The organism is Mitsuaria sp. RG (assembly GCF_028369275.1).
In the GTDB taxonomy this organism is placed as follows: domain Bacteria; phylum Pseudomonadota; class Gammaproteobacteria; order Pseudomonadales; family Pseudomonadaceae; genus Aquipseudomonas; species Aquipseudomonas peradeniyensis.
Genome location: NZ_JAQMYQ010000002.1, coordinates 170,160 through 224,595, shown reverse-complemented (window position 1 = coordinate 224,595; position 54,436 = coordinate 170,160). Strand labels below are relative to the sequence as shown.

Below are 54,436 nucleotides of genomic sequence, written 5' to 3'. Positions count from 1 at the left end.
TCCACGCTACCGGCGCCTTCGAGCATCAGCGCCAGGTACAAGGGCAGCAGCGCCAGTTGCACCAGCAGCAGCACCGGCGTGGCGGCAAGGGTCAGGCGCGAGTCGCCTTTTCCGATATGGGTGAACACCACCACGTAGTCGATGCAGGGCGTCAGCAGCACCAGCAAGGCGCCGACCAGCACGGCGGGGTGTTCGACCAGGCCACGAGTGCCGGCCCACACCAACAGCGGCACCAGCACGAAGTTGGCCAGCAGCAGCGCGCCCATGAAACGCCGCTTGCCCAGGCCCGCGCGCAGGTCGAGGAAAGGGATCTGCAGGAACATCGCGTACATCAGCACGGCGATGGCCGGGGTCACCAGCGCCGCCAGCGGGGCGGCGGCGCCCGGTGCCAGCAGGCCGAGGGCGGCGGCCAGCGCCACGGCGACAAAATAGAAGGGGATCTGGTTGCGTTCGAGTTGATCTCTGTCCACGGTGTCCTGGCATTTCCGACTGATTTGCTGGGTTGGGCAGGGTACTATCTGGCGCAGTCCATAGGGAGTGATTCGATGCGAATTCTAGTGGTCGGTGCGAGCAAGGGATTGGGACGGGCGCTGGTACAGGGCCTGGGTGGCGTAGGCGATACGCTGGTCGGTGTATCGCGCACCCGGCCGGCGGCGTTGCCGGGCGCGGTACGCTGGATCGAGGCCGACCTCGGCCAGCCGCGCCAGGCCGCCGCGATCATCCACGAGGCGGTGTCCGGGGACGGGCTGGATGTGCTGGTCTACAACGTCGGGATCTGGGAGGCGGGGGCCTTTGACGAGGGCTACAGCTTCCTCGACGACGACGAGGCGCAGATCGAGCGCATGGTCGACACCAACATCACCGCGCCGCTGCTGTTGATCAAGCGCCTGCTGCCGGTACTGCTGCAAAGCCCCCGGCCACGGATCATTCTTACCGGTTCGACCTCGGGCCTGCCTGGTAGCGGGCGGCCAGAGGTGACTTTTGGCGCCAGCAAGTTCGGCCTGCGCGGCATTGCCGAGGCGCTGCGCGAAGGCTTCCGCGACCAGGGCCTGGGCGTGAGTTGCCTGAACCTCGGCTACCTGAACACCGAGGACGGCCTGGATGTGCCGCTGGCCCAGGCCGAGCGACGCGGGGAGGGCGCGCTGATCCCTGTGCACGATGTGGTGCAGGTGTGCCGGATGATGCTGAGCCTGTCATCTTCCAGCTACGTGCGTGACATCACCCTGCCGGCGTTGCGCGACGAGCGCTTCTAACTGCGTTTGACGCCAAAGGGGCGCAGTCGCCCCTTTGGCCCAGGCTACCTGGAGCGATCGACTGGGCGGCTCAAAGCGCCCGGTCGGTCTCGTTGGTCTCCAAGGGCTTGCGCAGATCGCGCAGGCTCCGCGTCACCGCCCCGGTATTGCACTTGGCCGCCGCCTGTTCCGGCGTCATGTCGCGGATGGTGCGGTAGAACAGCTCGCAGGTCTGCTTCTTCTGGGTCACCTGCCACTTGCTGGTGCAGGCCTGCAGGGTGAGCTTGGCATCGGCCTGCGGGTTGCGGCCCATGCCGGCCTGCCAGCAGGCGGCGGAGAGGTCCTGGCCCATCATCTTCAGGCCCGCGGCGTCGGCCTTGTCCTGGTCGCCGTCGTAGCTTTTCGGGTCGGCGGCGTACCAGATCGCGCTCGGATGGTTGGCGCCGAGCACGGGCACCTTGGCGCTGTCCGGCTCCGGCGCGATGCTGACCAGCCCCAGCACGTTGACCTTCGGCCCGTACTGCTGCTGGATCCACGCCCGCACCGGCGCGCCGAAGGCGACCATCGGCAAGGCGGTCTTGCCGTCGTGGGTGAGGGCCACTTCCTTGACCATCCGCACCTGGTAATCGTTGAAGTAGCTGTACACCCCTTCCAGGTCCTTGCCCGCGCTGGCCGGCGCGGCGATCGGGGCGATATCGACGATGGTCTGGTAGGCCGGGGTCTGGGCGGCCTCGACGCCGTTGAAGGTCAGAAGCTCTGCCCAGCGGTCGGTGGTGTTGGACTTCAGGTAGTCTTGATAGCGGGTCAGCGAGTAGTCCGGCGGGAAGTGCAGCAGCTCGACGCTGCGGCGGTTCTCCAGGGCCATTCCCAGGGGCAGGAACAGGTACCAGCTGTAGTCCCAGCCGCCTTTCTGGTTGAGGCGGGTGGCGCCCTGGTAGGCCAGTTCGCCGCTGTCGAGCAGCTTGCGCAAGGGTTCGGTATAGCTGGCCGGCACGCCGGTGATGCTGGCGTGCAACTTGTCGTTGTCGCGGTTCACCGTGACCTTGGCGTTGGCGTAGCCATCGCGCTGCACGCTCTGGGTGAGGTAGTGCTCGACAGTCTTCTCGAGTGTCCAGTCGCGGTAGCAGATCACGTTGCAGTTGTTGGGGTAGGCGAACAACCGGGTGACCCGTTGGGCGTCGCCCAGGTCGATCTGCGCGTCGGCCATGGCCAGGCCGCTGAAGGCGAGGGCGGCCAGGCCCGATACAGCAATCTTGTGCATGCTTAACTCCTTGTCAGTGGCCGCCAGGACGGCGGGCGCGCCCATGGTGGACGAAGAGGTGGGGGAATGAAAAGCGCCAGGACATGGCTATTGGCTAGCGCGTTGATCGGGCTCGGTGCAGTCCAGGCCGATGAGCGTGATGTGTGGATGTTCGCCCAATGGGCCGGGGATCACGAGAACCGCAGGTTTCGTGAAATGCTGGTGGACGCCCGGCTGTATGGCGTGGTGCCGATCCATCAGTTGCTGCGCTCGGCCTCGGACTGGCGCCAGTGCAAGGCCTCGCCCTTCGCGGTGGCGCCAGCGAGCCATTGGCCGGCGGTGCGCTCGACGCTGGCCTTGATCCAGACCCTCGACCGGCAGGGCATCCTGCGTCAGTTCGAAGTGGTGTCGGCCTACCGCGATCCCCGGCTCAATACCTGTGCCGGCGGCGCGCCGAGCAGTGCGCACATGCGCGCCTTCGCCGTCGACCTGCTGCTGCCACGCGGGGTCGACCCGAGCCCGCTGTGCCGCTTCTGGCAGCAGCACGGCCAGGCCTGGAACATGGGGCTGGGCCGTTACCCTTCGGGGCGCATCCATATCGACACGGCCGGCTATCGCACCTGGGGCGGTGACGGCAGGGCCGGTTCGTCGTTCTGCAGCAAGCCCAGATGAGCCAGGCAGGCCCGGCACTCGTCACCGACCCACTGCGCGAAACACTGGCGCTTGCTGCCGTCATCCAGTGGCTGCGGGCTGAGCAGGTGGTAGCCGGAGCCATCGCGCAGGAAGCCGTACGGCGCCTGTAGCTGACCGTTGTCCAGTTCGTCACGCACCATCAGCGCCGAGGCGATGGCCATTCCCATGCCCGCGCTGGCGGCCTGGATCGACAGGTAGAAGTGCTCGAAGTCGCTGCGCGCCGTTTGCCGGAAGTCCTGGCCACTCAGGCGCAGCCAGTTGGCCCAGGCGTCGGGGCGGGTGGCGCTGTGCAGCAGGCGCTGGTTTTTGAGATCCGGCGTGGCGACCGGGCCGATCCATTCATCGCAGATCTTCAGGCTGTGCAGCTGGCGGTCCCAGTGGAAGTCATCGCGGCGCAGGGCCAGGTCGATGCCGCCGCGGGCGAAATCCACCGGCCCGCCGGCCGCCACCAGGTGCAGTTGCAGGTCGGGGTGCCGGGCATGGAAGCGCGGCAGGCGCGGAATCAGCCAGCGCATGGCGATGGTTGGCTCGCAGGACACCACCAGCACGTTGTCGTGGGCTTGCTGGTGCAGGCGCTGCACGGCGCCCTCCAGTTGCTCGAAGATCGCCTGGGTGGTGGCCTGCAGGTCGCGTCCGGCGCGGGTGAGGAAGATCGCCCGGTTGCGCCGTTCGAACAGTTCCACGCCGAGGCTTTCCTCGAGCAGGCGCACCTGGCGGCTGACGGCGCCGTGGGTGACGTGCAGGTGCTCGGCAGCGCGCACGAAGCTTTCGGTGCGGGCGGCGATGTCGAAGTAGCGAAAGGCGGTAAGGGGGGGCAGTTTCATGACGTTGTTGTCCTTGCCGGCCATTTCGCGGGTAAACCCGCTCCCACAGGTTTATCACCGATCTTGACCTTCATGCCGAGCCTGTGGGAGCGGGGTTTACCCGCGAAGAGGCCAGTACAGCCTCAGAATATCTGTGAAATTAACTAGCGTATTTGCCTCACTATAAATCGATTTTTAGCAATTGATGCTGCCTCGATAATCACGGCACAAGTGAATTTTCATCGCCTATCGAGGATACCTGTTCGTGAACGAACTCATCGCCGTCGCCCTCTTCACCCTCCTGGCCGTCATCAGCCCCGGCGCCGACTTCGCCATGGTCACCCGCAGCAGTTATGCACAGGGCCGCAAGGCCGGTCTCGCGGCAGCGGTGGGCATCGCGCTGGGCGTGCAGGTGCATGTGCTGTACACCGTGCTCGGCATCGCCGTGATCATCAGCCAGAGCCCGACCCTGTTCCTGGCCATGAAGGTGGTGGGGGCGGGCTACCTGGTGTACCTGGGCTACAAGTCGCTGACCAATACCACGCGTATAAGCCTCGACGGCCTGGCGCACAGCGAGACAAATGTGGCGAGCGCCTTGCGCACGGGCTTTCTGACCAACGCGCTCAACCCCAAGACCATGCTCTTCGTGGTCAGTGCCTACACCCAGGTGGTGCAGCCCGGCAGCCCGCTGGCGCTGGACTTCGCCTATGGCGCGTTCATGTCGTTCGCCCATTGGGTGTGGTTCAGCCTGGTGGCGGTGTTCTTTTCCAACCACTTGCTGCGTCGGGCGATGATCGAGCGGCAGGTGGTGGTCGACCGGGTCATCGGCGTGGCGTTGATCAGCCTGGGGCTGGCCGTGGTGGTGGCAGGCGTGAAGTAGCTTTTTCGCAGGCAAAGAAAAAGGGCTTATCTTTCGATAAGCCCTTTTAAAAGGTGGTGGCTACACAGGGACTTGAACCCCGGACCCCAGCATTATGAATGCTATGCTCTAACCAACTGAGCTATGTAGCCAACTTGGCGCGCATTATTAGCTCGAATCGCGATCCTGTCAACAACGTTTTTAAAAAAAATTGCCAACCTTTCAAAAACTTAGCCGGGAAGGGCGCATCAGCGCACGATCAACCAGTGGCCGAGCAGGTTGTGCAGGCGCAGTTGCTGGTCGGCGGCCAGGCGCTCGAGGCTCTGCGCCGGGTGGTCGAGGTCGAAATCACCGCTGACCCGCTGGTAGGCGGCCTGCTCGTTCAGCAGCCAGACGCGCTGGCCACGGTAATCGGCCAGGCGCTCCAGCACCTCGCTCAACGGCAGGTTCCTGGCCTTCAATTGGCCGCTGCGCCAGGCATCGGCCAATTTGGCATCGATCTTCTCGACCGAGTTGATGCGGCTTTCGCTGAACGTCACCCGTTCGCCGGCATTGACCAGGCGTTGGTCGCCACCCTGCAACACCGCAGCCTTGCCGCCGAACACCACCAGTTCGTCGTGGTCGGCATGGCGGGCGATCTGCAGGCGGGTGCCGAACACCTGGATCCGGGTGTCATCGACCTGCACCTCCATGGCCCGGCCATCGAGCATCACCTCCAGGTAGACCTGGCCCTGCACCAGCTGCAGCTGGCGGGTGCGCCCACGCAGGTCGACATTCATCGCGCTGGCGCTGTCCAGGTGCAGGGTCGAGCCATCGGCCAGGCGCACGCTGCGGCGCTCGCCGCTGTTGGTATGCAGTTCGCTGCCCAGGCGCTGCATCACGGGCCAGTAGAGCCAGGCCAGGGCGCCCACCAGCAGCAGGAACAGCAGCCCCAGGCACAGCCCGGCCCGGCTGCGACGAACCTTGGCGATGCGTGGTCGCGGGCGTGCCGCCGGCACCTGCAATTGCTGCCAGTAGGCTTCGAGCTGGGCATAGGCCCTTGCATTGAGCGGGTCCTGGCACCAGCTGGCGAATGCCTGGCGCAGGGCCTCGTCGCAGCCGGGTTGGCGCAGGCGCGAGAACCACTCCAGGGCTTCCTGCTCGGGGTCGGGCGTGGGCTGCAAGGCGGGCATCGGGCTCATGGGATCGGTCTGCTCGCAGGAGGAGGGCGGTTTTGCCCAGCGTTTACAGGGAAGAGGAGAAGGATGCTAATTATATTGAGAATTATTTACAAGTACGTGTCGGATGGAAGGCCCGGCAAAATAAAAAGGTAGCTTCGTATCTATTTGTTTCACGATAATCGGATCCCAATCCGCGGACGGACATCCAGCCCATGGCCATCAGCAGTACCACGACTTCAAGCGCCAGCAGCCCGGCAAACCAGGCCTCGCCGCTGGTGATGCGCATCATCGGTTTCTGCGCCCTGGCGCACCTGATCAACGACCTGATCCAGTCGGTGCTGCCGGCGATCTACCCGATGCTCAAGGCCAACTACAACCTGAGCTTCGCCCAGATCGGCCTGATCACCCTGACCTTCCAGATCACCGCCTCGCTGCTGCAGCCGTGGGTGGGCTTTTTCACCGACAAGCGGCCCACGCCGAACCTGCTGCCGCTGGGCACGGTGTGCACCCTGGTGGGCATCGTGATGCTGGCTTTCGTCGGCAGCTTCCCGATGATCCTGCTGGCCTCGGCGCTGGTGGGCATCGGCTCGTCGACCTTCCACCCCGAGACCTCGCGCATCGCCCGGCTGGCTTCCGGTGGGCGCTTCGGCCTGGCGCAGTCGAGCTTCCAGGTTGGCGGCAACGCCGGCTCCGCCCTCGGCCCGCTGCTGGCGGCGGCGATCGTCATTCCTTTCGGCCAGACCCATGTCGCCTGGTTCGGCGTGGCCGGATTGTTCTTCTTCGCCGTGACCCTGATGCTGCGCCGCTGGTACAAGGAGCACCTCAACCAGGCCAAGGCGCGCAAGGCAGTGCAGGCCACCCACGGCATCTCGCGCCAGCGGGTGATCCTGGCGCTGGTGGTGCTGGGCCTGTTGGTGTTCTCCAAGTACTTCTATATGTCCAGCTTCACCAGCTACTTCACCTTCTACCTGATCGAGAAGTTCCAGCTGTCGGTGGCCAGCTCCCAATTGCACCTGTTCCTGTTCCTCGGCGCCGTGGCGGCGGGCACCTTCTTCGGCGGGCCGATCGGTGACCGCATCGGGCGCAAGGCGGTGATCTGGTTCTCGATCCTCGGGGTGGCGCCGTTCACCCTGGCGCTGCCGTATGCCGACCTGTTCTGGACCACCGTGCTCAGCGTGGTGATCGGTTTTGTCCTGGCGTCGGCGTTCTCGGCCATCGTGGTGTATGCCCAGGAACTGGTGCCGGGCAATGTCGGGATGATTGCCGGGATCTTCTTCGGGCTGATGTTCGGCTTCGGTGGCATCGGCGCGGCGCTGCTGGGGTATGTGGCTGATCTGCGTGGGATCGAGTATGTGTATGGGGTTTGCTCGTTCCTGCCGTTGTTTGGGTTGTTGGCGGTGTTCCTGCCGTCCACTGGAAAACGTTGAAAGTCGGCCATGCGCACTCTTTGTAGGAGCGGCCTTGCCGAGGCGTCGGACCGGCCGGAAAGGGCTGCGAAGCGGCCCCGGCAATCTTTGGTTAAACGCGACAATCCAGGGGCTGCTTCGCAGCCCTTTCGCGGCACAAGGCCGCTCCTAGAGGGAAGTGCATCAAGGCCGACGATTGACGATTTGGATCCGTATGGCCTAGAGTGCCGCCTCCTCAATCCCTGCGTAGTTCACGTGATGCGCCGTACCGATGTGACCCGCCCGCACCGCCAGCCTGTCGCCCCGACAGCGCGCCGCGCGTGGCCGAGCGACACGGTGCTCAAGCGTCGACGCAGCGTGCTGTTCGCCTTCACCTTCTCGCCACACCTTGCCCTGAACTGATCCGTGCCGCTGCATCCAGCGCCATTGCGGCGTGACTGCGGGCGCCTGCGTTCGAATATCTTTCAGCGGATTTTCCAGTCGGCCAGGGCCAGAGCCCCTGCTCACCGGCTTGCAAGGAGTGGTACATGAACATGCGTTTGCTGGTGGGCCTGTTGTTCGCCGTGTCGGTGGTCGGTTTCAGTCTCGGGGCGAGCCTGCCACTGGTGTCGTTGCGTTTGCACGAGGCGGGGGCGGGGACACTGGAGATCGGCATCATCTCGGCGATCCCGGCCGCGGGCATGATGCTTTCGGCCTTTATGGTCGACGCCTGCTGCCGGCACCTGACCCGGCGCGTCATCTACCTGCTCAGCTTCAGCCTGTGCACCCTGAGCATCGCCCTGCTGGAATGGGCCTTCGACTCGATGCTGTGGCTGGCGCTGCTGCGCCTGGGGCTCGGCATCGGCATGGGCATCGCGATCATCCTCGGCGAATCGTGGGTCAACGAGCTGTGTCCGGAGCACAACCGCGGCAAGATCATGGCCCTGTACGCCACCAGCTTCACCGGCTTCCAGGTGCTCGGCCCGGCACTGCTGGCGCTGCTCGGCGCCGACAGCCCATGGCTGACCGGGGTGGTCACCGTCTGCTACGGCCTGGCGCTGCTGTGCATCCTGTTCACCGTGCCCAACGACCATGTCGAGCATGGCGACGAGGGCGAGAAGAGCTTCGGCCTGGCCGGCTTCTTCCGCGTCGCCCCGGCCTTGTGCGTGGCGGTGCTGTTCTTCTCGTTCTTCGATGCGGTGGTGCTGTCATTGCTGCCGGTGTACGCCAGCAGCCACGGTTTTGCCGTGGGCGTGGCGGCGCTGATGGTGACCGTGGTGTTCGCCGGCGACATGATCTTCCAGCTGCCCCTGGGCTGGCTCGCCGACCGGGTCGAGCGCACCGGGCTGCACCTGGTGTGCGGGCTGGTGGCGATGAGCATCGGTATTGCCTTGCCCTGGCTGCTGCAGATGACCTGGCTGCTGTGGCCGCTGCTGGTGGTGCTCGGGGCGGTGGCCGGGGGCATCTACACCCTGGCGCTGGTGTTGATCGGACAGCGTTTCAGGGGGCAGGACCTGGTGACCGCCAATGCCAGTGTCGGCCTGCTGTGGGGTGTCGGCAGCCTGGTCGGGCCGCTGGTCAGCGGCGCGGCGATGGACGTGGCGCCCCATGGCTTGCCCATGGCGCTGGCGCTGATGGCGGGGTTGTTCGTGTGTTTCGCACGGCAGGCGTACCGTCGGGTGGGCAGGCTGCAGGCTGCGGTGGACTGAGCGGCAGGGTAGTTCGCTGGTTGGCAGGCGTGGTGCTGGTGGGCTTTGCCCGCTCCCACACGGATCGCGCCAGATTCTAGAAATTGAGCAAGACAGTTGCTCCCACAAGTACAGCGCTCGATTCAGCGTTTGCGCGATCCTGTGGGAGCGGGTTTACCCGCGAAGGGCTGCAAAGCAGCCCCAACCAAGAGCGATGAAGCGCTAACTGACAGGCATTACGCCATGGGCCTTCTTTATATAGGCAACCCACACTTTATTGCAGGCATAAAAAAACCGACCCTAGGGTCGGTTTTTTCGACAAGAACGTCGCTTAGGCAGCTGCAGCTTCTTTCAGCGCCTTGATGTGGCCATTCAGACGGCCTTTGTGGCGAGCAGCTTTGTTCTTGTGGATGATACCCTTGTCGGCCATACGGTCGATTACAGGTACAGCCAGAACGTAAGCGGCTTGCGCTTTTTCGGCGTCTTTTGCGTCGATGGCTTTGACTACATTCTTGATGTAGGTGCGGACCATGGAACGCAGGCTGGCGTTGTGGCTGCGACGCTTCTCAGCCTGTTTTGCACGTTTCTTGGCGGAAGGTGAGTTGGCCACCGTCGAGCTCCTCGAAAGACTTTAGGTAAATAGCAAACAAAATAGGCCGCGAATCATGCCGATGAGTCGATCGGATGTCAAGGCCACTTGCAGGGTTCCGCCGAGTGGTGAGCCAACAGGAGGGAAATATTCCTTTCTGTCGCACGACCTGTAAACTCGGGAATTTTTGGCTCCCCTGCGAAGGCGCGGGAGTATCGCACATTCGGACGCTGTCTGGCAGCGTCCTCTGCCCCTGGCGTGAAACTTTTCGATGAACCTGCTCAAATCCCTGGCCGCCGTCAGTTCAATCACCATGATTTCCCGGGTGCTCGGCTTCGTGCGCGATACCATCCTGGCGCGGGTGTTCGGCGCCGGCATCGCCACCGACGCCTTCTTCATCGCCTTCAAGCTGCCCAACCTGCTGCGGCGGATCTTCGCCGAGGGGGCGTTCTCCCAGGCCTTCGTGCCGATCCTGGCCGAGTACAAGACCCAGCAGGGCGAGGAGGCCACCCGGACCTTCATCGCCTATGTCAGCGGCCTGCTGACCCTGGTCCTGGCCCTGGTCACGGTCATCGGCATCCTCGCCGCGCCTTGGGTGGTCTGGGCCACCGCGCCGGGCTTCGTCGACAACGCGGAAAAATACGAGCTGACCACCTCGCTGCTGCGGGTGACCTTTCCTTATATATTGCTGATCTCGCTGTCGTCGCTGGTCGGCGCGATCCTCAATACCTGGAACCGCTTCAGCGTGCCGGCGTTCACCCCCACGCTGCTCAACGTGGCGATGATCGCCTTCGCCGTGCTGCTGACGCCGTACTTCGACCCGCCGATCATGGCCCTGGGCTGGGGCGTGCTGGCCGGTGGCCTGGCGCAACTGTTGTACCAGCTGCCGGCGCTGAAGAAGATCGGCATGCTCGTGCTGCCGCGCCTGAACCTGCGCGACACCGGGGTGTGGCGCGTGCTCAAGCAGATGCTGCCGGCCATCCTCGGGGTGTCGGTAAGCCAGATCTCGCTGATCATCAACACCATCTTCGCCTCGTTCCTGGTGGCAGGTTCGGTGTCGTGGATGTACTACGCCGATCGCCTGATGGAGCTGCCATCCGGCGTGCTGGGCGTTGCCCTGGGCACCATCCTGCTGCCGACCCTGGCCAAGACCTACGCCAACAAGGACCGCGAGGAGTATTCGCGGATCCTCGACTGGGGCCTGCGCCTGTGCTTCCTGCTGGTGCTGCCCTGCACCCTGGCCCTGGCCATTCTCGCCGAACCGCTGACCGTGGCGCTGTTCCAGTACGGCAAGTTCACCGCCTTCGACGCCGCGATGACCCAGCGCGCCCTGATCGCCTATTCGGTGGGCCTGCTGGCGATCATCCTGGTCAAGGTACTGGCACCTGGCTTCTATGCGCAGCAGAATATCCGCACGCCGGTGAAGATCGCGGTCTTCACCCTGGTCTGCACCCAACTGTTCAACCTGGCCCTGGTCGGCCCGCTGGCCCATGCCGGGCTGGCCCTGGCCATCAGCCTGGGCGCGTGCCTGAACGCCGGCCTGCTGTACTGGAAGCTGCGCAGCCAGCAGCTGTTCCAGCCGCAGCCGGGCTGGACGCCGTTCCTGCTCAAGCTGGTGCTGGCGGTGACCTTGATGTCGGCTGTGCTGTTGCTGGGCATGCACTACCTGCCAGCCTGGGAGCACGGCAACATGCTCGCGCGCTTCCTGCGCCTCGGGGCGCTGATCGCGGCGGGCGTGGTGACTTACTTCGGCTGCCTGTTCCTGTGTGGTTTGCGCCCTCGGCATTTCGCCCGCAAGGCGTTGCATTGAGGCGCCAGAGGGGTCAGGCGTCGGTTTTTCGCATTCCACGCCCCATGGGGGCGCTGCTGCCTGTCACCAGCGCCCGGGTGTGGTTATAATCGGCCACTTTATGAGCAAGAAGCGCGTTATGCAGCTGGTTCGAGGTCTTCACAACCTGCGCCCCGAGCACCGGGGCTGTGTCGCCACCATTGGCAACTTCGACGGGGTCCACCGGGGCCACCAGGCGATCCTCGCGCGCCTGCGCGAACGCGGTCAGGAACTGGGCCTGCCCACCTGCGTGGTGATCTTCGAGCCGCAGCCGCGCGAGTACTTCGCCCCACAGAGCGCCCCGGCGCGCCTGGCCCGCCTGCGTGACAAGGTCGAGCTGCTGGCCGGCGAGGGCATCGATCGGGTGCTGTGCCTGTCGTTCAACCAGCGCCTGAGCCAGCTCAGCGCCGAGCAGTTCGTCAAGGCGGTGCTGGTCGATGGCCTGGGCGTGCGCCACCTCGAAGTGGGCGACGACTTCCGTTTCGGCTGCGACCGCGCCGGCGACTTCGTCTTCCTCTCCGAAGCCGGCAAGCGCCACGGCTTCAGCGTCGAGGCGGCCAACACCGTGGTTCAGGACGGCCTGCGGGTCAGCAGCACCGAAGTGCGCAAGGCCCTGGCCGAAGGCGACTTCGAGCTGGCCGAGCACCTGCTGGGGCGTCCGTACCGTATCACCGGGCGCGTGCTGCATGGCCAGAAGCTGGCCCGCCAGCTCGGCACCCCCACCGCCAACATCCAGCTCAAGCGCCGTCGCGTGCCGCTGTCCGGGGTCTACCTGGCCAGCATCGAGATCGACGGCAAGGCCTGGCCGGGTGTCGGCAATATCGGAGTGCGCCCCACCGTCGTCGGTGACGGGCGTCCTCACCTGGAGATTCATCTCCTGGATTACGCCGGCGACCTGTATGGCCGGCGCCTGACGGTGGAATTCCACCACAAGCTGCGTGAAGAGCAGCGTTTCGCCTCCCTGGAGGCGCTGAAGTCGGCGATCGACGCGGACATCGCCGCCGCACGTGCCCACTGGCACGCTCAACCGCTAACGAAGAGCCTGAAATGACCGACTACAAAGCCACGCTTAACCTTCCGGACACCGCCTTCCCCATGAAGGCCGGCCTGCCTCAGCGCGAACCGCAGATCCTGCAGCGCTGGGACAGTATTGGCCTGTACGGTAAGTTGCGCGAGATTGGCAAGGATCGTCCGAAGTTCGTCCTGCACGACGGCCCGCCCTATGCCAACGGCAAGATCCACATCGGTCATGCGCTGAACAAGATTCTCAAGGACATGATTGTCCGCTCCAAGACCCTGTCCGGCTTCGACGCGCCGTACGTGCCGGGCTGGGACTGCCACGGCCTGCCGATCGAGCACAAGGTCGAGGTCACCCACGGCAAGCACCTGACCGCCGACCGCACCCGCGAGCTGTGCCGCGAGTACGCCGCCGAGCAGATCGAAGGGCAGAAGACCGAGTTCATCCGCCTGGGCGTGCTGGGCGACTGGGACAACCCCTACAAGACCATGAACTTCGCCAACGAGGCCGGTGAAATCCGCGCCCTGGCCGAGATGGTCAAGCAAGGCTTCGTGTTCAAGGGCCTCAAGCCCGTGAACTGGTGCTTCGATTGCGGCTCGGCCCTGGCTGAAGCCGAGGTCGAGTACGCCGACAAGAAATCCCAGACCATCGACGTCGCCTTCCAGGTGGCCGATGCCGACAAGCTGGCCGCCGCCTTCGGCCTGGGCGCGCTGGCCAAGCCCGCCGCCATCGTGATCTGGACCACCACCCCGTGGACCATCCCGGCCAACCAGGCGCTGAACATCCACCCGGACTTCAAGTACGCCCTGGTCGATACCGGCGAGCGTCTGCTGGTGCTGGCCGAGGAGCTGGTCGAGTCGTGCCTGAAGCGCTACGCGCTGGAAGGCTCGGTCATCGCCACCGCTCCGGGCTCGGCCCTGGAGCTGATCAACTTCCGCCACCCGTTCTACGACCGTCTGTCGCCGATCTACCTGGCCGACTACGTCGAGCTGGGCGCCGGTACCGGCGTGGTTCACTCCTCGCCGGCCTACGGTGAAGACGACTTCGTCACCTGCAAGCGCTACGGCATGGTCAACGACGACATCCTCACTCCGGTGCAGAGCAACGGCGTGTACGTCGAGTCGCTGCCGTTCTTCGGCGGCCAGTTCATCTGGAAGGCCAACCCGGCCATCGTCGACAAGCTCAGCGAAGTCGGCGCGCTGATGCACACCGAGACCATCAGCCACAGCTACATGCACTGCTGGCGCCACAAGACCCCGCTGATCTACCGCGCCACCGCGCAGTGGTTCGTCGGCATGGACAAGCAGCCGACCACCGGCGAGCCGCTGCGCGAGCGCGCGCTCAAGGCCATCGAAGAGACCAAGTTCGTTCCGGCCTGGGGCCAGGCGCGCCTGCATTCGATGATCGCCAACCGTCCGGACTGGTGCATCTCGCGTCAGCGCAACTGGGGCGTGCCGATCCCGTTCTTCCTCGACAAGCAGACCGGCGAGCTGCACCCGCGCACCGTCGAACTGATGGAAGAAGTTGCCAAGCGCGTCGAGAAAGAAGGCATCGAGGCCTGGTTCAAGCTGGACGCCGCCGAGCTGCTCGGTGACGAAGCCGGCCAGTACGACAAGATCACCGATACCCTCGACGTATGGTTCGACTCCGGCACCACCCACTGGCACGTGCTGCGCGGCTCCCACGACATCGGCCACGCCACCGGCCCGCGCGCCGACCTGTACCTGGAAGGCTCCGACCAGCACCGTGGCTGGTTCCACTCGTCGTTGCTCACCGGTTGCGCCATCGACGGCCACGCGCCGTACCGCGAGCTGCTGACCCACGGCTTCACCGTGGACGAGAACGGCCGCAAGATGTCCAAGTCGCTGGGCAACACCATCGAGCCGCAGAAGGTCAACGACACCCTGGGTGCCGACATCATGCGCCTGTGGGTCTCGGCCACCGACTACTCCGGCGAGATGGCGGTTTCCGATCAGATCCTGCAGCGTAGCGCCGACGCCTACCGCCGCATCCGCAACACCGCGCGCTTCCTGCTCTCCAACCTGTCCGGCTTCGACCCGGCCCGCGACCTGCTGCCGGCCGAAGACATGCTGGCCCTGGACCGCTGGGCGGTCGACCGCACCCTGCTGCTGCAGCGCGAGCTGGAAGAGCACTATGGCGAGTACCGTTTCTGGAACGTCTACTCGAAGATCCACAACTTCTGCGTGCAGGAGCTGGGCGGCTTCTACCTCGACATCATCAAGGACCGCCAGTACACCACTGGCGCCAACAGTGTCGCCCGCCGCTCCTGCCAGACCGCGCTGTTCCACATCAGCGAGGCACTGGTGCGCTGGATCGCGCCGATCCTGGCGTTCACCGCCGACGAGCTGTGGCAATACCTGCCGGGCGAGCGTAACGAGTCGGTGATGCTCAACACCTGGTACGAAGGCCTGAGCGAACTGCCGGAAGGTTTCGAGCTGGGTCGCGAGTACTGGGAACGCATCATGGCCGCCAAGACCGCGGTCAACAAGGAACTGGAGAACCAGCGCGCGGCCAAGGCCATCGGTGGCAACCTGCAGGCCGAAGTCACCCTGTTCGCCGACGACGCCCTGAGCGCCGACTTGAACAAGCTGGGCGACGAGTTGCGCTTCGTGCTGATCACTTCGGCCGCCAGTGTCGTGCCGTTCGTCCAGGCGCCGGCCGACGCGGTGACAACCGAAGTTGAAGGCCTCAAGCTGAAAGTCGTCAAGTCCGGTCACGCCAAGTGCGGTCGCTGCTGGCACTTCCGCGCCGACGTCGGCAGCCACCCGGAGCATCCGGAGATCTGCAGCCGTTGCGTCGACAACCTGAGCGGCTCCGGTGAGGTGCGCCACTATGCCTAACGCTTCCGCGGGGCGCTTCGGGCGCCTTGCCTGGCTCTGGCTGAGCCTGGTGGTCCTGGTCCTCGACCAGGCCACCAAGCTGTACTTCGACAGCGCGCTGACCATGTACCAGCAGATCGTGGTCATCCCCGACTACTTCAGCTGGACCCTGGCCTACAACACCGGCGCGGCATTCAGCTTCCTGGCCGACAGCTCCGGCTGGCAGCGCTGGCTGTTCGCGCTGATCGCCGTGGTGGTCAGCGCCGTGCTGGTGGTCTGGCTCAAGCGCCTGGGGCGCAACGAGACCTGGCTGGCCGTGGCCCTGGCCCTGGTGCTGGGCGGCGCGCTGGGCAACCTGTACGACCGCGTCGTGCTGGGCCATGTGGTCGACTTCATCCTGGTGCACTGGCAGAACCGCTACTACTTCCCGGCCTTCAACCTGGCCGACAGCGCGATCACCGTGGGCGCGGTGATGCTGGCGCTGGACATGTTCAAGAGCAAGAAGTCCGAGGAAGCCGTCCATGACTGAAACCCGCATTGGCCAGAACACCGAAGTCACCCTGCACTTCGCGCTGCACCTGGAAAACGGCGACACCGTCGACAGCACCTTCGACAAGGCCCCGGCCACGTTCAAGGTCGGCGACGGCAACCTGCTGCCGGGCTTCGAGAATGCCCTGTTCGGCTTCAAGGCCGGTGACCAGCGCAAGCTGAGCATCGCCCCGGAGAACGCCTTCGGCCAGCACAACCCGCAGAACGTGCAGGTGATGCCGCGCTCGCAGTTCGAAGGCATGGAGCTGTCCGAAGGGCTGCTGGTGATCTTCAACGACGCCGCCAACACCGAGCTTCCGGGCGTGGTCAAGGCGTTCGACGACAACCAGGTGACCATCGATTTCAACCATCCACTGGCTGGCAAGACCCTGAACTTCGAGGTGCAGATCCTCGACGTGAAGGCCGTGTGAGCCTGGAGCCGAGCATGCAAATCAAACTCGCCAACCCGCGCGGCTTCTGCGCGGGGGTCGACCGGGCGATCGAGATCGTCAACCGCGCCCTGGAAGTCTTCGGCCCGCCGATCTATGTGCGCCACGAAGTGGTGCACAACAAGTTCGTGGTCGAGGACCTGCGCAACCGTGGCGCGATCTTCGTCGAAGAGCTGGACCAGGTGCCGGACGACGTCATCGTCATCTTCAGCGCCCATGGCGTTTCCCAGGCCGTGCGCCAGGAAGCCGCCGGCCGTGGCCTGAAGGTGTTCGACGCCACCTGCCCGCTGGTGACCAAGGTGCATATCGAGGTTGCCAAGTACAGCCGCGACGGCCGTGAGACCATCCTCATCGGTCACGAGGGGCACCCGGAAGTCGAAGGCACCATGGGTCAGTACGACGCCAGCAACGGCGGTGCCATCTACCTCGTCGAGGACGAGGACGATGTCGCCAGGCTGCAGGTGCGCAACCCTGACCACCTGGCCTTCGTCACCCAGACCACCCTGTCGATGGACGACACCAGCCGGGTGATCGACGCCCTGCGCGAACGCTTCCCGAACATCGGCGGCCCGCGCAAGGACGACATCTGCTACGCCACCCAGAACCGCCAGGATGCCGTCAAGCAACTGGCCGACGAGTGCGACGTGGTATTGGTGGTCGGCAGCCCCAACAGCTCCAACTCCAACCGCCTGCGCGAGCTGGCCGAGCGCATGAGCACCCCGGCCTACCTGATCGACGGCGCCGAGGACCTGCAACGCAGCTGGTTCGACGGGGCCGAGCGCATCGGCATCACCGCCGGGGCCTCGGCGCCCGAGGTGCTGGTGCGTGGCGTGATCGACCAGCTCAAGGCCTGGGGCGCGACCGGCGCCGAAGAGCTCGACGGGCGCGAGGAGAACATCACCTTCTCCATGCCCAAGGAGCTGCGGGTCCGCTCGATCTGAGTCAGTCCGGTGCACAGCGGCGGCCCTCGTCGTTGCGCAGGCTGACCCGGCCACTGGGGCTGAGCACCACCTGATGACGGCTGTCGAGGGTGGTGCGCGGGCAGATGTCCAGCGTGGTGCCGACGAAGCCCATCCCCAGCGGCGCCCCCCGGGCGCTGAACCTCACGACCCGGTCCGAGGTCGTGGCAATCCTCAGCGGCCTGTGCAGGCGATGCGCCTGCAACAGCTCGCCATCCTGCTCCAGCACCACCCGCCAGCCCTTGCCCCAATTCTCCTCCAGCGGCCTGACCAGCACGGCCTGGTGCCTTAGCGCCGCCTGATTACGGGCGCCGCGCAGGGCCTGTGCCAGCTCCCTGGCCACGGCACCGACGTAAAGCTCATCGCTGAACTTGCTGTAGGCCGATATGCCCTGGTGTGTCAGAAGGCTCAGCACGCCCAGTGCGAACATCATTTGTATCAGTGTTACGCCTTGTTGCCCCACGCTGCATTCCTCCCTGGAAGTGCTTCTCTGTAGCTTCCAGGACGCCCAACAAAGGCGCCAGTCGGCCGGTTCGGGTTGCGGCCTAGGAAAGATCCCAGGAGGGGGTTATGGGGGCGAGGGAAGGGGGCATGACGCTGCTGGAGGTGCTGCTGGCTGGCACGCTGCTGACGCTGGGACTGTTCGCATCGGCGGCCTTGCAGCTGCGTGGGCTGCAGGCCGTCGAAGGGGCGCGGCGGGAAGCGCAGGTGTTGCAATTGGCCCAGGGCATGTTGGAGCGGGTCAGGGCTGCCGGGGCGCTCGAGGCGGGCGAGGAAGCAGCCTGGCAGTCGCGCCTGACCCAGGTGCTCGGTAGTGCGGCGCAAGGGCGCATGAACCTGGCCGGGGGCGTGCTGGTGCTGGACGTCGATTGGCCGGGCCTGGGAGGGGGGCGGCAGTCGCTGAGCGTGCAGGGCAGGGTGCTGCCATGAGGCACCGGCAGGTGGGTTTGGGCCTTGTCGAGGCACTGCTGGCCCTGGCGCTGGGCCTGATGCTGCTGGTGGCTGCCGGCCAGGTATTCGTCTCGGCGTATCAGGCCTTGCAACTGCAAGGCGCGGCGGCGCGCCTGCAGGATGACGCCCGCCTGGCCTTGCAGCGAATGGCCGAGGATATTCGCCAGGCGGGGATGTTCGGTTGCCTGCGTCTTGAAGCCGAGGACTTTGCCGATCCTGGCGCGGCCCAGGCTTTCGCCTCGCCCATCGAGATCATGGGCGACAGCCTGACCCTGGTCGGCGCTGAGTTGCCCGGGTTGCTCGGCAGCCCGGACTGGACCGTGCTCAGCGACTGCCGCAGTTGGGCGCGGGTGCAGCCCGGGCAGCACGTCGGGGACGGCGAGTTGCTGGCGCTGCCGGTGCGCCGGGTGACCTATCGGGTGCGCAACGGCAGCCTGATGCTCACCAGCAATGCGCAGCATGCCAGTCTCATCGACCAGGTGCGGGCGCTGGAGGTCAACCGTGTCGAGGCGGGCGCGGGCGAGCGCCTGGATATCCGCCTGACCCTGGATGACCGGCAGCATGGGCTCGAGCAGCAGCATTCGCTGAGCGTGGCCCTGCGCAACCCGGGAGCCGAGTCGTGACGGGGCAGCGTGGCATCGTGCTGGTGCTGGCGTTGATCCTGAGCCTGCTGTTCGGCCTGCTGGCAACCCTGGCGCTGCGCGAGGCACTGTTGCAGCAACGCCAGGCAGGCGATCAACTGGCCGGCGCACGAGCCTTCGAGCAGGCGGAGGCAGCCTTGCTCGAAGGTGTGGAACTGCTGGCAGGCGGCATCCCGGTCCCATGTCAGGCCTGTCCGCCGCCAAGTCCACCTGATACGCAGCCTTCCCCACCCTGGCTGGCGACCCAAAGTGGCTTCGTTTACCTGCAAACCCTGGGAGACAGCCTGCGTGTCGCGGGCCAGCCCGTCGGGGACAGGCTGACGCTGGTCCGGGTGACGGCGGTGGGCCTTCAAACCCGCGCGCGGCAACTGCTGGAGGCGGTCTATGCCATCGACGATGACGGCGCGGTGAAGCGGATCAGCTGGCGCCAGCGCCTGGGGGAGGGCTGAGATGCAGCGCGGCCTTGGTCTGATCGAATTATTGATTGTCGTGGCGCTGATCGGCATGCTGGCAGCCATTGCCTACCCCAGCTACAGCGACCAGTTGCGGCGCGCCGCGCGAAGCGAAGCGGTCGGCCTGCTGCAGGACGCGGCATTGCGCCTGGAGCAGCACCGCGCACGCGTGGGCGGTTATGCCGACAACGAGCAGCTGACCACCGTGTTGCCCGCGGGCACACGCTACTACCGCCTGCAGGCCTGGCGCGACACTGACCGGTTCAGCCTGCGCGCCAGCCGTGTGCCCGAGGCCTTCATGGCGGATGACCGTTGCGGCGACTTCCTGCTCGACCAGGCGGGCGTGCGCGATAACACGGGCGCGGGCGACCAGGCGTGCTGGGGAAGCTGAAGATCATGAGGTGCCCAGGCACCGTGGAATTACTTCAGGTGTTGGATCGAACCATGAGCAAGCAAGTAGTGATTGTCGGCGGCGGTGTCATCGGCCTGCTGACCGCGTTCAACCTGGCGGCGGATGTCGACCGGGTGGTGGTGTGCGACCAGGGCGAGGTGGGTCGGGAGTCGTCCTGGGCCGGTGGCGGGATCGTTTCGCCGCTGTACCCGTGGCGCTACAGCCCGGCGGTGACCGCCCTGGCGCACTGGTCACAGGATTTTTATCCACAGCTGGGCGAGCGTCTGTTCGCCAGCACCGGTGTCGACCCCGAGGTGCATACCACCGGGCTGTACTGGCTGGACCTGGACGACGAAATCGAGGCCCTGGCCTGGGCCGCGCGCGAGCAGCGCCCGCTCAGCGCAGTGGATATCTCGGCGGCCTACGACGCCGTGCCGGTGCTTGGCCCGGGCTACCGCCATGCCATCTACATGGCGGGCGTGGCCAACGTGCGCAACCCGCGGCTGGTGAAGTCGCTGAAGGCCGCGCTGCAGGCATTGCCGAACGTGACCCTGCGCGAGCATTGCCAGATCAGCGGGTTCGTCCATGAAGGTGGCCGCGTTACCGGTGTGCAGACCGAGGACGGAGTGATCGCCGCCGACGATGTGGTGCTCAGTGCCGGAGCCTGGAGCGGCGACCTGCTGCAGACCCTCGGGCTGACGCTGCCGGTGGAGCCGGTGAAGGGGCAGATGATCCTGTTCAAGTGCGCCGAGGACTTCTTGCCGAGCATGGTCCTGGCCAAGGGGCGCTATGCGATCCCGCGTCGCGACGGGCATATCCTGGTGGGCAGTACGCTGGAGCATGCCGGCTACGACAAGACCCCGACCGGGGATGCGTTGGAGAGCCTGAAGGCCTCGGCGGTGGAGTTGCTGCCGGCGCTGGCGGATGCCGAGGTGGTCGGGCATTGGGCTGGCCTGCGTCCTGGCTCGCCGGAAGGTATCCCGTATATCGGCGCGGTGCCGGGGCATGAAGGGCTATGGCTGAACTGCGGGCATTACCGCAACGGGCTGGTGCTGGCGCCGGCGTCGTGCCAGCTGTTCGGTGATTTGCTGCTGGGGCGCGAGCCGATCATCGATCCGGCGCCGTATGCGCCTGCGGGGCGGTTGGGCTGAGCGCATAACCCACTGTAGGAGCGGCCTTGTGCCGCGAAAGGGTCGCAAAGCGGCCCCGGCGATCTTTGCGTCAACGCTGAAATCCTGGGGCCGCTACGCAGCCCTTTCGCGGCACAAGGCCGCTCCTACAGAGAGAGGGCGCGTAGGCTGTCAGCGCTGCTGGCCTGGCCCCTGCTCCAGATGCTGCTGGCTGCAGTACCACTCCTGGCCACGCTGCAACGCCCGGTCATTGGGCAGGTGCACGCCGCAATGGGCGCAGCGCACCATCTTCAGCGGGTCCTGCAGGCGCGGCTCGGCAGGTGATTGCTGACTGGTCTTGAACTTGCGCCACAGCCAGAACGCGGCGGCGATCAGGGCGATCCAGAAGAGTAGGCGAACCATGGTGTCCAGCTTGTCGAGAAAAGAAGCCGACAGTCTAGGACGCAGGCATGAAAAAAGGGAGGCCTCGGGCCTCCCTTTCTTTGCGTGCGTGGTATCAGTCGAACAGACCGAAGGTCATGTAGCTGAACCACGAGCGGTCCTTCTCGGCTTCCTTCGGACCTTCCGGCAGGATCGGGTCGCCGTTCTCGTCCTTGGGCAGCAGCTCCTGCGGAATCTCGGAGCGGGCATCCTGGAACTGCTTGACCACGTCCTGGTTGGCGCGGGTCTCGCCCGGTGGCAGCGGCGCCTGGGTGTCGATCAGGCCCAGGGTGGCCTTGGACAGCCACGAGCGGTTGCCGTTTTCATCCACTTTGGCGACGAACTGGCCATCGACCAGGCTCGGGTGGTTCGGGTAGTTGAGCTTGAGGGTCTCGAGGCTGGTGGCCGCCAGTTCGTCCAGGTGCATGCGCTGGTACGACTCGACCATCACCGCCAGGCCATCACCCACCGACGGGGTTTCCTGGAAGTTCTCGACCACGTAGCGGCCACGGTTGGCGGCGGCCACATAGGCCTCGCGGCTCAGGTAGTAGTTGGCCACGTGGATCTCGTAGGAGGCCAGCAGGTTGCGCAGGTAGATCATGCGCTGCTTGGCGTCCGGGGCGTAGCGGCTGTTGGGGAAGCGGCTGGTCAGCTGGGCGAACTCGTTGTACGAGTCGCGGGCGGCGCCCGGGTCACGCTTGGTCATGTCCAGCGGCAGGAAGCGCGCCAGCAGGCCACGGTCCTGGTCGAACGAGGTCAGGCCCTTGAGGTAGTAGGCGTAGTCGACGTTCGGGTGCTGCGGGTGCAGGCGGATGAAGCGCTCGGCGGCGGACTTGGCGGCCTCGGGCTCGGAGTTTTTATAGTTGGCGTAGATCAGCTCGAGCTGGGCCTGGTCGGCGTAGCGGCCGAACGGGTAGCGCGATTCCAGGGCCTTGAGCTTGTTCACGGCGCTGGTGTAGCTGGAGTTGTCCAGGTCGGCCTGCGCCTGCTGGTACAGCTCGGCCTCGCTGAGGTTCTCGTCAATGACTTCCTTGTTCGAGGAACAGGCAGCGGTGAGCCCGAGGATGGCGATCAGCAGCAGGTGTTTCACTTGCATGGCGGCTTGCGTCCCTTTGACGGCCGCTGTCTTGGGCGGTGCCGTCCTGTTATGATGAGCGCCCCCGGCCAAACCCCGGGGCAAAAGAAGCCGTATTTAACCACAAGCGCGCAGCCGAAACCAAAGGCTGAACGCCCGTCGATTCGAGCATGTCCGAGATCATTCAACTTAGCGCAGAGGTCCCGTCCGAACTGGGCGGCCAACGCCTCGACCAGGTCGCCGCCCAATTGTTCGGCGAGTACTCGCGTTCGCGCCTGTCCTCGTGGATCAAGGATGGCCGCCTGACCGTCGATGGCGCGGTGCTGCGACCGCGCGACACCGTCCACACCGGCTCCATCCTGGCCCTCGAAGCCGAGCAGGAGGCCCAGGGCGAATGGGTGGCTCAGGACATCGAGCTGGACATCGTCTACGAGGACGACCAGATCCTGGTGATCAACAAGCCCGCCGGGCTGGTGGTCCACCCGGCGGCCGGTCACCCCGATGGCACCTTGCTCAACGCCCTGCTGCACCATGTCCCGGACATCGTCAATGTGCCGCGTGCCGGCATCGTGCACCGCCTGGACAAGGACACCACCGGTCTGATGGTGGTGGCCAAGACCCTGCAGGCGCAGACCAACCTGGTCGACCAGCTGCAAAAACGTTCGGTCAGCCGCATCTACGAGTGCATCGTGGTCGGCGTGGTGATCGCCGGCGGCAAGATCGACGCGCCGATCGGCCGTCACGGCGGCGAGCGCCAGCGCATGGCGGTGACCGAGGGCGGCAAGCCGGCCGTCAGCCACTACCGCGTGCTCAAGCGCTTCCGTTCGCACACCCATGTGCGGGTCAAGCTGGAAACCGGGCGCACCCACCAGATCCGTGTGCACATGGCACATGTCGGCTATCCGCTGGTCGGCGACCAGACCTACGGTGCACGCTTCCGCATCCCGCCGGCTGCCAGCGTGGCCATGGTCGAGGCGGTCAAGCACTTCCCGCGTCAGGCCCTGCACGCGCGTTTCCTGGCGCTGGACCACCCGACCACGGGTGAGCGCATGGAATGGAAGTCGGAGTTGCCAGACGACTTCCAGTGGCTGCTGTCGCTGCTCGACCAGGACCGCGAGAGCTTCATCGGATGAGTGGCCTGGCGCAGTCGCTGATCCTCCCCGACTGGCCGGCCCCGGCCTCGGTTCGCGCCTGCGTCACCACCCGCGAGGGCGGCGTCAGCCTGCCGCCCTATGAATCCTTCAATCTGGGCGACCATGTGGGTGATGACCCGCAGGCGGTGGCCGAGAACCGTCGACGCCTGAGCGACGAATTCACCATCCAGCCCGCCTGGCTCAAGCAGGTGCACGGGCTGGTGGTGGCGGATGCCGATCCCGCCGTGGTTGCCGAAGCCGATGCCAGCTGGACAGACCAGCCGGGCATTGCCTGCACCGTGATGACCGCTGATTGCCTGCCCGCGTTGTTCTGCGACCGTGCCGGTACCCGTGTGGCAGCTGCCCATGCCGGCTGGCGCGGGCTGGCCGGTGGCGTGCTGGAGGCCACACTTGACCGCCTGGCGCTGGCGCCTGAAGAGGTCATGGTGTGGCTGGGCCCGGCCATCGGGCCGCAGGCGTTCGAGGTGGGTATGGAAGTGCGCGATGCCTTTACCGCCGTGCATCCCGAGGCCGCCGCAGCCTTTGTTGACGGCGAGCGTCCTGGCAAGCTGATGGCCGATATCTACCAGCTGGCGCGGATCCGCCTGGCGGCGCGTGGCGTTACCGCCGTTTATGGTGGCGGGTTCTGCACGGTCAGTGACCCGCGTTTCTTCTCCTATCGCCGCACTCCGCAGGGTGGGCGCTTCGCTTCGTTGGTCTGGCTGCAGCCGCGCTGACCTTACCCGGCCCACGCGGACATCGCGTGGGAGCGGGCTTGCCCCGCGATAGCGCAGGCCCTGCCACCTCAATCTCAACTGCTGACGCCATCGCGGGGCAAGCCCGCTCCCACGTTGTCTCACGTCACTGGTGCTGACCTCTGTCAACCCCGCTACGCTTGAATCTTCCAGAATCACCCTTATCTATTGGTCATCTCAGGCAGGTTCTTCATTACAGGTGCTGTCCATCGCTCCGCCTGCCCTTTAAAGGAAGGTATCCCCCATGCGAATAGACCGACTGACCAGCAAGCTGCAACTCGCGTTATCCGACTCCCAATCCCTGGCCGTGGGCATGGACCACCCGGCCATCGAGCCCCTGCACCTGCTGCAGGCGCTGATCGACCAGCAGGGCGGCTCGATCAAGCCGCTGCTGATGCAGGTCGGCTTCGACATCAACAGCCTGCGCAAGGCGTTGACCAAGGAGCTCGACCAGCTGCCGAAAATCCAGAACCCCACGGGCGATGTGAACATGTCCCAGGACCTGGCGCGCCTGCTCAACCAGGCCGACCGCCTGGCCCAGCAGAAGGGCGACCAGTTCATCTCCAGCGAACTGGTGCTGCTCGCCGCCATGGACGAGAACAGCAAGGTCGGCAAGCTGCTGCTCGGCCAGGGCGTGAGCAAGAAGGCCCTGGAGAACGCCATCAACAACCTGCGCGGCGGCGCGGCGGTGAACGACGCCAACGCCGAGGAATCGCGCCAGGCCCTGGACAAGTACACCGTCGACCTGACCAAGCGCGCCGAAGAAGGCAAGCTGGACCCGGTGATCGGCCGTGACGACGAGATCCGCCGCACCATCCAGGTGCTGCAACGCCGCACCAAGAACAACCCGGTGCTGATCGGCGAGCCCGGCGTGGGCAAGACCGCCATCGCCGAGGGCCTGGCCCAGCGCATCATCAACGGCGAGGTGCCCGATGGCCTGAAAGGCAAGCGCCTGCTGGCCCTGGACATGGGCGCACTGATTGCTGGCGCCAAGTACCGCGGCGAGTTCGAAGAGCGCCTCAAAGGCCTGCTCAACGAACTGAGCAAGCAGGAAGGCCAGATCATCCTGTTCATCGACGAACTGCACACCATGGTCGGCGCCGGCAAGGGCGAGGGCGCCATGGACGCCGGCAACATGCTCAAGCCGGCCCTGGCCCGTGGCGAGCTGCATTGCGTCGGTGCCACCACGCTCAACGAATACCGCCAGTTCATCGAGAAGGATGCCGCCCTCGAGCGCCGCTTCCAGAAAGTGCTGGTGGAAGAGCCGAGCGAGGAAGACACCATCGCCATCCTGCGCGGCCTGAAAGAACGCTATGAAGTGCACCACAAGGTGGCCATCACCGATGGCGCGATCATCGCCGCGGCCAAGCTCAGCCACCGCTACATCACCGACCGCCAGTTGCCGGACAAGGCCATCGACCTGATCGACGAAGCGGCCAGCCGCATCCGCATGGAGATCGACTCCAAGCCGGAAGTGCTCGACCGCCTCGACCGTCGCCTGATCCAGCTGAAGGTGGAATCCCAGGCGCTGAAGAAAGAAGAAGACGAAGCCGCGAAGAAGCGCCTGGAGAAACTGACCGAGGAAATCGACCGCCTGGAGCGCGAGTACGCCGACCTCGAAGAGATCTGGGCCTCGGAAAAAGCCGAGGTGCAGGGCTCGGCGCAGATCCAGCAGAAGATCGAGCAGGCCCGCCAGGAGCTGGAAGCCGCCCGCCGCAAGGGCGATCTCAGCCGCATGGCCGAGTTGCAGTATGGGGTAATCCCGGACCTGGAGCGCAGCCTGCAGATGGTCGACCAGCACGGCAAGACCGACAACCAGCTGCTGCGCAACAAGGTGACCGAGGAAGAAATCGCCGAAGTGGTCTCTAGGTGGACCGGCATTCCCGTGGCCAAGATGCTCGAAGGCGAGCGCGAGAAGCTGCTGAAGATGGAAAGCCTGCTGCATGAACGGGTGATTGGCCAGGACGAGGCGGTGACCGCCGTGGCCAACGCTGTGCGCCGTTCCCGCGCCGGGCTGTCCGATCCGAACCGCCCCAGCGGCTCGTTCCTGTTCCTTGGGCCCACCGGCGTGGGCAAGACCGAGCTGTGCAAGGCGCTGGCCGAGTTCCTGTTCGACACCGAAGAGGCCATGGTGCGCATCGACATGTCCGAGTTCATGGAGAAACACTCCGTGGCTCGCCTGATCGGCGCTCCACCAGGCTACGTGGGCTATGAAGAGGGCGGCTACCTGACCGAAGCCGTGCGCCGCAAGCCGTACTCGGTGGTGCTGCTCGACGAGGTGGAGAAGGCCCACCCGGATGTGTTCAACGTGTTGCTGCAGGTGCTGGAAGACGGCCGCCTGACCGACAGCCACGGCCGTACCGTGGACTTCCGCAACACGGTGATCGTGATGACCTCCAACCTGGGCTCGGCGCAGATCCAGGAACTGGCCGGTGATCGCGAGGCACAGCGCGCGGCGGTGATGGACGCGGTGGGTTCGCACTTCCGTCCGGAGTTCATCAACCGTATCGACGAAGTGGTGGTGTTCGAGCCACTGGGCCGCGAGCAGATCGCCGGTATCACCGAGATCCAGCTTGGTCGCCTGCGCGGTCGCCTGGCCGAGCGCGAGTTGAGTCTGAGCCTGAGCCCGGAGGCGTTGGACAAGCTGATCGCCGTTGGTTACGACCCGGTGTATGGCGCACGGCCGCTCAAGCGTGCGATCCAGCGCTGGATCGAGAACCCGCTGGCGCAGTTGATCCTGTCTGGCGAGTTCCTGCCGGGTGCGGCGATCACTGCGAAGGTGCAGGGCGAAGAGATTGTCTTCGGCTGATCACTGCCATCATGAAGAGCCCCGCGAAAGCGGGGCTTTTTTATGTTGGTTGTCCTGATGCCATCGCGGGGCAAGCCCGCTCCCACGCTGATCGGTGCCACCAGGTACCCTATGCGTGGGAGCGGGCTTGACCCGCGATAAGGCCAGTGCAGGCGCCGCAAACCCCTGATTTTTCGGCTTCCTACCTAACTTGCTGAAAATTTTGAAAAAAGTGCTTGCACAAAATTCAGAGTGCCCCTAATATTCGCCCCGCTGTCAGGCACTGAGCGAATCACCAGCAACATCGGGGATCGCAAAACAACTTACAAATCAGTAAGTTGAACGAAAAAAAGTGGTTGACAAGCAAAACGAAGAATGTAGAATAGCCGGCCTCAGCAGCGACAACGCGAAAGCGAAGCAGCTAAAGAGTTCGAAGCTAACACAGACTTCGAAGCAGTAAAGATGTACCGAAGTTCAGTTCCGCGATAGCTCAGTCGGTAGAGCAAATGACTGTTAATCATTGGGTCCCTGGTTCGAGTCCAGGTCGCGGAGCCAATCTCGGGGTGTAGCGCAGTCCGGTAGCGCGCCTGCTTTGGGAGCAGGATGTCAGGAGTTCGAATCCCCTCACCCCGACCATTTTCCGGGTCGTTAGCTCAGTTGGTAGAGCAGTTGGCTTTTAACCAATTGGTCGTAGGTTCGAATCCTACACGACCCACCATGTAAAAAGGGCATCTCGAATGAGATGCCCTTTTTCTTTTGTCCGCGATTTATATTCCCACCCTTGCTACCCTGTGGCCTTTGCCCGCAGGAGCGCCACGCATGTCCCTCAAAGCCCGTGTTTTCATCGCCACCAGCCTGGATGGCTACATCGCCCGTGAAGACGGCGGCCTCGATTGGCTGATGGGCGCGACCCAATCCACCGACGACCATGGCTACGCCGGGTTCATGGCGGGCGTCGACACGCTGGTGATGGGGCGCGGGACCTTCGACAAGGTCATGACCTTTGGTGAGTGGCCATATGCCGATACGCGGGTCGTGGTGGTCAGCGCCAGCCTCGAGGCCTTGCCCAAGGGCGCGCCGGCGCAGGTCGAACTGCATCCAGGGCCGATCCCGGCATTGCTCGAGCACCTGCAGGCCACGGGCGCGAAAAGCCTGTACCTGGATGGCGGCAAGCTGATTCAGGGGTTCCTGCGCGAGGGGCTGGTGGACGAGATGACCATCACCCGCATTCCCGTGCTGCTGGGGCAGGGGATTCCGTTGTTCGGGGATTTGGCGAAGGATGTGCTGTTGCAGCACATGAAGACGACCAGTTACGAGAGTGGGTTTGTGCAGAGCACGTATCGCGTGGTCAGGTGAATCGCAGGGGCCGCTGTGCGGCCCTTTCGCGGCACAAGGCCGCTCCTACAGGCGATCGCGTCCCCCTGTAGGAGCGGCCTTGCGCCGCGAAAGGGCTGCGCAGCAGCCCCAAAATCTCAAAGCCTCAGTGCAGTTTGAGTCGCGGCTCAGTCCCACGCCCAATCTTGCTACCCAGCATCATCATCGCCGTGCGGAAGAACCCATACAACGCCATCTGGTGCATCCGGTACAGCGACACATAGAACATCCGCGCCAGCCAGCCCTCCAGCTTCACGCTGCCCATCAGGTTACCCATCAGGTTGCCCACCGCCGAGAACCGCGACAGCGACACCAGCGAGCCATAGTCCTTGTACTCATAGGTCGGCAGCGCCTTGTTCTCCAGGCGCGCCTTCAGGCTCTTGGCCAACAGCGAAGCCTGCTGGTGCGCAGCCTGGGCCCGTGGCGGCACGTTGCGGTCGCTGCCCGGCTGCGGGCAGGCGGCGCAGTCGCCGAAGGCGAAGATATTGTCGTCGCGGGTGGTCTGCAGGGTCGGGCGCACCACCAGCTGGTTGATGCGGTTGGTTTCCAGGCCGTCGATATCCTTGAGGAAGCCCGGCGCGCGAATGCCTGCCGCCCACACCTTCAGGCTGGCCTGGATCACTTCGCCGGCCGCCGTCTTCAGGCCATCTTCGGTCACTTCGCTGACCGCGGCGTTGGTCATCACCGTCACGCCGAGTTTTTCCAGGGTCTTGTGCACCGGCACGCTGATGCGCTCCGGCAGCGCCGGCAGCACCCGCGGGCCGGCCTCGATAAGGGTGATGTGCATGTCTTTCGGCTGGATCTTGTCCAGGCCGTAGGCCGCCAGCTCATGGGCGGCGTTGTGCAGCTCGGCCGCCAGCTCCACGCCGGTGGCGCCGGCACCGACGATGGCCACGCTGATCTTCTCGCTGGCCACATCGCCCGCGTGGGCACGCAGGTAATGGTTGAGCAGCTGCTGGTGGAAGCGCTCGGCCTGCTTGCGGCTGTCGAGGAACAGGCAGTGCTGCGCCGCGCCCAGGGTGCCGAAGTCGTTGGTGTTGCTGCCCACGGCGATCACCAGGCTGTCGTAGCCGATGGTGCGCGCAGGCAACAGCTCACGGCCCTCGTCGTCGAGGGTCGCGGCCAGCTGGATCAGTTTGCTTTCACGGTCCAGGCCGCTCATGCGGCCCATCTGGAAGTTGAAGTGGTTCCACTTGGCCTGGGCCACGTAGTTCAGTTCGTCTTCCGAGGAGTTCAGCGAACCGGCCGCCACTTCGTGCAGCAGGGGCTTCCAGATGTGCGTCAGGTTGGCATCAACCAGGGTGATCTCGGCCTGTTTGCGCTTGCCCAGGCTTTTACCCAGGCGGGTCGCCAGTTCCAGGCCGCCGGCGCCGCCGCCGACAATCACGATGCGATGAGTCATGGGGATATCTCACAAGTTTTACGGAATTCGTGGACACAAGGTCCGGCCGCGTCCGGCATGAGGGGCGGGCGAGCGCAAGGCAGCTCATAGCACCAGTCCACTCAGCAGGCGGCTCAACAGGCCCAGACCGATGGTCACGGCCACCACCAGCAACAGGAGCAGCAACGGCCGGAAGGGCCTGCGCTCGACTTGATGCTGGGGGGCGCTCAGATACTCATCGACGCGACGCTGATCTTCGGGATTCAGGCGGCTGGTCATGGTGGGCCTCGTCAGATAGACGTTTGTGACTGCGTGTACGCCACAGCGTTCACGCAAACGCATGGGTCGAATGATAATGCTTTCTATCCCTGGCGCCGAGTGTACGTGATCGCAAACACACCCGGCACTGGATCAAAGACTGATACCTACGTCGAACACGATGCTGCGCCCCAGGTTGCCGCGCAGGAAATCCGGCGCGTCCGGGTGGGCGAACAGCACCCGGGCGAAGGTCGGCCCCACCAGCGACAGCGAGCGCCAGCCCTGGCGCAGGTATTCGGTGGGCGGCGGGAAATGGCTGTTGAGGTCGAGCACTTCGCGCTTGAGGCTGGAGAAGGCGATGATGTCCAGCTCGCCCAGGTCCAGCCCGCGTTCGCGGTAGTTGTGCGATTTCTTGCGCAAGGTGGGCGCCAGGCGCGCCAGCAGCTCCTGGGCGCTGATCCGCCGTGGCCGCTGTTCGCGGCGCACCAGCTGGGCTAGGGAAAACGCGCTGCGCCGCCGTTGCAGCTCTTCGCGCCACTCGTCGTTGAGCCGCCGGCCCTCGTCGAGCACGAAGAACACCTCGAATGCCGCGTCGCGGAACAGCACGTCCGGCGGCTCCTGCCCGGCCGGGGTGAAGTCCTCGCTGCGGTAGGGAATGTTCAGCCCTTGCAGCAGGCGCTGGCAGACCCAACGCTCGCGTTCCCATTTGCGGGCATTGGACAGGAACGCATTGGCTTGTTCGGCCTGGATGGTAAGCAGGCGCAGGTAGTCTGAGTCATCCATGGGGACAAGCTTAGTCGCTAATTGATGACGGTAAGATGCTGTTTGTGCGTGGGAATCAGCCCAGCACCAGCCATTGCTGCACGACTCCGAACAAGTGCAGCAGCCCGCCGCCCACGCAGATCGCCGAACTGACCGCGATGAAACGCCGGCTGCGCCCGGTGCCGGCCAGCAACAGCGGCCCCAGCAGGCCACGGGCCAGGTACACCAGGGTGATCAGGCAGATGATCGGCATCAGCAACGGCAAGGGTGCGATCACACCGGCTGCCGATACCGCGTAGGCGGCCCAGACCAGCAGTACCGATGCGATAAGCAGGGTGACCAGGGCAGGGTAGGCACGCCCTTGTTCGGCGGCCCGGGCCATGCGCTCGCCTGCGCCGAACAGACGGTACCAGCGCGGGCCCACGGCGATGACCATCAGGTGCAGCACCCCCGCGATGGCGCTGAACAGTGCGCCCAGCAGCAAGGGCAGGTTGATGCCTTCGGTCATCGGGGATGCGTCCTGCAGCGAAAGGAGGTGTCAGCCTATAGCAACCGGACGAATGGGAGAATGGGTGTAGACTCAGGCTTGTCCACATGGCCGACAGGGATATTGTTCAGGTGATCAGCGCACAGGTCTTGTCCAGCACCAGCCTCACCCTCGGCTGGCTCGGTTACGTGCCCCTGCTGATCTGGGCTGCCAGCCGCACGCGCTGGGTGGAGCTGTTCACCGACACCCGCCGCCAGCACCTTTTGTTCGGCACGGTGTTCTGCCTGTTCGTGCTGTGGCTGGTGCGGCGGGATTTCGATACCGGGGTGTCGTACCACTTCATCGGCATGACTGCCGTCACTCTGTTGCTGGACTGGCCGCTGGCGGTGCTCGGTGGTTTCCTCGCCCAGCTTGGCCTGTTGCTGCTCGGTCGCCAGGACCTTGCCGCCATTGGCGTCAACGGCCTGCTGATCGTCGGCTTGCCGGTGCTGGTCACCGAGGTGTGCGCGATCCTGGTCGAGCGTGCACAGCCGCGTAACCTGTTCGTTTATATCTTCTGTTGCGGGTTCTTCCCCGCCGCGCTGACCGTACTGGTGTGCCTGGCGGCCGGGCTGGGGGTGTTGTGGATGGACGAGCGTTTCGCCATGCCCGAGTGGCTGAGCGACTTTGTTGGCTACCTGTGGCTGATGATGTTCCCCGAGGCGTTTATCAATGGCACCGTGATCAGTGCCTTGGTGGTGTTCTGCCCCGAGTGGCTGGAGACGTTCAACCGCACTCGTTATTTGCAGGCGCCGTGGAAGGATGAAGAACGGTGATGTTTTCTGGGGCTGCTGTGCAGCCCTTTCGCGGCACAAGGCCGCTCCTACAGGCGGTCGCATTCCCCTGTAGGAGCGGCCTTGTGCCGCGAAAGGGCCGCAAAGCGGCCCCAACAACGTCGAACCAATCAGCGTTCTAAAAACGCCTACCTCAATGCCGCGGCTCCAGATCCCCCGAATACAACTCATCCTCGGACTCTTCCGCCCCCGCGATCTTATGCTCCTCGGCCGCCCAGGCCCCCAGGTCGATCAACTTGCAGCGATCCGAGCAAAACGGCCGGAACGGGCTCTTCTCCCCCCATTCCACGGGCGCCCCACAGGTCGGGCAATCAACGGTCATCGGCTGGCTCATGGCTGGCCTCCTCGCAAAGTCAGGTAAAAGTGGTGCAGGCGGTCGATCTCGTCGTGCAGCGATTGCAGGTCACGATCATTGACCACCACGTCATCGGCATGGCGCAGGCGCTCTTCCCGGGCCAATTGGGCCTTGAGAATCGCCTGCACCTGCTCGGGGCTGGTGTTGTCCCGCTGCAGGGTGCGCTGCACCTGCAACTCGGTCGGCGCATCGATCACCAAGATGCGCTGGGTCTTGCTGAACTGCCCCGACTCGATCAACAGCGGCGACACATACACCGCATAGGGCGTCTCGGCCTTGGCCAGGTAGCTGAAGATCTCCTGGCCAATCAGCGGGTGCAGCAGCTGCTCCAGCCATTGCCGTTGCGCAGGATCCGCGAAGATCTGCTGGCGCAGGGCGCCACGGTCGAGCTGGCCGTCCTCCAGCAGCACGCCGGGGCCGAAGCGTTCGACGATACGGGCCAGGGCAGGGCGCCCCGGCTCGACAACCCAGCGCGCGGCCTGGTCGGCATCGACCAGGTGCACGCCCAGCTCGACGAAACGCTCGGCGGCGGCGCTCTTGCCGCTGCCGATGCCGCCGGTCAGGCCGAGAATCCAGGGGGTGAAAGGCGCTGTGCTCATCAGGTTCCAAGCAGTTGCAGGTAAGAAGCGACTATTTCATCACCCCAGAGCAATGCGATCCACCCCGCAATGGCCAGATAAGGCCCGAAAGGCAATGCAGCGCCCATTTGCGTGCGCTTCAAACGCACCAGCGTCAGCCCGATCAGCGCCCCCACCAGCGAGGCCAGCATCAAGGTCAGCGGCAAAATCTGCCAACCGCCCCAGGCCCCGAGCATGGCCAGCAGCTTGAAGTCGCCAAAACCCATGCCCTCCTTGCCGGTCACCAGCTTGAACACCCAGTACACCGTCCACAGGCTCAGATAACCCGCCACCGCGCCCCACACCGCATCGGCCAGCGGCACCAGCAGCCCGAAGGCGTTGACCACCAGCCCCAGCCACAACAGCGGCAGCACCAGCACATCCGGCAGCAACTGGTGCTCGGCATCGATCAAGCTCAAGCCGATCAGCCCCCAGGTCAGCAGCATCACCGCCAGCGCGTCCACGCCCGGCCCGAAATGCCAGGCCACCAGTAGCGACAGCAGGGCAGTGGCCAGCTCCACCAGTGGATAACGCACACTGATCCGCGCCTTGCACCCCGAGCAACGCCCGCGCAAGGCCAGGTAACTCAACACCGGAATGTTTTCCCACGCCCGGATCGGGCGCTGGCAGTGAGGGCAACGCGACGCCGGCAAGCACAGGTCGAAGCGCTCGTGCTCGGCCTGCGGCAGCCCCAGCACCTCCTGCGCCTCGCGCTGCCACTGGCGCTCGAGCATCAGCGGCAGCCGGTACACCAGCACATTGAGAAAACTGCCCACCAGCAACCCCAGCACTGCGGCCAGGGCATAAAAGAATGGCGGATGATCAACGACGACGGCCCAGGCATTCATATTCAGATCAGGCTACCCAACTGGAAGATCGGCAAGTACATCGCCACGACAAGGCCCCCCACCAGCAGCCCGAGGATCAGCACGATGGCCGGCTCCAGCAGCGTGGTCAACTGCTCCAGCGCCTGGCTCACCTGCTCTTCGTAATGTAGCGCGGCCTTGTCCAGCATGGTGTCGAGGGTGCCGCTGGCCTCGCCGACCGCCACCAGCTGGCGCAGCAGCGGCGGGAACAGCCCGTCCGCCTCCATCGCCTGTTGCAGGCTGGCCCCATTGGCCACGCCCTGGCGCAACGCCAGGATCGCCCGCTCATGCAGGCAGTTGCCACTGACCGGCGCCACCGTTGCCAGCGCATCCAGCAACGCCACGCCGGCTGTATAAGATGTCGCCAGGCTGCGCGCAAACCGCGCCAACGCCGCCTGCCCGAGCAAGGTGCCGACCACCGGCACCCGCAACCCCCAGCGCACCATCCACAGCCGCGCCGGCAGATGCCGCCGATAAACCTCCCGCCCGCCAACCCCCAACACCGTTATCAACAGCACCAGCCACCCCACGTGATTGCCCAGCCCTGTGGATAAATCGATCACCCACTGCGTGAACGCCGGCAGCGCCTTGTCGAAACTGGCGAACAGCCCCTGAAAGCGCGGCACCACCTCCAGCAGCAACAACGCCGCCACCCCGAACCCGGTCAGTAGCAACAGCGCCGGATACAGCATCGCCTTGCGCACCTTTTGCCGCAGCGCCTGGCGCTTCTCCAACATGCCCGCCATCTGCTCCAGCTGCCGGTCCAGCGTGCCCGACTGCTCGCCCACCCGCACCAGGTTGCAGTACAGCGCATCGAACCACGCCGGATGCCGCTGCAACGCCTCCGCCAACCCAAGCCCCGCCGCCACATCCTGTTTCAACCGTGCCAGCAATGCCGCCATGCCACTGTCCACCGTGCTGCGCGCCATCACCTCGAACGCCTGCAACAACGGCACCCCCGCCGTCAGCAAGGTTGCCAGCTGCCGACTGAACCCCGCCGCATCCGCCTTGCCCACCCGCTGCGGCCACCGCCACTGCAACCCACCCGCCAACCTCACCCGCGTGGCCCGAATGCCCTGGCGTTGCAGCCAGGCCTGCACGAACGCCGGGCTGCGCCCCGGTTGCTGGCCGTGTTGACGAGCGCCGGAGGCATCGATGCCCTCCCAGGCGTAGAGGCGGGTAGACGGTGGCATGCGAAGGTCCTTTGCAGTGCGGCGACAAGCCCCGTAACAGCTTGCCGGGCCCGAGGGCGGGCGCGTTTCCATGACGCTCACTAGAGTAGTTCAGCGAAGATGACGCCCTGCCGTGCAGGGGTGACAAAAGGTGTCGGTTCAGGCCTACTGCGCGCCTGCCGGCCGGGGCGCCGAAAAAATGAACATGCGCCGACCGCGCCTCCATGTATTACGAAGGAAGACCGTTCATGAAAGGGCAACGAGGTATCACCCTGATCGAACTGATGATCGTCGTCGCGATCATCGGCATCCTGGCGACCATCGCCATCCCCATGTACACCAACCACCAGGCCCGCGCCAAGGCTGCGGCCGCGCTGCTGGAGATCTCCGCGCTGAAAACGCCGATGGACATCCGCCTGAACGAAGGCAAGGACGTGCCCGACGTCGCCAGCCTCGGCGGCCAGCCCGCCACCGCCCATTGCGCGATCACCGCCAGCGGCACGGCGGCCGACGGCACCGCCAGCATCGCCTGCACCCTGGCCGACGCACCGGCCAATGTGCTGGGCAAGACCGTGACCCTGGCCCGCACCCAGGCGGGGTGGAGCTGCGTGACCACGGTGGAGGAAGACCTCGCGCCGAATGGCTGCAAGGCGCCGTGAAAGTGAGGTGAAACAGGGGTTTGCGTAACGGACACGGCAATGGTACGTTGCGCAACACGCCGGTGTAGCTCAGTCGGTAGAGCAGCGCACTCGTAACGCGAAGGTCGCAGGTTCGATTCCTGTCTCCGGCACCAGAAATGTCGATAGTGTTCAGTTAACCTATCGGGCTGATGAACCGCCTTCGGGCGGTTTTTTACTTCTCGGGTCGGCTGTATGACTATTCCTAACGGGAAGCTTGTCTCAGAGGATGCGACGGATGCCCTTTACGGCCGATGAGCAGCGGATTTGGGATGAAGCGATAGCCTTCGCGAGGAGCAACAAGAAGGCCATCGGACGACGGTTGACGTCAGTCGATATATATCCGGCTGAAGAGGAGCCTGTCTCGGTTTTCATGTCAGGTTCTCCGGGGGCAGGCAAGACCGAGGCGTCGATTGCCTTGGTGAACCTCTTCTCCAATTCTGCAATCCTGCGGATAGATCCAGACGAGCTGAGAAGCGAGTTCCCTGAGTACAGGGGAGGGAACGCCTACCTTTTCCAAGGCGGTGTTTCGATCCTCGTATCCAAAATTCTCGATTTTGCGCTGGATAGACGGCAGTCGTTTTTGCTCGACGGCACCCTGGCGAACCTCGATGTTGCGAGACAGAATGTCGAAAGGTCATTGGCCAAGGGACGATACGTGCAGATCCTCTACGTCTACCAGAACCCCTTGCTGGCCTGGGAGTTCGTGAAGGCGCGAGAGCAGGCTGAAGGCCGACGGATCCTCGTGGAGCATTTCGTCGAGCAGTATTTTGCGGCGCGTGACGTCGTGAACAGGCTTAAGCTAGAGTACGGTAAGGACATCCACGTCGACCTGCTGCTCAAGCACATAGACAATTCGGACCGCCTCTACAAGGCTGGGGTCGAAAAGATTGACTACCATATCCCCGAGCGCTTCACCCGCGAGCAGCTGGTTACCGCGCTTGGGAACGCAATGCCCTAGGAGCTACCCATGAACCCGTTCAAGTCACGTTCTGAGAAGGTCAAAAGCCCCTTCGCTGAATTCATTCGCAATGCGAAATCTGACGAGAAGAAGCGTGTTTACAGCACTGTCCTGATTGAGGCGACCAAGCGTCAAAATGAAATCATGGTTGTGGCACAAATGAAAAATGATTGATCATAAGTGCGTTTTTTAAAGCCCGACTAAAATTCGGGCTTTTCTTTGGCCAGAAATAAATGGTAACTGAGGTGGCTGCTCTGTCTGCGACACCCGAGACGTTTCGGTGCCGGGTTGAATAGGCTTATTTTTCCGCAGTACCGTCGGTATATGGACAAATAAATTTGTCCCCCTTTTTAGCGATAGCCACTCGTTTGATTTTTTTGCAAAGCTATTATTGAATATGGCGAGCATTGCAAGGCCAAAACCCAGTAGCTCAATCAGTAATGCAAGTACCTGTAATTTGTCCGATTTACTCGAGCATCGATGATTAATTTAATATTCCCGGCTGAAGTGGCTTTCAATACATTAATGGCTAAAAAGCGAATGCCAATGGCCCGTTTAGACTGACAAAACCTCTCAGATCTTCAATTTTTATGCTAACCGTGACGTTTCCATTAGCGCCTGCGGCTACACCGTATTCCGAAAAGCATAAATTCAAATAGCTGCTGTCGAAATAATAGCACTGGTCGTCTGTGACCGTCTCAAACCAATGGTCCGGGATCTGAGCGGAAAGACGGGAAGCGGTGAGCTGATTGATGGGTTTTATATATCCTGATCTAAACAGATCTTTAAATTCCACCGGCTCGCCAGTCTTAAGGTTAAGATTAACGCTAACTACGCGGTTGGCAGCGCTGCCAGCGCCGTGCCCGAAGAAGTAACCTTCAGCAACAATGTTCAGAAAATCGCCTTCAATATCCGCTTTAGTGATTTTCATTTCATGATCTTCACTGCCATCAAATTTTTCGTTTACACCGATTTTGTCAGTAATGTATGAGTTTATTTTTCGCTCAAGCATAGGGTCGTTCAAGCCAGTAATCACCGCATATTCGATATCGATAGTGGCTTCGCTAACAATTGTGTCTGGATTGTGATCCTTGAGTTTTCTGGTTAATCGCTGAAGTCCAACTTTTGGTTTGCTGTGTGCCGGGGTAGAAATCGTAGTTGCTGGTGAGCTTTGGGTTTGTTGAATGCTAATTGCCTGTAATGTGAACCATGCGAGCAAGCCCATTACGGCGACAATCCAGGTAAGCCATATTATATATTTAACAACAAGGAATGAATGCTTTCCGGAGAGCTTCGTTAAGAACGAGGCTTTCAGTGTATCTTTAAATACTATTAACAAAACTCCCACGCATAGACCGCCTAACCCAGTGGTAGTAGCGAGCTTTTCGAGTAATGAGTAGTCCATGCTTGGCTCCTTGGGGCCTGCTGTCTTGTAGGTGTGTCAGCGGAGTTGGATCGTGTGCGCGATCGCTTCAAATGGACGTCAGTGCGCTAACTCAGGTCCGTCTGTTCACATTATGATACAGACGTAGCGTTGGCGACTGATAGCTCGGTAGCTCGCTTGGGTACCGCTATGAACACTGCGGATTCCTGTGCTGTGCCAATCGACACGGCTGGCGGCCGTTTACACCCACGAGGCTCGTTATTTTGAAAATCCAGGGGCCCTTTTCAGGGCTCATATTTTAGATCCCCTCATTGAGCCAGCTCACAACCCAACGCGCGAAAATTACTTGACTCCCATCCCGCCCCGATCAACCCAATAAGCACTCAGTCTCCTCTGCACCTAGCAGATCCCCGAAAACCGCCTACGCTGATGCGGGCCTATCGCCATCATTTAACCTCCCATGACCACAGAAACCCGAGGGATGGACGCGATCGGTTACGGGTCTGCCAACCCTTTCCCCAAGCCAAGCAGCGACACGCGCACTGCTGCGTCTCATGGAAGCGAGAGAGATGATCGAGTCTATAAGCCTCAAAAAAATCGCAACTTACAGCCCTGACACCCCTGAAAATCTAACCGAGCTAAAAGCGGTTAACGTCATCTATGGAGCCAACGGCGCAGGGAAAACAACCATTAGCCGTCTGATTGCGGATCCTGGAATATCACAGGACTGTACAGTGCGTTGGAAGAATAATATTCCTGTTCCTGCACTGGTCTATAATAGTGACTTCATTGCCGATAACTACAGCGACTCTAGGAATCTCAAGGGCGTCTTCACTCTGGGCAAGACGGAGCAAAATCAAAAAGACCGCCTGGAGCTACTCCGAGCCGACTGTAAGCGTTTCGAGCAGCAACGAGACAGAACACTACTCCAACTCAATGGCGAGGATGGAAAAAGTGGAAAGCATGCGGAGCGTCGAGAGCTGGATGCAAGATTGGTTACGCGCTGTTGGGATCAGAAGGTCAAACACGATGAGGCATTTCAGGGCGCCTTTAAAGGGGTTCGCAACAGTCGGGATGGCTTTAAAGCCAGAGTGCTGCAAGAAAGTTTAAATAATAAAGCTCCCTTGCTAAAGCTGGAGGAACTCAACGAAAAAGCATTGGTGCTCTATGGGGATGCGCCAAGCGCACTTGCATCTGCGCCAGCTTTGGACTTGGCCTCCCTTATATCTCTCCAGTCAGACACGATTTTAGCAAAAAAGATAATCGGTAAGGGTGATGTTGATGTGGCGGTGCTCATTGAGCGTCTGGGTAATAGTGACTGGGTGCGCCAAGGTATAAGATATCTAGAGCATAGTGATGATCATTGTCCTTTCTGTCAGCAAGGCATCTCGCATGACTTTGAGAAAAACTTAAGTAGGTATTTTGACGAGACATTTGAAGCGGGTGTGAAAGCGCTAAAGGAGTTTGGTGAACTCTATTCCTTGAAGGTTGGCGAAGTCATGGCGCGAGCACAGAGTCTGCAGGAGAATGTTTATCAGCACTTAGATAACGAGGTCTTGGCTCTGGAGATAAACGCTCTCGAAGCTCTTCTAAAAGTCAATTGTGAGCGGATTTCCAATAAAATATCATCGCCAAGCCTGGCAATCGAGTTGGAACCGCTTGTCGACCTTAGTGAAAAAATTAAAAAGCTTATTGGGGATGCAAACACAAAAATAGGTGAGCATAATCGTCTGGTTGCTGGCTTTACCACTGAGCAGTCCAATCTCACATCGGAAGTCTGGAAATACCTGCTGGAAATAGAGCTGAAACAAACGCTTTCAGAGTATGCGGCAGATACTGGTCGTGTTGATAAAGCTATCGAGGGCTTGACAAGGACGCTAGACAAGGCAAAAGGCGATATTTTGCAAGCAAATGCTGATATTGCCTCTATCGAAGCCTCGCTTACAAGCGTGCAGCCTACGGTGAAAGCGATCAATGACTTACTTAGAGATTTTGGCTTTCGAGGTTTTTCGTTGGCAGTGGCGCCTGGAGAGAATTCTTATAAACTCCTCAGGTCAGATGGAACGGACGCGCGAAAAACGCTCAGTGAAGGTGAAAAGACCTTCGTTACATTTTTGTATTTTTACCACCTATTGAGGGGGAGTACTACGGCAGCCGGGGTCACCACCGAACGGATCGTAGTGATCGATGATCCTGTTTCCAGTCTGGATAGTGATGTTTTATTTATTGTCAGTAGTTTGATTAAGCAAATTTTCACCGAGGTTCGTCAAACGAATAATGTCATCAGGCAAATTTTTGTTCTGACGCATAACGTTCATTTCCATAAAGAAATTACCTTTAGCCCGCTTCGTCGCGGCACCAAGGCTTGGGGTGATGAGACCTTCTGGGTCATTCGTAAGCCGGATCATCATACAAAAGTTGAAGGGCATGAGCACAATCCGGTAAAAACTTCGTACCAGCTCTTGTGGGGGGAGTTGCGCAAGGATCCACTTCCTACCCTGACACTGCAAAATACAATGCGACGAATTCTGGAAAACTACTTCAAGATCCTAGGTGGCATTGACACCGATAAGCTCTTGGATAGTTTTGAAGGTCACGAAAAGGTGCAGTGCCAGTCCTTGATCAGCTGGATCAACGACGGGTCGCATTACTCCCCCGATGACTTGTTCGTGGCCATCGGCGACAAAATGGCGACAAGCTACATGAAGATATTTTTCAAAATCTTCAAAGCAGCTGATCACCTGGCGCATTACGAAATGATGATGGGAGAGGACTACAAGGATCTCACGGCTGACGATGTCCAGACCGAAGGCGAAAGTGATGCGGATGGCGATTCTGACTCTGGGTCTCCAGCTGAGGAGGCGGTAGAAGCATCAGTCGTGGCTGCTGCCCAAATCCCAATAGCTTCGGATCCTATCAAGGTCGACCCCCTGCCTGATGCGGCACCTGTAAATGCAAACCTGCCAAAGTCAGCTCAACGCCCAGCGATTCAGCCAGGGCTTCTTCCCTCTGACACACCTAGTACCTCGAACACCGTTAGCGCATCTGACGCCCCTCGCACACCTGAACCTCCTGGAACACTTGACGATGACCAGGACTTAGATTCGATACCTTTCTGACTTTAATTAACCCCAGTGCTAAATGGGAACTGATTTGAATGGCACTTAATTAGAAATCAACCCTTTGATCAGTAAGAAGAAATGAAGAAAGGCTGGCCTTGGTCCCTGATTTTGCCGAATTTTGCGAAGCTTCGAGTTGTACGACGGGAGAGGTGCAGCGCCTATCCGATCGAGTGCCGCGCGGGCGGCGCTTGATCTTGAGCGCGCTGCAAGGTGGCTGGCGAGCACCTAGCCGCCAACGCGCGGTCAAAAGCCCTGTATCCAAAGACCTCGAAAGGCAAGCTGCAAGAATGCTTTTCAGGGAAAAGGGAGCAGCCGAAGAGGTCGTCTTGCGTGAAATTTCCCAACCTCATCCCATGAGGTTGCGCCTGCCGCCTCACGGCGATAAATTCCTCCGAGTCGCGGCAAATCCCGCGACCGGGTTTGGCGACCCGGATAAACTTGGCGCAGCAGCGCCCCACACGATTGCAGGCGCTTTTTTTGCGTCCGCAGCCTCGTGCCATGGCGGCTGTGCGCGGGAGACCTTCGGGTCTGCCGGGTTCCAAGTTCCCGGTTCGCCAACCTGCGTACAGCTGCCACCCATTGTTTGGCGACAGTGCGTGGTGGTTCCAACCTAACTTGGAGTCTCATGCATGACCATCACACGTCTGTACAGGATCCTCGCATCCGCTCTCCGCCGCCCAACCCCCGCGGCCACCCCATCCCCAACCTTCTACCCGATCGACAGTCACTCCCTCGCCACCCGCGCCAACCGGGAGGTGCCCCATGCCTGACCATGAACGCCTGTCTACCCTCCAGAGCTACGTCTGGACCCTCGAACTGCTCGGCGAGGCGCTGGTCCAGCATGACGAGATGCTGGAGTGCGAGCACAACCCGCAACTGAGCTTCCGCAACACGGCGGGAATTCACCAAGCGATCCGGATCATCAGCCGGTTGGCCAGCGAGCAGTTCGGCAAGTTGGAGGCGATGAAAGACGAGTGTGTTTCTGGAGACTGATGCTACGCATCATTGGGGCCGCCGCTGTGCGGCCCTATTGCGTGGCGTACTCTGATTGGGTGCCATGTGATCGTGGCTTTCGAGACAGTGTTGCTCGACATCCCGTCGCTAGGCAGCCGCACCAGAACCACCTACCCCTGCGCGAGTTCCTGTTCACAGCTCCGATACCGCCCTTTTTCCTCGATCGCACAACATAGACCATTCAATACTTGCGATAAGCTTAATGCTCGACCATTCTCATAGGTCGTTCATTCCAAGGAGGTGTCCCCATGACACAGGAGAGTTTTAAGGCAAGCGTGCAGTACAACGATTCAGTCGGTACTGCTGCATCGGACGACCATGACACAAACTCTATTGGAGAGTACCTACGCAAGGAGCGGCTGATTCAAGATGATGATTATGTGGTCGGGGTCAAGTTATGGTCTGGAGAGGTCCATGGTCAGTATCAAAACGAGCCAGTTTACGTGTCAGCGTACGTTGCGAGATCTGGGAAGTACGACAATCTGCAACAGGCAGTTGATTCTGGCGTTCCACTGAAGGTCCATGAAATCAAGTTAGAAATGCCACTGAATGAATTTTTCGGTTTTTTCAAGCGATTTGAGATTGCTATCTCGCGTCACGGGTTAATCGATCGACGCGATGTGGAAATCCAGTAAGAGGGGGGCGGTATAAAGGGTCGACGATTTCTGAAGTGTCTCTTGCTTTCGTTGTCCTGCAGGCGTACTTCTCGAGCCCTATTTTCACGCAGTCCATCTGTCCCCGTCTGAGCTTAGATATGGTGGGCAGGACCTGTCCTGTACAGGACCACTACCAAAAGGGAAAGCGTTGGGTCTGAAAGGTTCACGTAAATTTAGGGGGCAGCCGTTATAAAAAATTTTTTCGTCTGCAACGAATAGTACCATCCGGAACCAATAGCAGAAAGGCTAGGCTGGGGCTCATTGAGGACTTACGCATAGCTCCGGACCATGCCGGACCTAATCCGATATCTCCTTAAATTGTGGTTTTGATAGAGAGTTAAAATGGCGTTTTCTAGTTCATATTCCGATGAGGCGGTGAGAGACGCTTCGAGAATTCGCGACCGAATAACCGGAGAGTTTACGAAGCTTAATGACTTTGATTTGCTTGATTTTGAGGAGGCGCTATTTATTGATAGGGAGTTCTTTTGTACGGCTTATAAGCCCCAGAAATGGACCCTGCTCCATCGTTTCATTCACAGCTATCTTGAAGTAGAGTGGGATTACTCCCGGAAGCATGATGGTGAGTACTTCGTTGACGCAGTGCGCAAAGTCCTAGCGAGGTACGAAGTCCCATTCAGTATGCCGAATGAAGAAGATGAAAATTATAGATGGCATTTATTTAGGATGCTTCAGCGGCCTTTGCGGAAAATTACTCACGAAGTTTTTTGTATGCTATTCCATGACAAGGATCTGATGCGAAAATTTGGTGAGCGAGTCGCCACTTGCATAGCCGATATCACTCCAAGTCAATACCCTGAATTTTTGAGTGGTGTTGGATGTTTGATGCGCGGGAATTACTGGAGTCGCTGGCTAGAATCAGCATTATTCTATAGAGAGAATGGCAGTTGTGCTATTTGTACTCGATCACTGACTGGAGTGATTGATCCAGATGCGAAACCACACATAGACCACATAATACCAATAACTCAAGGTGGCACCTCCGATCCGACGAATCTTCAGATTCTATGCTCGAAGTGCAATCAAAGAAAGGGGGATAGGAGTAACGAGTCGAGAGATCGCATTTATATACCTTGGGAGTTAGATGACTAACTAAATCCTGTTGTCTCAAGTGACGACTCACAGGTTCGGAGATGCGGGACGGCACACCTAGGTGTCCTGTTTTGGAAATAAGCTGCTCAGTTTTAGCAGAGTCTTGGGCGCGTCCGGCCAGCGTTGCCACTCCTCGCCATAGCCACGCTATGATTCGTCGCGGCGCATTGGCCAGACACCCAAGCCACTCTCCAGAAGAGAACGTATTTCCGAGGCAGGACACTAGCCCACCCAATGCATACCGTTTGTCTATCTCTGCACTGTCCGTCTGTCCCCGATTTAGCGCAATGGTGTGGGTATAGGTCTACCCCGTGACAAGCCCATCACCCATTTTTACGATGTAGGCAGTTTCCCGCAGCATCAATCGCCTTTTCCCAGCATTCCTCAGCTTGCATTAGCAGCCCCCAAGGAATAAATTCCCCCCGTCGCGACCACTTCCGCGACCGGGTTTGGCGACCCGACCGAAAAAGGCGCAACGGCGCCCCGATCACGATTGCAGGCGCTTTTTTTGTGTCCGCAGTTCCGTGTAATGGCGGCTGTGCGTGGGAGACCCTCGGGTCTGCCGGGTTCCTTTTCCTCGGTTCGCCAACCTGCGTACAGCTGCCACCCTATTCGTTTGGCGACGATGGTGTGGTGCTTCAACCGAAAAGGACCTCATGCATGCATTTCGCAAATCTGTACAGGATCCTCGCATCCGCTCTCCGCCGCCCAACCCCCGCGGCCATCCCATCCCCAACCTTCTACCCAATCGACAGCCAGTCCCTCGCCACCCGCGCCAACCGGGAGGTGCCCCATGCCTGACCATGAACGCCTGTCTACCCTCCAGAGCTACGTCTGGACCCTCGAACTGCTCGGCGAGGCGCTGGTCCAGCATGACGAGGTGCTGGAGTGCGAGCACAACCCGCAGCTGAGCTTCCGCAACACGGCGGGGATTCACCAGGCGATCCGGATCATCAGCCGGTTGGCCAGCGAGCAGTTCGGCAAGCTGGAGGCGATGAAAGAAGAAGGTATGTCTAGAGACTGATGCCGCGCATCATCGGGGCCGCGTTGCGGCCCTATTGCGTGGCGTGCCCTGATCGGGCGCCACTTGCACCGTCCGGTTTCAACCAGTCGCCAGAACAATATGGCTGCTTCAGCCACCCCCTTCTCGTATCATCAGCGCCTTCGCATCCGGAACGAACTGTGTGAAATCGCCAACTGGAAAAGCGCCAACTGCCGCTGATGGGCCGAAGTGGGACGTCGCCGAGGCTGTCAATCAGCTCTCGTGGGACGACTTGCGCATCATCAAGACGCTCAGTGATTGCGGCAATCGTGCGGCGACGGCCAAGAAGCTTGGCATCAATGTCTCCACTGTTTCGCGCCGGGTGGCCCAGGTCGAGCGAACGCTCGGCATCGCGCTGTTCGACCACCGCAAATCAGGCTACCTGCTCACCGCCGAGGGCGCGGAACTGCGAGCACTCGCCGAGCGCGTGGAGCTGGATATCGTCAGCGTCACGCGGCGTGTTTCACGGTCAGGCCAAGGCCCGCTGGGGAAGCTTCGCATCACTACCAGCGACTCGCTGCTGCTGTACTTCTTCACCCCCATCATCGCGGACTTCAAGGCCCTGAACGAGGGGATCAGCCTCGAGGTGCTGGTGGGCAATGAAACCCTCAGCCTCGCCCGGGATGAATCGGATATCGCCATTCGGGCGACGAGAAAACCAGCAGAAAGCCTGGTGGGCCGTAAACTGGCGAACATTGCCTGGGCACCTTACTGCAGCGCCAAGCAGGTGACCGCCGAGCCCCTATTCGAAGAGGGGCAGGCATGGGTGTCCTACTCGGCGGCGCTCTGCGGTTTGCGGGCGACAAGCTATGTCGAAAGCAGGGTCGCCGCTGAGCGCATTGCCTACCGCACCGATTCTGTTGCAGCCGCAAGCGTCGCCATTGCGGCGGGCCTGGGGTATGGATTCCTGCCCTGCATGCTGGGCGACATCACCCCGGGGTTGGTACGCGCAGGCCCGGTGGTGCCCGAGCTTCAGGACGAGTTGTGGCTGCTGACGCACCAGGACATTCGCAAGTCGTGGCGCGTCAAAGCATTCATGACCTTCTGCGCTGCTGCCGTGGCCAGTCAGAAGCCCTTGGTCGAGGGGCAGTTGGTACTCCCGGTCAGCTGATCGCAACCGGGAGTGCAGCTTAGATTTCCCGGGCGCCAATCACGGCCTTGCAGGCGATCTCGATCAATTGCGGGCGCTGGGCAAGCCGCGACACCCCAATGATATTGCTCGCGCACTGAGGCCGCTCAGTGCCATAGGCCGCCTTGCGCACTTTGCCGACCACCGCGAAGGCAGCGTCCATGTCCAGTACATAAAGCGTTTCCTCGACAACGTCTTGCAGCGTCGCGCCATACAAGGCGAGCAGCTTTGAGATGTTGTCGTAGGCGACCTGCATCTGCTCGCCCATCGACGAGAAATCACTGGGCTTGCCGTCGGCGTTCAACGGCGCCGGGGCCAGCAGATTACCGGCCTCGTCATGGTTGAACTGGCCTGATACGTAGATCTCGTTGCCTACCCGCCGTGCCTGCGGATAGCCATACGCCTCCTCCCAGGAAACGCCCCAGTAGGCGGTCTGCTTGTTGAACGGTTGTGAAGCTGCCATTGCATTCTCCTGCACATGACGGACCGGCTTGATCCGAATGGAACGGCGAATGCTAGCAGCGCGGTCGCGTATTCAACGGCGCAAAAATGAGCCGGTAGAGGCGCAAAAGTGCGCCACCGAGAAGCGCTTTGTTTCGTTATCTTTTGCTCGTCCTCAAGCAACGGCGCTGAGGAGCGTACTCGTGGCTACGGCAATGCCCGCAACGTGCGGGCCCCGAAACGGGTGCGATCGAACTTCATCAAATTGAAAGGAAACAACAATGAGCAATCCTAAGACTGAAGTCCTGACCCCGTTCAACAGCCAACTGATCTTCATCGATCAGCAGCCGCAGATGGCCTTCGGCGTTCAGAGCATCGATCGGCAAACACTGAAGAACAACACCGTTGGCTTGGCCAAGGCCGCGAAGATTTTCAATATCCCCACCACCTTCACCACGGTCGAGACGCAAAGCTTCTCGGGCCACACCTACCCCGAGCTGCTCGCGGTGTTCCCGGACGCGCCGCTGCTGGAGCGCACCTCGATGAACTCCTGGGATGACCAGAAGGTGCGCGACGCCCTCAAGCGCAATGGCCGCAACAAGATCATCGTTTCCGGCTTGTGGACCGAGGTCTGCAACGCCACCTTCGCCCTGTCGGCAATGAACGATGCCGGCTATGAAATCTACATGGTCGCCGACGCCTCCGGCGGCACCACCAAGGAAGCCCACGATTACGCCATGCAGCGCATGATCCAGGCCGGTGTGGTGCCGGTGACCTGGCAGCAGGTGCTGCTGGAATGGCAGCGGGACTGGAAGAACCGCGACACCTATGACGCCGTGATGGAGCTGGTGAAGGAGCATTCCGGGGCCTATGGCATGGGCGTCGACTACGCCTACACCATGGTGCACAAGGCGCCTGAGCGCGTTCAGCATGGCCCCACCTTGGCGCCTGTCGCTGCTGTCTGAGCCATTGCCAGCCCCTGCCCTGGGGGCTGTTCACTGACGTGCGAAGGGTGCGCAGTGGGCTGATCCGAATCAACGAGCCTGGCCTGGAACCTCTGGGGTTTCCAGCGCCCAGCGCTGTTCGCGTCAGGCGCTCGCATCCTGCTACCTGGATTAATGGGTGTGTATGAACAAGGACAACTCTACCGTGCTGGCGACGCTGACACTGGCTTCGACAGGGCAGCTCAAATCCTGGCAGTTGAGAACGGCCAAACAGCTGATGCTGGACAGGCTGGATACCTGCCTATCAGTGACTGAAATCGCCGAAGCGTGCGCCTTGTCGCGCAGCCACTTCTCACGCATGTTCAAGGAAAGTACCCGGATGTCCCCGCAACAATGGTTGCGTGAACAGCGGGTGATGAAGAGCAGGGAGCTATTGAAGACTTCCACGATGTTGCTGGCAGAGATCGCACTGGAATGCGGCTTCTGTGATCAATCGCACTTCTGCCGCACCTTCGTGAAGGCTGAAGGCATGACACCAAAGGCTTGGCAGCAACAAGCCATTGCCTGAGGTGTAACCCCCCCTTGCAAACCAATTTGTTACAGCGGCAGATTATTTCTAAAAACAGTGCGCACTAAATTAATGCGCAACAACTAATTGCGAATTTTTGGCGTACAAACAGTGAAATCGCCAACAGCATTCCCCAAAGACATTAAAAGTGAGGAAAGCCATGAACGTTCTCTACACCGCAGTCGCCACCGCAACCGGTGGTCGTGATGGCCGAGCCATCTCCAGCGACAAGCATCTCGACGTGAAACTGGCCACGCCGAAGGAATTGGGCGGTGCCGGTGGTGATGCCACCAACCCTGAGCAACTGTTCGCCGCGGGTTACTCGGCCTGCTTCATCGGTGCGCTGAAGTTCGTCGCCGGCCAGCGCAAACGCAGCATTCCAGCCGACGCCTCGATCACTGCGCAGGTCGGCATTGGCCAGATCCCTGGCGGCTTTGGCCTGGATATCGACCTGCACATCAACCTGCCAGGCCTGGAGCACGCCGATGCACAAGCGTTGGTGGAGGCGGCTCACCAGGTGTGCCCGTACTCCAACGCCACCCGTGGCAACGTCGATGTCCGTCTGCACGTCACCGTCTGACCTACCGCCTCAGCAGAAACAGGGGATTTGAAATGAACGTTTTGACCAAGACCCTCGCCAGCTCGCTGCTTGCCTTGTCGATCGGTAACGCATTCGCCGACGCTGGCGTCGAGCATAACACCCAGGCATTCCTCGATGCCTTGAACGCGGGCGGTGGCACACCCATCGAGCAGCTTTCGCCGAAGGATGCCCGTGCGGTGCTGAGCGGCGCCCAGGCCGGGGTGAAACTGACGCTGCCCAAGGCGGATGTCAGCGAGAAGACCATCACCGTCGATGGCCAGGCCATCCGCTTGACCATCGTGCGCCCGGCGGGTGTGAAGGGGACCTTGCCGGTGTTCATGTACTTCCATGGCGGCGGCTGGGTGCTCGGCGACTTCCCGACCCATGAGCGCCTGGTGCGCGACTTGGTCGTCGGGTCTGGGGCGGTGGCGGTGTTCGTCAACTACACCCCGTCCCCTGAGGCGCACTACCCGACGGCGATCAACCAGGCCTACGGGGCAACCCGATGGGTGGCCGAGCACGGCCAGGACATCAATGTCGACGGCAAGCGCCTGGCGGTCGCGGGCAACAGCGTCGGCGGCAACATGGCAGCGGTGGTCAGCCTGATGGCCAAGGACAAAGGCACCCCGGCCATCAAGTACCAGGTGCTGCTGTGGCCCGTGACCGACGCCAACTTCGAGACGGCGTCGTACAACCAGTACGCCGAGGGGCACTTCCTCACCCGCAACATGATGAAGTGGTTCTGGGACAACTACACCACCGACCCCAAGCAACGTGCCGAGATCTACGCCTCGCCGCTGCGCGCGACCACCGAGCAGTTGAAAGGCCTGCCGCCAGCGCTGGTGCAGACCGCGAGTGCCGATGTGCTGCGTGATGAAGGGGAAGCCTATGCTCGCAAGCTGGACCAAGCGGGCGTGCCGGTCACTGCGGTGCGCTACAACGGGATGATCCATGACTACGGCTTGCTGAATGTCGTCAGCCACGTGCCGGCGGTGCGCGCTGCAATGCTGCAGGCTGGCGAGGCGCTGAAAGTGCATTTGAAGTGAGCCCACCCAAGCCCGCAGGTGGATGCCATGAACGGGCGATCAATGCGGGAAACGAAAAAACCGCCAGTCAGTTAGCGCTTCATTGCACTTATTGGGGCTGCTTTGCAGCCCTTCGCGGGTAAACCCGCTCCTACAGGATCGCGCAAACGCTGAATCGAGCGCTGTACTTGTAGGAGCGGGTTTACCCGCGAAGGGGCGCGGAGCGCCCCCAATTGGCTTTACTGACTTGGGTCGGCAACGTATCGCCAGGCGTCCCTACCAGAACCACCCACCCCGCGCGAGTTCCTGCTCGCAACTCCGGTACTGCGCACCGAACACCGAAGCCCGGGCCTGCACCTTCTGCGACACATTCTTCAACCACGGCTTGGCGTCGTAGCTGCGGTTGCGGTAGCCGCCCCAGCCTTCGTGGTAGTTCAGGTACTGGCCATAGGCGTCCCACTTGGACACGCCGTTGACCTGCTGGCTCTTCTGCATGTACCAGCCCATGAAGTCGATCGCGTCGGCGAAGTCGTCGCGGGCGGCGCCCCAGCCGCCGGCATCGCGCTTGTAGTCGGCCCAGGTCTCGTCCTTGGCCTGGGCGTAGCCGTAGGCGCTGCTGACCCGGCCCCAGGGGATGAAGCCGAGGAAGTAATAGCGCGGCGGCAGGGCATCGTGCTTGAACGAGGACTCCTGGTACATCATCGCCATCGGCACCTGCACCGGCGCACCCCAGCGCGCCTGCATCTTCAGCGCCGCCTCGTGCCATTTCGGTTTCTCGCGGAAGATCTCGCAGAGGTTGTCGGGGTTGGCCGGGGGCTTGGTGGCGCAGCCGGCTACAGCCAGGAGAAGGGCCGGCATGGTGAGCCGAAGCATGGAGAGGGGTTCCTTGTGCGGACGCCGGGTCGCAGGGCGCTGACGCTTTATACATTCTTTTGAGACGTAGATGAATCAGCGGGCGATCACACGATTGCAGTGTGGTGGCGTAAGCCATTCGATCCCAGCCCCTGCCGTGACAAGCCTACAGCAATACTATTCATACGCGACGCTCAGGTAGCCGTTCGATATCACCCCCGACAGATAGCGGCATGTGCCTGTCAGGCGACGCTCCCTTGAGCGACCTCGTCGTGCACCTCATTTCAAGGCGGCCAGTTCATGCAAGCGTTGAAAGATCAGGCTTTCCCGGCCTGGGGTGGACCTTACGGAGTTGCTGCTCTGAACCGCATAGTCAATCCCGTCGAGTCTCAACAGTTCGGTGATCCCGGCGGCAACGTACTGCCTGAGCTCGTCTTCGGCCGCCTTGAGTTCCTGCATCAGTTCGGGGCGCCCATCGATCACGATCAGGATGTCTTCTACATCCTTGTGATAAGGGTCGTTTCCCCCTCGGCCTTTGAACGCTTCCAGTTTGGTAGCCAGGAAGTACGGGGCCCTGAATATTTTTATCTCCAAGCCACTTGGAAGTGGTTGTGTAGCGGAATGAGCCAAACCTTCGACAAACCATCTGTTGGTGTAGCCCAGGACTTCTGCGGCTGTGGGCATGATATCTACGATCACGTCGTTGAAACGAAACCGGCAATTGACGTCATCCTCGCCGGTTATTTTTATGTTTTTTGCGGCGAGCCGTTCCGTGAGGCGGGTCCATTGAACGATACCGGCCAACTCGATAACCAGGTCGACGTCCTCTGTGTAACGTATGTCATCGATGATTACCGGATCGGTAACCAACATGGCTGTTGTGCAGCCGCCCACGAATGCGACCTCATCCAGCAAGTCTTCACCAAGCCCGTGAGCGACCAACTCAAGGAGCTCGTAGTTGTGGTCAGCGCTGAAGGGCATTTACTTCAGCCCCAATCCGGCTTTGAGAATGCCTACCGCGACACTTGTTTCGCGAGGACCGCCTACACGTATTGCGTCAACCAGGGCCAGATAGTGGTACAGCGTACGGTCCTGCTTCACCGCATGGGGGACCGTCTTGTAGAGAGGCTCTATCAGCTGGCCGCGCTCGACCCCCAGTGGGTCGGGCCAGACGTAGAGGGTCTCTCCAGCACTGCGGATGCTGCGGTTCAATGCGGGAGCGGCGAAACAGGTCGGTATCCCGCGAACCAAAGCGCCTGGTCGTACGGGAAAGAAGTACTTGAGCGCGTGCTCGGCAAGCTTGAGAAGCTCACGGCGATTGACCTTCGGCAGCCCGGTAACATGGTCGTTGATCAGCAGGCCTGATTCGCGGCACCTGCCCATGGCATTTGACACTTCGCTCTTGCTCAGGCCCAGCGATGCCGAAAGCGCCCTGACTGAGTAGCGATCACTCCAGGACGAGCGCGCTGCGTCAACAGGTTCAACGGGATCGGTCCAGCCCTCCCAGCTTTCGCCCGCCATGAGGATCAAACGCGCTTCCTTGGCGACATTTGAATAGGAAAGAGCTGGCGCCGAATCAGTGTCGGGATATTCAGAGCCGCTCGGCCTCAAAAACCTTCCCGCTCGGTTGTATTCCCAGTCAGGCGCCTGCATGGCGCTCTCAACCGCGCGGTCGAGTTGCTCGTTGTCTATCAGCAAGTTCTCCTCCTGGGCATAGAGGCTCGCCATCTTGAACAGGAGCAAAATATCTTGACTCTTCATTCGAGTAAAAGTCCTGGTCGTCCACATTCCATGATTCGTGGACACTTTAGCCTCTGACTTGCTGATTATGTCAAGAGTTTTGTAACTGCCCATAGGCTGGATTCGAAAGTGATAGAGAGGGTGGGGGCGACGTTCCACGCCCATCATCTGCCACTTTGGGTTAGAGGCCGATTCATCCCTTTCCTATACACCTGAAGGACCTTTCAGGTTGTCTTGAGGCTCGGCAATCGGGTGCTGATGCTACTGCTGGCCGGTTCCTAAGGGAGTAGGCGGTCCAGTGAATTTAGAACGCAGCGGTTACTTGGGCGTTTTTCCCTACGCTCACTACGCCAGACCCCAACCATTCCACCCGCTCCCTCAGTTCATCGAGCGCCATCTGGACGCGCTCATCTTGGGCATTGTCCAGGCTCAGGAACAGGGAAGCTGCATCGGCACGGTTGCCGGATGTATCGAGGGTGTCGTAGGCCCAGATTTCCACCCACGCCCGGGTGTCGTCCACCGATTGGCTGAGGCGCAACGAGCCATCGGCAAGCAGCGCATCAAAACGTCGCTTGGTCATGCCGTAGATGGGCTGCGTGGGTGCGGCCAGGAGCGTTTGGCTGGCCAGGGCCGTTTCACCGGCCAGGAAAACACCATGGCCGAGAGGTGGTTCGGTAGAAATTGCGACTTTGCGTTTCACAGGGGAGCGCAGGTAAGGCCGAGCCTGTTTGAACAGCTCGGGCGCGCTGGCGCTGAAGGCATAGGTCTGCACCGCGCCGTTGTGCTAGTTGGCATCAGCAGCTTGCAGACTGGCTCAGTGCCTATGCCGATGATGAACATCCGGAAAATGCGCATGGCTATGTCGAAGCGGCGCATGCACATGCGGGTGGCTGTGCGGCTCGGTGCCATCCCACTCAAAGTCATGCTCATGTTGATGGTGCTCATCGTGCGTATGCCGGTGGCTGTGATCGAGGGCCTCATGCTGATGCTCGTGAACATGATTCTCCATCAGGTGAATCCACACCCCCAAGGCCATCAGCGCCGCGGCGAGCAGGAACATCACGGACACCGTCTCACCCAGCATCAGGATCGCGACAGCCGCACCCAGGAACGGCGCCGTGGAAAAGTAAGCCCCGGTGCGCGCACTCCCCAGCCCGCGAAGCGCCAGGACGAACAGCACCAGGCTGACGCCGTAGCCGAGAAACCCAACCAGCATGATCGACCCCAGCGTGCCCAGGGCCGGCAGTTGCGAGCCGATGGCCAAGGCCAGGCCGCCATTGACCACGCCCGCCGTCATGCCTTTGCTGCCGGCGATGAACAACGCATCCGAGGCGGAGACCTTGCGGGTCAGGTTGTTGTCGATCGCCCAGCAAAGGCAGGCGAACGCCACCGCCAGCGGGCCGATCCAGTCATGGGCGGTCGCGGTCTCCTGCGGCCATGACAGCACGATACCGCCCAGGACGATGGCGACCATGCCGATCACGATCCGGCGGTCGGCGTTTTCCTTGAATACCACCCACGCCAGCACTGCCGTGAGGACGGATTCGAGGTTGAGCATCAACGATGCAGTGGCCCCCGCTGTGCGAGTGAGCCCGAACATCAGCGCCACAGGTGCAAGCACGCCACCGAAGAGGATGGCACCCAGCAACCAGGGCCATTCTCCGGCAGGCAGCCCGGGCCGCTGCCAGCCGCGATCGCGCACAAGGCGGACGAGAGTCAGGCCGATGCCGCTGCCCAGGTAGAGCAGCCCGGCCAGCAGGATGGGCGGGGTATCGACACCCAACAGTTTGGCGAGCGGCGTGCTTGCGCCAAACAATGCCGCTGCAACCAACGCGTAGAGAACACTCAGATTCATGATGGGGCCGCCCTGTCAGGCTGATTGCGTGCAGGAGAGCATCATAGCCTTTCTGCACAAGGGCTGGAGCCAAGCTGTGGGGCTAGTGGGAGAGCCATCGCGGGGCAAGCCCGCTCCCACGCTGATCCTATCGTTGATGTAACAGTTGTCTTCTGGGTGGTAGCCGAGCAGAGTCCACTTACCTTGTCAGGAGACGCCCATGCCATCCGCCGTTTTCGCCGCCG

Annotated in this window: 59 protein-coding genes and 5 tRNA genes (2 of these 64 only partly in view); 40 read left to right on the top strand and 24 right to left on the bottom strand. The window is 61.9% G+C overall.

Annotation, left to right across the window (positions count from 1 at the left end):
* On the bottom strand, window positions 1-470 hold the 5' end (the start) of the coding sequence (locus tag POF53_RS02480; protein WP_498966211.1) for an arsenic resistance protein. It extends 487 nt beyond the left edge of the window; the window shows 470 of its 957 coding nt (coding positions 1-470); it begins with the start codon at window positions 468-470; the stop codon falls past the left edge of the window.
* A 75-nt stretch (window positions 471-545) separates the two neighbouring features.
* On the opposite strand from POF53_RS02480, the gene POF53_RS02475 reads away from it, so the two are divergent.
* A complete protein-coding gene (locus tag POF53_RS02475; protein WP_232857380.1) occupies window positions 546-1,253 on the top strand; it encodes an SDR family NAD(P)-dependent oxidoreductase in 708 nt (235 codons plus the stop codon).
* Between the two features lie 70 nt (window positions 1,254-1,323).
* Here POF53_RS02475 and POF53_RS02470 read toward each other — a convergent pair whose 3' ends face one another.
* Window positions 1,324-2,493 carry a hypothetical protein gene (locus tag POF53_RS02470; protein ID WP_203648052.1) on the bottom strand — a complete coding sequence of 390 codons (1,170 nt, stop codon included), beginning with the start codon at window positions 2,491-2,493 and terminating at the stop codon, window positions 1,324-1,326.
* A gap of 90 nt (window positions 2,494-2,583) precedes the next feature.
* On the opposite strand from POF53_RS02470, the gene POF53_RS02465 reads away from it, so the two are divergent.
* Window positions 2,584-3,144: a YcbK family protein gene (locus POF53_RS02465; RefSeq protein ID WP_498966208.1), complete on the top strand. Its 561-nt coding sequence runs from the start codon at window positions 2,584-2,586 to the stop codon at window positions 3,142-3,144.
* On the opposite strand, the gene POF53_RS02460 is transcribed toward POF53_RS02465, so the two are convergent.
* On the bottom strand, window positions 3,084-3,989 hold the full coding sequence (locus POF53_RS02460; RefSeq protein ID WP_232857376.1) for a LysR substrate-binding domain-containing protein: 906 nt from the start codon (window positions 3,987-3,989) through the stop codon (window positions 3,084-3,086). The two genes, POF53_RS02465 and POF53_RS02460, sit on opposite strands and share 61 nt — an antisense overlap.
* Before the next feature lie 244 nt (window positions 3,990-4,233).
* Between POF53_RS02460 and POF53_RS02455 the strand changes: the two genes are divergently transcribed.
* On the top strand, window positions 4,234-4,848 hold the full coding sequence (locus tag POF53_RS02455; RefSeq protein ID WP_203648050.1) for a LysE family translocator: 615 nt from the start codon (window positions 4,234-4,236) through the stop codon (window positions 4,846-4,848).
* A gap of 54 nt (window positions 4,849-4,902) precedes the next feature.
* Here the strand turns inward: POF53_RS02455 and POF53_RS02450 are convergent.
* Window positions 4,903-4,979: transfer RNA gene (locus POF53_RS02450), tRNA-Met, on the bottom strand.
* A gap of 96 nt (window positions 4,980-5,075) precedes the next feature.
* Window positions 5,076-6,008, bottom strand: coding sequence for a FecR family protein (locus POF53_RS02445; protein WP_244670932.1), 933 nt, complete (start codon window positions 6,006-6,008; stop codon window positions 5,076-5,078).
* Window positions 6,009-6,199: 191 nt separating this feature from the next.
* Between POF53_RS02445 and POF53_RS02440 the strand changes: the two genes are divergently transcribed.
* The 3 genes from POF53_RS02440 (at window position 6,200) to POF53_RS02430 (ending at window position 9,081) form a co-directional block, all read left to right on the top strand.
* Complete coding sequence (locus tag POF53_RS02440; RefSeq protein ID WP_186734724.1) at window positions 6,200-7,414, top strand: MFS transporter; 1,215 nt, start codon at window positions 6,200-6,202, stop codon at window positions 7,412-7,414.
* A gap of 237 nt (window positions 7,415-7,651) precedes the next feature.
* Entirely contained in the window at window positions 7,652-7,795 is a 144-nt protein-coding gene (locus POF53_RS02435) for a hypothetical protein (RefSeq protein ID WP_186734725.1), read from the top strand.
* A gap of 125 nt (window positions 7,796-7,920) precedes the next feature.
* On the top strand, window positions 7,921-9,081 hold the full coding sequence (locus tag POF53_RS02430) for an MFS transporter (protein ID WP_498966203.1): 1,161 nt from the start codon (window positions 7,921-7,923) through the stop codon (window positions 9,079-9,081).
* 310 nt (window positions 9,082-9,391) lie between these two features.
* Here POF53_RS02430 and rpsT read toward each other — a convergent pair whose 3' ends face one another.
* Window positions 9,392-9,670 carry a 30S ribosomal protein S20 gene (gene rpsT, locus POF53_RS02425; RefSeq protein WP_023533220.1) on the bottom strand — a complete coding sequence of 93 codons (279 nt, stop codon included), beginning with the start codon at window positions 9,668-9,670 and terminating at the stop codon, window positions 9,392-9,394.
* A gap of 250 nt (window positions 9,671-9,920) precedes the next feature.
* Between rpsT and murJ the strand changes: the two genes are divergently transcribed.
* From murJ to ispH, 6 genes are all read left to right on the top strand, one after another.
* Entirely contained in the window at window positions 9,921-11,459 is a 1,539-nt protein-coding gene (gene murJ / locus POF53_RS02420; protein WP_498966201.1) for a murein biosynthesis integral membrane protein MurJ, read from the top strand.
* 118 nt (window positions 11,460-11,577) lie between these two features.
* On the top strand, window positions 11,578-12,528 hold the full coding sequence (gene ribF, locus POF53_RS02415) for a bifunctional riboflavin kinase/FAD synthetase (protein WP_254465225.1): 951 nt from the start codon (window positions 11,578-11,580) through the stop codon (window positions 12,526-12,528).
* Window positions 12,525-15,356, top strand: a complete 2,832-nt coding sequence (gene ileS, locus POF53_RS02410) for an isoleucine--tRNA ligase (protein WP_498966198.1) — start codon at window positions 12,525-12,527, stop codon at window positions 15,354-15,356. Before ribF ends, ileS begins: the two co-directional genes overlap by 4 nt.
* Window positions 15,349-15,864 carry a signal peptidase II gene (lspA, locus tag POF53_RS02405; RefSeq protein WP_203648045.1) on the top strand — a complete coding sequence of 172 codons (516 nt, stop codon included), beginning with the start codon at window positions 15,349-15,351 and terminating at the stop codon, window positions 15,862-15,864. Before ileS ends, lspA begins: the two co-directional genes overlap by 8 nt.
* Window positions 15,857-16,294, top strand: coding sequence for an FKBP-type peptidyl-prolyl cis-trans isomerase (locus tag POF53_RS02400; protein WP_023629753.1), 438 nt, complete (start codon window positions 15,857-15,859; stop codon window positions 16,292-16,294). Before lspA ends, POF53_RS02400 begins: the two co-directional genes overlap by 8 nt.
* A 14-nt stretch (window positions 16,295-16,308) precedes the next feature.
* Window positions 16,309-17,253: a 4-hydroxy-3-methylbut-2-enyl diphosphate reductase gene (gene ispH, locus POF53_RS02395; protein WP_028689902.1), complete on the top strand. Its 945-nt coding sequence runs from the start codon at window positions 16,309-16,311 to the stop codon at window positions 17,251-17,253.
* A gap of 1 nt (window position 17,254) precedes the next feature.
* On the opposite strand, the gene POF53_RS02390 is transcribed toward ispH, so the two are convergent.
* Window positions 17,255-17,704, bottom strand: a complete 450-nt coding sequence (locus POF53_RS02390; protein WP_498966195.1) for a GspH/FimT family pseudopilin — start codon at window positions 17,702-17,704, stop codon at window positions 17,255-17,257.
* A gap of 158 nt (window positions 17,705-17,862) precedes the next feature.
* Between POF53_RS02390 and POF53_RS02385 the strand changes: the two genes are divergently transcribed.
* The 5 genes from POF53_RS02385 to thiO are packed head-to-tail and all read left to right on the top strand — an operon-like array spanning window position 17,863 to window position 20,857.
* Complete coding sequence (locus tag POF53_RS02385) at window positions 17,863-18,201, top strand: hypothetical protein (protein WP_498966193.1); 339 nt, start codon at window positions 17,863-17,865, stop codon at window positions 18,199-18,201.
* Window positions 18,198-18,845 (top strand): PilW family protein, encoded by a 648-nt coding sequence (locus tag POF53_RS02380; RefSeq protein ID WP_498966191.1) that lies wholly within the window; start codon window positions 18,198-18,200, stop codon window positions 18,843-18,845. The genes POF53_RS02385 and POF53_RS02380 overlap by 4 nt, the downstream gene beginning before the upstream one ends.
* The gene (locus POF53_RS02375) at window positions 18,842-19,312 is read left to right on the top strand and encodes a hypothetical protein (protein ID WP_203648043.1); all 471 of its coding nucleotides are present in this window, start codon (window positions 18,842-18,844) and stop codon (window positions 19,310-19,312) included. The genes POF53_RS02380 and POF53_RS02375 overlap by 4 nt, the downstream gene beginning before the upstream one ends.
* A gap of 1 nt (window position 19,313) precedes the next feature.
* Window positions 19,314-19,706, top strand: a complete 393-nt coding sequence (locus tag POF53_RS02370) for a type IV pilin protein (protein WP_232857364.1) — start codon at window positions 19,314-19,316, stop codon at window positions 19,704-19,706.
* A gap of 53 nt (window positions 19,707-19,759) precedes the next feature.
* Window positions 19,760-20,857, top strand: a complete 1,098-nt coding sequence (gene thiO, locus POF53_RS02365) for a glycine oxidase ThiO (protein WP_498966188.1) — start codon at window positions 19,760-19,762, stop codon at window positions 20,855-20,857.
* A 150-nt stretch (window positions 20,858-21,007) separates the two neighbouring features.
* Here thiO and POF53_RS02360 read toward each other — a convergent pair whose 3' ends face one another.
* Entirely contained in the window at window positions 21,008-21,238 is a 231-nt protein-coding gene (locus POF53_RS02360; RefSeq protein WP_050703666.1) for a PP0621 family protein, read from the bottom strand.
* A gap of 94 nt (window positions 21,239-21,332) precedes the next feature.
* Window positions 21,333-22,352 carry an outer membrane protein assembly factor BamD gene (locus POF53_RS02355; RefSeq protein ID WP_050703667.1) on the bottom strand — a complete coding sequence of 340 codons (1,020 nt, stop codon included), beginning with the start codon at window positions 22,350-22,352 and terminating at the stop codon, window positions 21,333-21,335.
* Window positions 22,353-22,501: 149 nt separating this feature from the next.
* Between POF53_RS02355 and rluD the strand changes: the two genes are divergently transcribed.
* From rluD to POF53_RS02320, 7 genes are all read left to right on the top strand, one after another.
* Window positions 22,502-23,464: a 23S rRNA pseudouridine(1911/1915/1917) synthase RluD gene (gene rluD, locus POF53_RS02350; protein ID WP_203648040.1), complete on the top strand. Its 963-nt coding sequence runs from the start codon at window positions 22,502-22,504 to the stop codon at window positions 23,462-23,464.
* Entirely contained in the window at window positions 23,461-24,201 is a 741-nt protein-coding gene (gene pgeF / locus POF53_RS02345; protein ID WP_498966186.1) for a peptidoglycan editing factor PgeF, read from the top strand. Before rluD ends, pgeF begins: the two co-directional genes overlap by 4 nt.
* Before the next feature lie 262 nt (window positions 24,202-24,463).
* Window positions 24,464-27,028 carry an ATP-dependent chaperone ClpB gene (clpB, locus tag POF53_RS02340; protein WP_498966184.1) on the top strand — a complete coding sequence of 855 codons (2,565 nt, stop codon included), beginning with the start codon at window positions 24,464-24,466 and terminating at the stop codon, window positions 27,026-27,028.
* Window positions 27,029-27,486: 458 nt separating this feature from the next.
* Window positions 27,487-27,562, top strand: a tRNA-Asn gene (locus POF53_RS02335).
* A gap of 4 nt (window positions 27,563-27,566) precedes the next feature.
* Window positions 27,567-27,643, top strand: a tRNA-Pro gene (locus tag POF53_RS02330).
* A gap of 6 nt (window positions 27,644-27,649) precedes the next feature.
* Window positions 27,650-27,725: transfer RNA gene (locus POF53_RS02325), tRNA-Lys, on the top strand.
* A gap of 101 nt (window positions 27,726-27,826) precedes the next feature.
* The gene (locus tag POF53_RS02320; protein WP_498966182.1) at window positions 27,827-28,363 is read left to right on the top strand and encodes a dihydrofolate reductase family protein; all 537 of its coding nucleotides are present in this window, start codon (window positions 27,827-27,829) and stop codon (window positions 28,361-28,363) included.
* A 124-nt stretch (window positions 28,364-28,487) separates the two neighbouring features.
* Here POF53_RS02320 and POF53_RS02315 read toward each other — a convergent pair whose 3' ends face one another.
* The 4 genes from POF53_RS02315 to POF53_RS02300 all read right to left on the bottom strand — a co-directional run bounded on the left by POF53_RS02315 (window position 28,488) and on the right by POF53_RS02300 (window position 31,290).
* Complete coding sequence (locus tag POF53_RS02315) at window positions 28,488-29,783, bottom strand: NAD(P)/FAD-dependent oxidoreductase (RefSeq protein ID WP_110739752.1); 1,296 nt, start codon at window positions 29,781-29,783, stop codon at window positions 28,488-28,490.
* Between the two features lie 84 nt (window positions 29,784-29,867).
* Window positions 29,868-30,041: a DUF3094 family protein gene (locus POF53_RS02310; RefSeq protein ID WP_050703672.1), complete on the bottom strand. Its 174-nt coding sequence runs from the start codon at window positions 30,039-30,041 to the stop codon at window positions 29,868-29,870.
* Window positions 30,042-30,173: 132 nt separating this feature from the next.
* Complete coding sequence (locus POF53_RS02305; protein WP_110739751.1) at window positions 30,174-30,803, bottom strand: DUF1780 domain-containing protein; 630 nt, start codon at window positions 30,801-30,803, stop codon at window positions 30,174-30,176.
* 55 nt (window positions 30,804-30,858) lie between these two features.
* A complete protein-coding gene (locus tag POF53_RS02300; RefSeq protein ID WP_498966179.1) occupies window positions 30,859-31,290 on the bottom strand; it encodes a hypothetical protein in 432 nt (143 codons plus the stop codon).
* Window positions 31,291-31,376: 86 nt separating this feature from the next.
* On the opposite strand from POF53_RS02300, the gene POF53_RS02295 reads away from it, so the two are divergent.
* Window positions 31,377-32,084, top strand: a complete 708-nt coding sequence (locus POF53_RS02295; RefSeq protein ID WP_186594179.1) for an energy-coupling factor ABC transporter permease — start codon at window positions 31,377-31,379, stop codon at window positions 32,082-32,084.
* Between the two features lie 151 nt (window positions 32,085-32,235).
* On the opposite strand, the gene yacG is transcribed toward POF53_RS02295, so the two are convergent.
* The 4 genes from yacG to POF53_RS02275 are packed head-to-tail and all read right to left on the bottom strand — an operon-like array spanning window position 32,236 to window position 35,133.
* Entirely contained in the window at window positions 32,236-32,436 is a 201-nt protein-coding gene (gene yacG, locus POF53_RS02290) for a DNA gyrase inhibitor YacG (protein WP_011535705.1), read from the bottom strand.
* Entirely contained in the window at window positions 32,433-33,056 is a 624-nt protein-coding gene (coaE, locus tag POF53_RS02285; RefSeq protein WP_011535704.1) for a dephospho-CoA kinase, read from the bottom strand. The genes yacG and coaE overlap by 4 nt, the downstream gene beginning before the upstream one ends.
* Entirely contained in the window at window positions 33,056-33,922 is an 867-nt protein-coding gene (locus tag POF53_RS02280) for a prepilin peptidase (RefSeq protein ID WP_498966176.1), read from the bottom strand. The genes coaE and POF53_RS02280 overlap by 1 nt, the downstream gene beginning before the upstream one ends.
* Before the next feature lie 2 nt (window positions 33,923-33,924).
* Entirely contained in the window at window positions 33,925-35,133 is a 1,209-nt protein-coding gene (locus POF53_RS02275) for a type II secretion system F family protein (protein ID WP_498966174.1), read from the bottom strand.
* 227 nt (window positions 35,134-35,360) lie between these two features.
* Here POF53_RS02275 and POF53_RS02270 point away from each other — a divergent pair, with 227 nt between their 5' ends.
* From POF53_RS02270 to POF53_RS02255, 4 genes are all read left to right on the top strand, one after another.
* Complete coding sequence (locus POF53_RS02270; RefSeq protein ID WP_062575174.1) at window positions 35,361-35,771, top strand: pilin; 411 nt, start codon at window positions 35,361-35,363, stop codon at window positions 35,769-35,771.
* A 58-nt stretch (window positions 35,772-35,829) separates the two neighbouring features.
* Window positions 35,830-35,905: transfer RNA gene (locus POF53_RS02265), tRNA-Thr, on the top strand.
* 122 nt (window positions 35,906-36,027) lie between these two features.
* A complete protein-coding gene (locus POF53_RS02260) occupies window positions 36,028-36,750 on the top strand; it encodes a zeta toxin family protein (protein ID WP_498966171.1) in 723 nt (240 codons plus the stop codon).
* Between the two features lie 9 nt (window positions 36,751-36,759).
* Window positions 36,760-36,924 (top strand): hypothetical protein, encoded by a 165-nt coding sequence (locus POF53_RS02255; protein WP_498966170.1) that lies wholly within the window; start codon window positions 36,760-36,762, stop codon window positions 36,922-36,924.
* Between the two features lie 355 nt (window positions 36,925-37,279).
* On the opposite strand, the gene POF53_RS02250 is transcribed toward POF53_RS02255, so the two are convergent.
* Complete coding sequence (locus tag POF53_RS02250; RefSeq protein ID WP_498966168.1) at window positions 37,280-38,155, bottom strand: DUF3298 domain-containing protein; 876 nt, start codon at window positions 38,153-38,155, stop codon at window positions 37,280-37,282.
* 548 nt (window positions 38,156-38,703) lie between these two features.
* Between POF53_RS02250 and POF53_RS02245 the strand changes: the two genes are divergently transcribed.
* The 6 genes from POF53_RS02245 to POF53_RS02220 all read left to right on the top strand — a co-directional run bounded on the left by POF53_RS02245 (window position 38,704) and on the right by POF53_RS02220 (window position 46,189).
* A complete protein-coding gene (locus POF53_RS02245; RefSeq protein ID WP_498966166.1) occupies window positions 38,704-41,253 on the top strand; it encodes an AAA family ATPase in 2,550 nt (849 codons plus the stop codon).
* 765 nt (window positions 41,254-42,018) lie between these two features.
* Complete coding sequence (locus tag POF53_RS02240) at window positions 42,019-42,249, top strand: hypothetical protein (protein ID WP_498966164.1); 231 nt, start codon at window positions 42,019-42,021, stop codon at window positions 42,247-42,249.
* 269 nt (window positions 42,250-42,518) lie between these two features.
* Window positions 42,519-42,905 carry a hypothetical protein gene (locus tag POF53_RS02235; RefSeq protein ID WP_498966162.1) on the top strand — a complete coding sequence of 129 codons (387 nt, stop codon included), beginning with the start codon at window positions 42,519-42,521 and terminating at the stop codon, window positions 42,903-42,905.
* 363 nt (window positions 42,906-43,268) lie between these two features.
* Window positions 43,269-44,036: an HNH endonuclease gene (locus POF53_RS02230; RefSeq protein ID WP_498966160.1), complete on the top strand. Its 768-nt coding sequence runs from the start codon at window positions 43,269-43,271 to the stop codon at window positions 44,034-44,036.
* Window positions 44,037-44,829: 793 nt separating this feature from the next.
* Window positions 44,830-45,060, top strand: a complete 231-nt coding sequence (locus POF53_RS02225; RefSeq protein ID WP_498966159.1) for a hypothetical protein — start codon at window positions 44,830-44,832, stop codon at window positions 45,058-45,060.
* Window positions 45,061-45,220: 160 nt separating this feature from the next.
* On the top strand, window positions 45,221-46,189 hold the full coding sequence (locus POF53_RS02220) for a LysR family transcriptional regulator (RefSeq protein WP_307944252.1): 969 nt from the start codon (window positions 45,221-45,223) through the stop codon (window positions 46,187-46,189).
* A gap of 19 nt (window positions 46,190-46,208) precedes the next feature.
* Here POF53_RS02220 and POF53_RS02215 read toward each other — a convergent pair whose 3' ends face one another.
* Window positions 46,209-46,670 carry a RidA family protein gene (locus POF53_RS02215; protein ID WP_062575164.1) on the bottom strand — a complete coding sequence of 154 codons (462 nt, stop codon included), beginning with the start codon at window positions 46,668-46,670 and terminating at the stop codon, window positions 46,209-46,211.
* A gap of 259 nt (window positions 46,671-46,929) precedes the next feature.
* Here POF53_RS02215 and POF53_RS02210 point away from each other — a divergent pair, with 259 nt between their 5' ends.
* The 4 genes from POF53_RS02210 to POF53_RS02195 all read left to right on the top strand — a co-directional run bounded on the left by POF53_RS02210 (window position 46,930) and on the right by POF53_RS02195 (window position 49,786).
* The gene (locus tag POF53_RS02210; protein WP_028689876.1) at window positions 46,930-47,613 is read left to right on the top strand and encodes a hydrolase; all 684 of its coding nucleotides are present in this window, start codon (window positions 46,930-46,932) and stop codon (window positions 47,611-47,613) included.
* A gap of 163 nt (window positions 47,614-47,776) precedes the next feature.
* Window positions 47,777-48,160 (top strand): helix-turn-helix domain-containing protein, encoded by a 384-nt coding sequence (locus POF53_RS02205; RefSeq protein WP_232854762.1) that lies wholly within the window; start codon window positions 47,777-47,779, stop codon window positions 48,158-48,160.
* Between the two features lie 160 nt (window positions 48,161-48,320).
* The gene (locus POF53_RS02200) at window positions 48,321-48,740 is read left to right on the top strand and encodes an organic hydroperoxide resistance protein (protein ID WP_186714190.1); all 420 of its coding nucleotides are present in this window, start codon (window positions 48,321-48,323) and stop codon (window positions 48,738-48,740) included.
* Window positions 48,741-48,772: 32 nt separating this feature from the next.
* Window positions 48,773-49,786 (top strand): alpha/beta hydrolase, encoded by a 1,014-nt coding sequence (locus POF53_RS02195; protein WP_498966155.1) that lies wholly within the window; start codon window positions 48,773-48,775, stop codon window positions 49,784-49,786.
* A gap of 255 nt (window positions 49,787-50,041) precedes the next feature.
* On the opposite strand, the gene POF53_RS02190 is transcribed toward POF53_RS02195, so the two are convergent.
* The 5 genes from POF53_RS02190 to POF53_RS02170 form a co-directional block, all read right to left on the bottom strand.
* Window positions 50,042-50,638, bottom strand: a complete 597-nt coding sequence (locus POF53_RS02190) for a transglycosylase SLT domain-containing protein (protein WP_274235408.1) — start codon at window positions 50,636-50,638, stop codon at window positions 50,042-50,044.
* Window positions 50,639-50,896: 258 nt separating this feature from the next.
* Window positions 50,897-51,598: a hypothetical protein gene (locus tag POF53_RS02185; RefSeq protein ID WP_186714187.1), complete on the bottom strand. Its 702-nt coding sequence runs from the start codon at window positions 51,596-51,598 to the stop codon at window positions 50,897-50,899.
* Window positions 51,599-52,378, bottom strand: a complete 780-nt coding sequence (locus POF53_RS02180; protein WP_254464384.1) for a MarR family transcriptional regulator — start codon at window positions 52,376-52,378, stop codon at window positions 51,599-51,601.
* 283 nt (window positions 52,379-52,661) lie between these two features.
* Entirely contained in the window at window positions 52,662-53,129 is a 468-nt protein-coding gene (locus POF53_RS02175; RefSeq protein ID WP_186714185.1) for a hypothetical protein, read from the bottom strand.
* Window positions 53,130-53,171: 42 nt separating this feature from the next.
* Window positions 53,172-54,212: a DMT family transporter gene (locus POF53_RS02170; RefSeq protein WP_232854759.1), complete on the bottom strand. Its 1,041-nt coding sequence runs from the start codon at window positions 54,210-54,212 to the stop codon at window positions 53,172-53,174.
* A 199-nt stretch (window positions 54,213-54,411) separates the two neighbouring features.
* Here POF53_RS02170 and POF53_RS02165 point away from each other — a divergent pair, with 199 nt between their 5' ends.
* Window positions 54,412-54,436, top strand: partial view of a carbon-nitrogen hydrolase family protein gene (locus tag POF53_RS02165; RefSeq protein WP_232854758.1) — the start only. Its footprint extends 749 nt past the window's final position; the window shows 25 of its 774 coding nt (coding positions 1-25); its start codon is at window positions 54,412-54,414; the stop codon falls past the right edge of the window.

Excerpts from the sequence above, each read along its gene's own strand:
- POF53_RS02475 (WP_232857380.1), top strand. The coding sequence starts at position 546 with ATGCGAATTCTAGTGGTCGGTGCGAGCAAGGGATTGGGACGGGCGCTG.
- POF53_RS02470 (WP_203648052.1), bottom strand. The coding sequence starts at position 2,493 with ATGCACAAGATTGCTGTATCGGGCCTGGCCGCCCTCGCCTTCAGCGGC.
- POF53_RS02460 (WP_232857376.1), bottom strand. The coding sequence starts at position 3,989 with ATGAAACTGCCCCCCCTTACCGCCTTTCGCTACTTCGACATCGCCGCC.
- POF53_RS02445 (WP_244670932.1), bottom strand. The coding sequence starts at position 6,008 with ATGAGCCCGATGCCCGCCTTGCAGCCCACGCCCGACCCCGAGCAGGAA.
- POF53_RS02440 (WP_186734724.1), top strand. The coding sequence starts at position 6,200 with ATGGCCATCAGCAGTACCACGACTTCAAGCGCCAGCAGCCCGGCAAAC.
- POF53_RS02435 (WP_186734725.1), top strand. The coding sequence starts at position 7,652 with ATGCGCCGTACCGATGTGACCCGCCCGCACCGCCAGCCTGTCGCCCCG.
- POF53_RS02430 (WP_498966203.1), top strand. The coding sequence starts at position 7,921 with ATGAACATGCGTTTGCTGGTGGGCCTGTTGTTCGCCGTGTCGGTGGTC.
- murJ (WP_498966201.1), top strand. The coding sequence starts at position 9,921 with ATGAACCTGCTCAAATCCCTGGCCGCCGTCAGTTCAATCACCATGATT.
- ribF (WP_254465225.1), top strand. The coding sequence starts at position 11,578 with ATGCAGCTGGTTCGAGGTCTTCACAACCTGCGCCCCGAGCACCGGGGC.
- ileS (WP_498966198.1), top strand. The coding sequence starts at position 12,525 with ATGACCGACTACAAAGCCACGCTTAACCTTCCGGACACCGCCTTCCCC.
- lspA (WP_203648045.1), top strand. The coding sequence starts at position 15,349 with ATGCCTAACGCTTCCGCGGGGCGCTTCGGGCGCCTTGCCTGGCTCTGG.
- POF53_RS02400 (WP_023629753.1), top strand. The coding sequence starts at position 15,857 with ATGACTGAAACCCGCATTGGCCAGAACACCGAAGTCACCCTGCACTTC.
- ispH (WP_028689902.1), top strand. The coding sequence starts at position 16,309 with ATGCAAATCAAACTCGCCAACCCGCGCGGCTTCTGCGCGGGGGTCGAC.
- POF53_RS02390 (WP_498966195.1), bottom strand. The coding sequence starts at position 17,704 with ATGATGTTCGCACTGGGCGTGCTGAGCCTTCTGACACACCAGGGCATA.
- POF53_RS02385 (WP_498966193.1), top strand. The coding sequence starts at position 17,863 with ATGACGCTGCTGGAGGTGCTGCTGGCTGGCACGCTGCTGACGCTGGGA.
- POF53_RS02380 (WP_498966191.1), top strand. The coding sequence starts at position 18,198 with ATGAGGCACCGGCAGGTGGGTTTGGGCCTTGTCGAGGCACTGCTGGCC.
- POF53_RS02370 (WP_232857364.1), top strand. The coding sequence starts at position 19,314 with ATGCAGCGCGGCCTTGGTCTGATCGAATTATTGATTGTCGTGGCGCTG.
- thiO (WP_498966188.1), top strand. The coding sequence starts at position 19,760 with ATGAGCAAGCAAGTAGTGATTGTCGGCGGCGGTGTCATCGGCCTGCTG.
- POF53_RS02360 (WP_050703666.1), bottom strand. The coding sequence starts at position 21,238 with ATGGTTCGCCTACTCTTCTGGATCGCCCTGATCGCCGCCGCGTTCTGG.
- POF53_RS02355 (WP_050703667.1), bottom strand. The coding sequence starts at position 22,352 with ATGCAAGTGAAACACCTGCTGCTGATCGCCATCCTCGGGCTCACCGCT.
- rluD (WP_203648040.1), top strand. The coding sequence starts at position 22,502 with ATGTCCGAGATCATTCAACTTAGCGCAGAGGTCCCGTCCGAACTGGGC.
- pgeF (WP_498966186.1), top strand. The coding sequence starts at position 23,461 with ATGAGTGGCCTGGCGCAGTCGCTGATCCTCCCCGACTGGCCGGCCCCG.
- clpB (WP_498966184.1), top strand. The coding sequence starts at position 24,464 with ATGCGAATAGACCGACTGACCAGCAAGCTGCAACTCGCGTTATCCGAC.
- POF53_RS02320 (WP_498966182.1), top strand. The coding sequence starts at position 27,827 with ATGTCCCTCAAAGCCCGTGTTTTCATCGCCACCAGCCTGGATGGCTAC.
- POF53_RS02315 (WP_110739752.1), bottom strand. The coding sequence starts at position 29,783 with ATGACTCATCGCATCGTGATTGTCGGCGGCGGCGCCGGCGGCCTGGAA.
- POF53_RS02310 (WP_050703672.1), bottom strand. The coding sequence starts at position 30,041 with ATGACCAGCCGCCTGAATCCCGAAGATCAGCGTCGCGTCGATGAGTAT.
- POF53_RS02305 (WP_110739751.1), bottom strand. The coding sequence starts at position 30,803 with ATGGATGACTCAGACTACCTGCGCCTGCTTACCATCCAGGCCGAACAA.
- POF53_RS02300 (WP_498966179.1), bottom strand. The coding sequence starts at position 31,290 with ATGACCGAAGGCATCAACCTGCCCTTGCTGCTGGGCGCACTGTTCAGC.
- POF53_RS02295 (WP_186594179.1), top strand. The coding sequence starts at position 31,377 with ATGGCCGACAGGGATATTGTTCAGGTGATCAGCGCACAGGTCTTGTCC.
- yacG (WP_011535705.1), bottom strand. The coding sequence starts at position 32,436 with ATGAGCCAGCCGATGACCGTTGATTGCCCGACCTGTGGGGCGCCCGTG.
- coaE (WP_011535704.1), bottom strand. The coding sequence starts at position 33,056 with ATGAGCACAGCGCCTTTCACCCCCTGGATTCTCGGCCTGACCGGCGGC.
- POF53_RS02280 (WP_498966176.1), bottom strand. The coding sequence starts at position 33,922 with ATGAATGCCTGGGCCGTCGTCGTTGATCATCCGCCATTCTTTTATGCC.
- POF53_RS02275 (WP_498966174.1), bottom strand. The coding sequence starts at position 35,133 with ATGCCACCGTCTACCCGCCTCTACGCCTGGGAGGGCATCGATGCCTCC.
- POF53_RS02270 (WP_062575174.1), top strand. The coding sequence starts at position 35,361 with ATGAAAGGGCAACGAGGTATCACCCTGATCGAACTGATGATCGTCGTC.
- POF53_RS02260 (WP_498966171.1), top strand. The coding sequence starts at position 36,028 with ATGCCCTTTACGGCCGATGAGCAGCGGATTTGGGATGAAGCGATAGCC.
- POF53_RS02255 (WP_498966170.1), top strand. The coding sequence starts at position 36,760 with ATGAACCCGTTCAAGTCACGTTCTGAGAAGGTCAAAAGCCCCTTCGCT.
- POF53_RS02250 (WP_498966168.1), bottom strand. The coding sequence starts at position 38,155 with ATGGACTACTCATTACTCGAAAAGCTCGCTACTACCACTGGGTTAGGC.
- POF53_RS02245 (WP_498966166.1), top strand. The coding sequence starts at position 38,704 with ATGATCGAGTCTATAAGCCTCAAAAAAATCGCAACTTACAGCCCTGAC.
- POF53_RS02240 (WP_498966164.1), top strand. The coding sequence starts at position 42,019 with ATGCCTGACCATGAACGCCTGTCTACCCTCCAGAGCTACGTCTGGACC.
- POF53_RS02235 (WP_498966162.1), top strand. The coding sequence starts at position 42,519 with ATGACACAGGAGAGTTTTAAGGCAAGCGTGCAGTACAACGATTCAGTC.
- POF53_RS02230 (WP_498966160.1), top strand. The coding sequence starts at position 43,269 with ATGGCGTTTTCTAGTTCATATTCCGATGAGGCGGTGAGAGACGCTTCG.
- POF53_RS02225 (WP_498966159.1), top strand. The coding sequence starts at position 44,830 with ATGCCTGACCATGAACGCCTGTCTACCCTCCAGAGCTACGTCTGGACC.
- POF53_RS02215 (WP_062575164.1), bottom strand. The coding sequence starts at position 46,670 with ATGGCAGCTTCACAACCGTTCAACAAGCAGACCGCCTACTGGGGCGTT.
- POF53_RS02210 (WP_028689876.1), top strand. The coding sequence starts at position 46,930 with ATGAGCAATCCTAAGACTGAAGTCCTGACCCCGTTCAACAGCCAACTG.
- POF53_RS02205 (WP_232854762.1), top strand. The coding sequence starts at position 47,777 with ATGAACAAGGACAACTCTACCGTGCTGGCGACGCTGACACTGGCTTCG.
- POF53_RS02200 (WP_186714190.1), top strand. The coding sequence starts at position 48,321 with ATGAACGTTCTCTACACCGCAGTCGCCACCGCAACCGGTGGTCGTGAT.
- POF53_RS02195 (WP_498966155.1), top strand. The coding sequence starts at position 48,773 with ATGAACGTTTTGACCAAGACCCTCGCCAGCTCGCTGCTTGCCTTGTCG.
- POF53_RS02190 (WP_274235408.1), bottom strand. The coding sequence starts at position 50,638 with ATGCTTCGGCTCACCATGCCGGCCCTTCTCCTGGCTGTAGCCGGCTGC.
- POF53_RS02185 (WP_186714187.1), bottom strand. The coding sequence starts at position 51,598 with ATGCCCTTCAGCGCTGACCACAACTACGAGCTCCTTGAGTTGGTCGCT.
- POF53_RS02180 (WP_254464384.1), bottom strand. The coding sequence starts at position 52,378 with ATGAAGAGTCAAGATATTTTGCTCCTGTTCAAGATGGCGAGCCTCTAT.
- POF53_RS02170 (WP_232854759.1), bottom strand. The coding sequence starts at position 54,212 with ATGAATCTGAGTGTTCTCTACGCGTTGGTTGCAGCGGCATTGTTTGGC.